Annotated in this window: 37 protein-coding genes (1 of these 37 running past the window's edge); 24 read left to right on the top strand and 13 right to left on the bottom strand. The window is 72.6% G+C overall.

All coding sequences use genetic code 11. The features are described from left to right. Positions 1-449 carry the 3' portion of a PIG-L deacetylase family protein gene (locus tag ACYVPE_RS01825; protein WP_461031585.1) on the top strand. It extends 268 nt beyond the left edge of the window, so the window shows 449 of its 717 coding nt (coding positions 269-717); the start codon falls outside the window, past its left edge; its stop codon occupies positions 447-449. A 388-nt stretch (positions 450-837) separates the two neighbouring features. Beyond that, positions 838-1,560: a M23 family metallopeptidase gene (locus ACYVPE_RS01830; protein WP_461031548.1), complete on the top strand. Its 723-nt coding sequence runs from the start codon at positions 838-840 to the stop codon at positions 1,558-1,560. Positions 1,561-1,665: 105 nt separating this feature from the next. Here ACYVPE_RS01830 and ACYVPE_RS01835 read toward each other — a convergent pair whose 3' ends face one another. After that, a complete protein-coding gene (locus ACYVPE_RS01835) occupies positions 1,666-2,280 on the bottom strand; it encodes a methylated-DNA--[protein]-cysteine S-methyltransferase (RefSeq protein WP_461031549.1) in 615 nt (204 codons plus the stop codon). 72 nt (positions 2,281-2,352) lie between these two features. Next, positions 2,353-3,261, bottom strand: a complete 909-nt coding sequence (locus ACYVPE_RS01840) for a glycerophosphodiester phosphodiesterase (protein ID WP_461031550.1) — start codon at positions 3,259-3,261, stop codon at positions 2,353-2,355. Between the two features lie 188 nt (positions 3,262-3,449). On the opposite strand from ACYVPE_RS01840, the gene uvrB reads away from it, so the two are divergent. Beyond that, positions 3,450-5,561 carry an excinuclease ABC subunit UvrB gene (uvrB, locus tag ACYVPE_RS01845; RefSeq protein WP_461031551.1) on the top strand — a complete coding sequence of 704 codons (2,112 nt, stop codon included), beginning with the start codon at positions 3,450-3,452 and terminating at the stop codon, positions 5,559-5,561. Positions 5,562-5,621: 60 nt separating this feature from the next. Here the strand turns inward: uvrB and ACYVPE_RS01850 are convergent, their stop codons facing one another. Together ACYVPE_RS01850 and uvrA are read right to left on the bottom strand one after the other, a co-directional pair. Continuing rightward, positions 5,622-9,050, bottom strand: coding sequence for a phosphodiester glycosidase family protein (locus ACYVPE_RS01850; protein ID WP_461031552.1), 3,429 nt, complete (start codon positions 9,048-9,050; stop codon positions 5,622-5,624). Between the two features lie 144 nt (positions 9,051-9,194). Then, complete coding sequence (gene uvrA / locus ACYVPE_RS01855; RefSeq protein ID WP_461031553.1) at positions 9,195-12,140, bottom strand: excinuclease ABC subunit UvrA; 2,946 nt, start codon at positions 12,138-12,140, stop codon at positions 9,195-9,197. Positions 12,141-12,336: 196 nt separating this feature from the next. Between uvrA and ACYVPE_RS01860 the strand changes: the two genes are divergently transcribed. From ACYVPE_RS01860 to pgi, 12 genes are all read left to right on the top strand, one after another. Beyond that, a complete protein-coding gene (locus tag ACYVPE_RS01860) occupies positions 12,337-13,026 on the top strand; it encodes a maleylpyruvate isomerase family mycothiol-dependent enzyme (RefSeq protein ID WP_461031554.1) in 690 nt (229 codons plus the stop codon). Positions 13,027-13,060: 34 nt separating this feature from the next. Further along, on the top strand, positions 13,061-13,717 hold the full coding sequence (locus ACYVPE_RS01865; protein ID WP_461031555.1) for an MBL fold metallo-hydrolase: 657 nt from the start codon (positions 13,061-13,063) through the stop codon (positions 13,715-13,717). Positions 13,718-13,764: 47 nt separating this feature from the next. Continuing rightward, complete coding sequence (gene uvrC, locus ACYVPE_RS01870; protein WP_461031556.1) at positions 13,765-15,738, top strand: excinuclease ABC subunit UvrC; 1,974 nt, start codon at positions 13,765-13,767, stop codon at positions 15,736-15,738. 112 nt (positions 15,739-15,850) lie between these two features. Next, complete coding sequence (rapZ, locus tag ACYVPE_RS01875) at positions 15,851-16,777, top strand: RNase adapter RapZ (RefSeq protein WP_461031557.1); 927 nt, start codon at positions 15,851-15,853, stop codon at positions 16,775-16,777. A gap of 65 nt (positions 16,778-16,842) precedes the next feature. Then, the gene (locus tag ACYVPE_RS01880; RefSeq protein ID WP_461031558.1) at positions 16,843-17,850 is read left to right on the top strand and encodes a gluconeogenesis factor YvcK family protein; all 1,008 of its coding nucleotides are present in this window, start codon (positions 16,843-16,845) and stop codon (positions 17,848-17,850) included. Beyond that, entirely contained in the window at positions 17,841-18,818 is a 978-nt protein-coding gene (whiA, locus tag ACYVPE_RS01885) for a DNA-binding protein WhiA (protein ID WP_461031559.1), read from the top strand. The genes ACYVPE_RS01880 and whiA overlap by 10 nt, the downstream gene beginning before the upstream one ends. Before the next feature lie 224 nt (positions 18,819-19,042). Then, positions 19,043-20,047: a type I glyceraldehyde-3-phosphate dehydrogenase gene (gene gap, locus ACYVPE_RS01890; protein WP_461031560.1), complete on the top strand. Its 1,005-nt coding sequence runs from the start codon at positions 19,043-19,045 to the stop codon at positions 20,045-20,047. Positions 20,048-20,158: 111 nt separating this feature from the next. After that, on the top strand, positions 20,159-21,361 hold the full coding sequence (locus ACYVPE_RS01895) for a phosphoglycerate kinase (RefSeq protein ID WP_461031561.1): 1,203 nt from the start codon (positions 20,159-20,161) through the stop codon (positions 21,359-21,361). A 4-nt stretch (positions 21,362-21,365) separates the two neighbouring features. Beyond that, a complete protein-coding gene (gene tpiA / locus ACYVPE_RS01900; RefSeq protein WP_461031562.1) occupies positions 21,366-22,151 on the top strand; it encodes a triose-phosphate isomerase in 786 nt (261 codons plus the stop codon). Positions 22,152-22,277: 126 nt separating this feature from the next. After that, the gene (gene secG / locus ACYVPE_RS01905; protein ID WP_461031563.1) at positions 22,278-22,508 is read left to right on the top strand and encodes a preprotein translocase subunit SecG; all 231 of its coding nucleotides are present in this window, start codon (positions 22,278-22,280) and stop codon (positions 22,506-22,508) included. 140 nt (positions 22,509-22,648) lie between these two features. Then, positions 22,649-22,984 carry an RNA polymerase-binding protein RbpA gene (locus ACYVPE_RS01910; RefSeq protein ID WP_132819565.1) on the top strand — a complete coding sequence of 112 codons (336 nt, stop codon included), beginning with the start codon at positions 22,649-22,651 and terminating at the stop codon, positions 22,982-22,984. A 159-nt stretch (positions 22,985-23,143) separates the two neighbouring features. Then, positions 23,144-24,778 (top strand): glucose-6-phosphate isomerase, encoded by a 1,635-nt coding sequence (gene pgi, locus ACYVPE_RS01915; protein ID WP_461031564.1) that lies wholly within the window; start codon positions 23,144-23,146, stop codon positions 24,776-24,778. A gap of 141 nt (positions 24,779-24,919) precedes the next feature. Here pgi and pgl read toward each other — a convergent pair whose 3' ends face one another. From pgl to tkt, 5 genes are all read right to left on the bottom strand, one after another. Continuing rightward, positions 24,920-25,672, bottom strand: a complete 753-nt coding sequence (gene pgl, locus ACYVPE_RS01920) for a 6-phosphogluconolactonase (RefSeq protein ID WP_461031565.1) — start codon at positions 25,670-25,672, stop codon at positions 24,920-24,922. Further along, positions 25,672-26,745: a glucose-6-phosphate dehydrogenase assembly protein OpcA gene (gene opcA, locus ACYVPE_RS01925; RefSeq protein WP_461031566.1), complete on the bottom strand. Its 1,074-nt coding sequence runs from the start codon at positions 26,743-26,745 to the stop codon at positions 25,672-25,674. Before opcA ends, pgl begins: the two co-directional genes overlap by 1 nt. Next, positions 26,742-28,307, bottom strand: a complete 1,566-nt coding sequence (gene zwf, locus ACYVPE_RS01930) for a glucose-6-phosphate dehydrogenase (protein WP_461031567.1) — start codon at positions 28,305-28,307, stop codon at positions 26,742-26,744. The genes opcA and zwf overlap by 4 nt, the downstream gene beginning before the upstream one ends. Before the next feature lie 7 nt (positions 28,308-28,314). Continuing rightward, complete coding sequence (gene tal / locus ACYVPE_RS01935) at positions 28,315-29,433, bottom strand: transaldolase (protein ID WP_461031568.1); 1,119 nt, start codon at positions 29,431-29,433, stop codon at positions 28,315-28,317. Between the two features lie 92 nt (positions 29,434-29,525). After that, complete coding sequence (gene tkt / locus ACYVPE_RS01940) at positions 29,526-31,595, bottom strand: transketolase (RefSeq protein WP_461031569.1); 2,070 nt, start codon at positions 31,593-31,595, stop codon at positions 29,526-29,528. 263 nt (positions 31,596-31,858) lie between these two features. Between tkt and ACYVPE_RS01945 the strand changes: the two genes are divergently transcribed. Continuing rightward, complete coding sequence (locus tag ACYVPE_RS01945) at positions 31,859-32,800, top strand: heme o synthase (protein WP_461031570.1); 942 nt, start codon at positions 31,859-31,861, stop codon at positions 32,798-32,800. Between the two features lie 414 nt (positions 32,801-33,214). Here the strand turns inward: ACYVPE_RS01945 and folP are convergent, their stop codons facing one another. Then, positions 33,215-34,027, bottom strand: coding sequence for a dihydropteroate synthase (gene folP / locus ACYVPE_RS01950; protein WP_461031571.1), 813 nt, complete (start codon positions 34,025-34,027; stop codon positions 33,215-33,217). Positions 34,028-34,198: 171 nt separating this feature from the next. Here folP and ACYVPE_RS01955 point away from each other — a divergent pair, with 171 nt between their 5' ends. Further along, positions 34,199-34,561, top strand: a complete 363-nt coding sequence (locus ACYVPE_RS01955) for a DivIVA domain-containing protein (RefSeq protein ID WP_461031572.1) — start codon at positions 34,199-34,201, stop codon at positions 34,559-34,561. A gap of 12 nt (positions 34,562-34,573) precedes the next feature. On the opposite strand, the gene ACYVPE_RS01960 is transcribed toward ACYVPE_RS01955, so the two are convergent. Then, a complete protein-coding gene (locus ACYVPE_RS01960) occupies positions 34,574-35,368 on the bottom strand; it encodes an enoyl-CoA hydratase/isomerase family protein (RefSeq protein ID WP_461031573.1) in 795 nt (264 codons plus the stop codon). 206 nt (positions 35,369-35,574) lie between these two features. On the opposite strand from ACYVPE_RS01960, the gene ACYVPE_RS01965 reads away from it, so the two are divergent. Continuing rightward, positions 35,575-35,742 carry a DUF3117 domain-containing protein gene (locus ACYVPE_RS01965; protein ID WP_019434894.1) on the top strand — a complete coding sequence of 56 codons (168 nt, stop codon included), beginning with the start codon at positions 35,575-35,577 and terminating at the stop codon, positions 35,740-35,742. A gap of 163 nt (positions 35,743-35,905) precedes the next feature. Here the strand turns inward: ACYVPE_RS01965 and ACYVPE_RS01970 are convergent, their stop codons facing one another. Beyond that, positions 35,906-36,625 carry an O-methyltransferase gene (locus ACYVPE_RS01970; protein WP_461031586.1) on the bottom strand — a complete coding sequence of 240 codons (720 nt, stop codon included), beginning with the start codon at positions 36,623-36,625 and terminating at the stop codon, positions 35,906-35,908. Between the two features lie 112 nt (positions 36,626-36,737). Between ACYVPE_RS01970 and sigE the strand changes: the two genes are divergently transcribed. From sigE to ACYVPE_RS01995, 5 genes are all read left to right on the top strand, one after another. Beyond that, complete coding sequence (gene sigE / locus ACYVPE_RS01975; RefSeq protein ID WP_461031574.1) at positions 36,738-37,553, top strand: RNA polymerase sigma factor SigE; 816 nt, start codon at positions 36,738-36,740, stop codon at positions 37,551-37,553. After that, positions 37,550-38,362, top strand: a complete 813-nt coding sequence (locus ACYVPE_RS01980) for an anti-sigma factor family protein (protein ID WP_461031575.1) — start codon at positions 37,550-37,552, stop codon at positions 38,360-38,362. The genes sigE and ACYVPE_RS01980 overlap by 4 nt, the downstream gene beginning before the upstream one ends. A 133-nt stretch (positions 38,363-38,495) precedes the next feature. Then, positions 38,496-40,058 carry a S1C family serine protease gene (locus ACYVPE_RS01985; protein WP_461031576.1) on the top strand — a complete coding sequence of 521 codons (1,563 nt, stop codon included), beginning with the start codon at positions 38,496-38,498 and terminating at the stop codon, positions 40,056-40,058. A gap of 138 nt (positions 40,059-40,196) precedes the next feature. Next, positions 40,197-40,745, top strand: coding sequence for a sec-independent translocase (locus tag ACYVPE_RS01990; protein ID WP_461031577.1), 549 nt, complete (start codon positions 40,197-40,199; stop codon positions 40,743-40,745). A 136-nt stretch (positions 40,746-40,881) separates the two neighbouring features. Further along, positions 40,882-41,559, top strand: coding sequence for a hypothetical protein (locus ACYVPE_RS01995; RefSeq protein ID WP_461031578.1), 678 nt, complete (start codon positions 40,882-40,884; stop codon positions 41,557-41,559). Positions 41,560-41,631: 72 nt separating this feature from the next. On the opposite strand, the gene ACYVPE_RS02000 is transcribed toward ACYVPE_RS01995, so the two are convergent. After that, on the bottom strand, positions 41,632-42,783 hold the full coding sequence (locus ACYVPE_RS02000; protein WP_461031579.1) for an Mrp/NBP35 family ATP-binding protein: 1,152 nt from the start codon (positions 42,781-42,783) through the stop codon (positions 41,632-41,634). Between the two features lie 125 nt (positions 42,784-42,908). Between ACYVPE_RS02000 and ACYVPE_RS02005 the strand changes: the two genes are divergently transcribed. Continuing rightward, positions 42,909-43,667 carry a hypothetical protein gene (locus ACYVPE_RS02005; RefSeq protein WP_461031580.1) on the top strand — a complete coding sequence of 253 codons (759 nt, stop codon included), beginning with the start codon at positions 42,909-42,911 and terminating at the stop codon, positions 43,665-43,667. Positions 43,668-44,245 lie beyond the last annotated feature (578 nt).

Here is a 44,245-nt window from a genome sequence, read left to right on the forward strand (position 1 = left end):
CCGCGCTCCGCGCCGACCTGGCCGCCGCCATCCGGCGGCACCGGCCCGAGCTGCTGATCACCCTCAACCACCGCGAAACCTGGGGCGGCCGGGCCTGGAACACCCCGGACCACCGGGTGGTGGGCCGGGCCGTGCTCGACGCCGCGGGGGACGCGGGCAACCGGTGGATCTTCCCCGAGCAGCTGGGCGCGGGCGGTCTCGAGCCGTGGGGCGGGGTGCGCTGGGTGGCGGTGGCCGGCTCGCCGGAGGCGACGCACGCCCAGGCGGTGGGGGACGAGGCCGTCGAGCGGGGCGTCGCCTCGCTCGCCGAGCACCGGGCCTACATCCAGGCGCTCAGCGACCTGGCGCCCGAGGAGTACGCCAGGGACCTCTACCGGCAGGCGGCGGGGATGATGGCGGACCGCTTCGGCGGGCTTCGCTGCGTGCCCTTCGAGCTTTTTCCGCGCTGAGCTGGGCCGTTCTCGGTGGCCCTCGTCACAGCCCCCGAACGAGCTACGAAAAGCGATAGAAGGGAAATGTGACTAAAGGGCTGGGACTTTCGACCCTGGTCGCCGGGTAAAACGGCCCGGGGTTCGGGTGGCCCCCGGTCCGTGCGGAAGGAGCCCAGCTCAGAGTGGGTCCGATCGGGCCGAGGCGGATCGCCTCGGCCCGATCCGTGCGTTCTGGGGCTGGACCTCGAAGGGGTGTGAAGGGACTTTCCTCCCCCGTTTTCACTACGCGGTGTTCTAGTAACAACGGTCCTTGAAAACGGGCAAAGCGGTCGTTATCAATGGGACTCAGCCGCCCGTTTTGTCGACGGTCGGTCGGAATGTCCCCGAATCGCAGAGGTAGTCCCCCATGTCGAACACCAACGCGAACCGCACCCGCAAGCTCCTCGGTGTCCGCCCTCGAGTCGCCGCCGTCGTGACGGCCGCCGTCTGCGGATCCGTGGCGCTGACGGGCGTGGCGTCGGCGTCCGAGCCGGGCAACGCCGATGTATTCGCCTCGCACACCGCCACCCAGCTCGCCGACACGACGCACGGCCAGGCGCAGGCCCAGCAGACGGCCGCGGCCGACGCCCAGACCAAGGCCACCGTCAAGGCGAAGACCGACGAGGCCGCGCAGGCGGCCCAGGCCGCCGCCAAGGCCAAGTCGAGCAAGTCCTGGGTGTCCCCGATATCCGACGACTACTCGCTGACCGGCCACTTCGGCAACACCGGTGAGCGCTGGGCCAGCAAGCACAGCGGCCAGGACTTCGCCGTGCCGGTCGGCACCGAGGTCCACTCCGTGCACGGCGGCACCGTGGTCAAGGCCGGCGGCAACGGCGCCGGCGACGGCCCCGCCTACGGCAACGCCATCGTGATCAAGCACGCGGACGGCACCTTCACGCAGTACGCCCACCTCTCGAAGATCGAGGTCACGGTGGGTGAGAAGGTGGACACCGGCGAGACCATCGCCCTGTCCGGCAACACCGGAAACTCCAGCGGCCCGCACCTGCACTTCGAGGTGAGGACCACCGCGAACTACGGCTCGGCCGTCGACCCCGTCGCCTTCCTCGACAAGCACGACGTGAAGATCTGAGCGACCGGCCGAAGCCACCGCTGAGCCACCCGCTGACCCCCCGGCCCCCCGTCGGCCCGGGGGGTCAGCCCTGTGCGGCCCCGTTGTGGCCGCGCTGTGGCCCGCTCAGAACAGGGGCGCAGGCAGCACCCCCTCCAGGGCGAGCAGCGCCCGCTTGGTCTCCAGGCCGCCCCCGAAGCCGCCGATCCCGCCACCTGCCGCCAGCACCCGGTGGCACGGCACGATCACCGGCAGTGGATTGGCCCCCATGGCGGCGCCCACCGCCCGGGCCGCGTCCCGATCCCCGACCTGCTCCGCCAGCTCGCCGTAGCCGACGACGCTGCCGAACGGCACGGAGGCCGCCAGCTCCCGCAGCACCTGCCCGGTGAAGCCCGGGGCCAGCGACCAGTCGAGGGGTGTCTCGAAGACCTCGAGCCGGCCCTCGAAGTAGGCGTCCAGCTCGGCCCACGCCCCGGCCACCAGCGGCCCGGCCACCGGATCCTCGGCGGCGGGCACCAGCCGGCGCCCCAGGACCCCCTCGAGCCGGGCCAGGGACCGCCGAACCGCGCGGGCGTCCGCGTGGAAGACGACAAGCACCAGGCCCCGCTCCGTGGCGGCGAGCAGCAGTGGCCCGATCGGCGTCTCCCGGACCGACCAGGCTGCCGGGGGTACCTCCCGGGCCCCCAGCGGCTCCCCGGCACCGGTGGCGGGCCGGGGAGCGTCACGCGTGTCACGGCTCATGGAGGGCAGCCTAGGCGGCCCCACTGACAGTCCCCGGCGGAGCCGGCCGCCGGCCGGCACCACCGGGACCCGTCAGTCCTCCAGACCCTCGCGGACCCGCTCGGGGAAGTTGGTGATGATGCCGTCCACGCCGAGCGCCGCGATCCGGGCCGCCGTCGCCCCGTCGTTGATCGTCCAGGCGTAGACCTCCAGCGGCCTGCCGTGCGCGCCCCTGACGTCCTGGATGCCGGCCACGTACTCGGCGGTCAGGTCCCCGTACCGCGGGTTGATCTGGTCGGCGAACTCGGCGTAGTCCGGCACGTCGGCCAGCGCGGGGGTGCCGAGGAAGCCGGTGATCACCCGGGGCGCCAGCTCGTGCACGGTGCGCACGGAGTCGGCGCCGAAGCTCTGCACCACGAGCCGGTCGCCAGGGCGGCCGCGCAGCCAGCCCTCGTCGCCGAGTTCGTCGAGGATCTCCGCCTCGATCCCCGGGTAGAGCTCGGGGGCCTTGATCTCGAGCAGCAGGCTCTGCCGGTTCTCACCCAGCAGGTCGAGGTAGTCGCCCAGGGTGGGCACCGGCTCGTCGGCGAACTCCGCGCCGAACCAGCTGCCGGCGTCCAGGGTGGCGATCTCCTCCGCCGTGAAGTCCGACACGTTCCACGGCGCGCGGTCGGGGAAGAGCTCCTCGACGTTCGTGGTGCGGCTCAGCGTGGTGTCGTGCATCAGCACCAGCTCGCCGTCCGCGGTCCGCTGCACGTCCGTCTCGACCCACTCGGTGTCCAGCTCGTCGGCGGCGTCCACCGCGGCCAGGGTGTTCTCCGGCGCGTGGCCGGAGGCGCCGCGGTGCGCCACGATCAGCGGCCCGCGGTCCCAGCCGAACGCCGGGGCGGCCAGCGAGGCCGGTGCCACGACCGCTCCGGCGGGCACCAGGACCGCGAGCGTCCCGACCGTGACGAGCCCGCTGAGCCGGCCCCGCAGGACGGTGGTGAGCAACTTGGGCATGGGGGACTCCTTGACTCCAGAGCGAATCCCGGGCGGCGCCGAGCGCGCCGTCCGGGCCGGGCGGAACGCGGGGAGCCTCCCCATCACCGGGAACGAGCAGGGAGGACAACGGTTACCGAGAGCTGAACTCGTGGGGACGACCGGTCAGCCAGCCCGCGTTGTCAGTGCCGAGTCGTACGGTGGGTGCCATGCGGCCCGTTTCTCACATCGAACGTACGGTGGCGCCCTTCGAGGTCGTCAGCCCTTATCAGCCAAGCGGCGACCAGCCTTCGGCCATTTCGGAGCTGGAGCGGCGCGTCGGCGGAGGCGAGAAGGACGTCGTCCTGCTCGGCGCCACCGGCACCGGCAAGTCGGCGACCACCGCGTGGATGATCGAGCGGCTGCAGCGGCCCACTCTGGTCATGGCGCCCAACAAGACCCTGGCCGCCCAGCTGGCCAACGAGTTCCGCGAGCTCCTGCCGAACAACGCCATCGAGTACTTCGTCTCGTACTACGACTACTTCCAGCCCGAGGCGTACGTCCCCCAGACGGACACCTACATCGAGAAGGACTCCTCGATCAACGAGGAGGTCGAGCGGCTCAGGCACAGCGCGACGAACTCGCTGCTCACCCGCCGCGACGTGGTGGTCGTCGCCTCCGTCTCCTGCATCTACGGCCTGGGCACCCCCCAGGAGTACGTCGACCGGATGGTGCCGCTCAAGGTCGGCCAGGAGATCGACAGGGACGCGATGCTGCGTCGCTTCGTCGACATCCAGTACACCAGGAACGACCTGTCGTTCACCCGCGGCACCTTCCGGGTCCGCGGCGACACGATCGAGATCTTCCCGGTCTACGAGGAGCTGGCCGTCCGCATCGAGATGTTCGGCGACGAGATCGAGGCCCTCTCCACCCTGCACCCGCTCACCGGCGAGGTGATCTCGGAGGACGACCACCTCTACGTGTTCCCCGCCTCGCACTACGTCGCCGGCCCGGAGCGGATGGAGCGCGCGATCTCCGGGATCGAGGCCGAGCTGGCCGGGCGGCTGGCCACCCTGGAGCAGCAGGGCAAGCTGCTCGAGGCCCAGCGGCTCCGCATGCGCACCAGCTACGACATCGAGATGATGCGGCAGATCGGCACCTGCTCCGGCATCGAGAACTACTCGCTGCACATCGACGGCCGCGAGTCCGGCTCCCCGCCGCACACCCTCCTCGACTACTTCCCCGACGACTTCCTGCTGGTCATCGACGAGTCGCACAACACCGTGCCGCAGATCGGCGCCATGTACGAGGGCGACGCCTCCCGGAAGCGCACCCTGGTCGACCACGGCTTCCGGCTGCCGTCCGCCGTCGACAACCGGCCGCTGAAGTGGGAGGAGTTCCTGGAGCGCATCGGGCAGGCCGTCTACCTGTCGGCCACCCCCGGGCCCTACGAGCTCTCCCGCTCCGACGGTGTGGTCGAGCAGATCATCCGTCCCACCGGTCTCATCGACCCCGAGGTGGTGGTCAAGCCCACCGAGGGCCAGATCGACGACCTGGTGCACGAGATCCGCACCCGGGTCGAGAAGGACGAGCGGGTTCTCGTCACCACTCTGACCAAGAAGATGGCCGAGGACCTCACCGACTACTTCCTCGAACTGGGCATCCGGGTCCGCTACCTGCACAGCGACGTCGACACCCTGCGCCGCGTCGAGCTGCTGCGCGAGCTGCGCGCCGGCGAGTTCGACGTGCTGGTGGGGATCAACCTGCTCCGGGAGGGCCTCGACCTGCCCGAGGTCTCGCTGGTCGCCATCCTGGACGCGGACAAGGAGGGCTTCCTCCGCTCCGGCACCTCGCTGATCCAGACCATCGGCCGCGCCGCGCGGAACGTGTCGGGCCAGGTCCACATGTACGCCGACCGGATCACCCCGGCCATGGAGCGGGCGATCGACGAGACCAACCGGCGCCGCGTCAAGCAGGTCGCCTACAACGAGGCCCACGGCATCGACCCGCAGCCGCTGCGCAAGAAGATCAACGACATCGTGGCGACCATCGCCCGCGAGAGCGTGGACACCCAGGAGCTGCTCGGTTCCGGCTACCGCAAGCAGGACGGCGGCGGGAAGGGCAAGGCCCCGGTGCCCGCCGCCTCCCGCAAGGGCGGCAAGGGCGGTAAGGAGCTCACCGACCGGCCGGCCACCGAGCTGGCCGAGACCATCGAGGACCTGACCGCCCGGATGCGGGCCGCCGCCGCCGAGCTGCAGTTCGAGATCGCCGCCCGGCTGCGGGACGAGCTCTCCGACCTCAAGAAGGAACTCCGCCAGATGCGGGAGGTCGGCCTCAAGTAGCGCCCTCACGGGGTGGGCCCGCCCCCGAGGGGGCGGGCCCACCCCGCTCGCCGTCCAGCCTCAGCGGGTCACCCGGAGCTCGGCGCTCCGCCGCTCGCCGCCGACCGTCACCTCCAGGGTGACCGCGCCGGGGCGCAGGGCGGTGAGCCGCCCGGTCGCCGGGTCGAAAGCGGCGACATGGCGCCGGCCCGCCTCCTCCGCCGGGCCGAGGAACAGCTCGCGGGAGCCGGCCCAGTCGGCGCTCACCGGGAAGCCCACCGGCACCTCGCGCGCCCCGGTGGCCAGCTCCTGGGTGAGCGTCGCGCCCGCGGTCGCCTCCTCACCGGCCCGCAGCGTCGCCGGGGCGGCCAGGGTGAGCGCGTCCACGTGCGGCCTGGTCTGCACGGTCAGCCAGTCGGGCAGCACCGCCTCAGGCGACTGCCTGGCCCTGGCCTGCTCGCCGCGGGTCACCCGGTCCACGCCCACCAGCGCCCACCCGGTGAAACCGCCCTCGCCCGGCGCGGCGGCCGGCGCCTTGCCCGCGTCCCCACCGATGAAGTACGGCACCCCGTCGAGGCGGTAGCCGTCGAAGACCCCCACGTGCGCGCCGAAGAACGCCACGCCCTTGCCGGTCTCCCGCCGGAACTCCGCCAGCCAGTCCTCGAGCAGCGCGGCCTCCAGCCGGTCCGTCAGCTGGCTCGCCGGTTGCGCCGTGGTGTCACGCGGCGGCACGTGCGCCATGACCACCACCGAGCCGATCGAGCCGTCCTCGGCCGCCGCGTCCAGCTGCGCCCGCAGCTCCCGGATCTGGGCGAAGCCGCCGCCACGCAGGGTCAGCGACGAGGTGTCCAGGGTGATGAAGCGGGTGCCCCGGTGGTCGAAGGTGAGCTGGGCGGGGCCGAACTCCTCCTCGAAGCCGTCGACCGAGCCGCCCATCACCTCGTGGTTGCCCGGCACGTAGTACCAGGGGACGGCGTCCCCCAGCTCCTCCTCGATCACCCGGCGGGCGAACGCCAGGTCCTCGGGCGAGCCCTCGTCCACCCAGTCGCCGTTGATCACCACGAAGTCCGGATCGGCCGCCCGGGCCTCGCGCAGCGTCCGCCTGGCCAGCGCCACGATGTCGCTGTCCGGCGCCCGCGCGACGAACTGGGCGTCCGACACCACGGCGAACCGCCAGTCGCGGCCCGCGGTGTCCGCCGCCGAGCCGATCAGCGGATCGGCCGGCCGCTCCGGCTCCGGGAGCGTCACCTCGGGCGGGGTCTGGGCCCGCAGCTCGTCGAAGACGATCTCGTCGCGGTACAGCGCGTCCGGCCGGGTCTCGGCGATATAGAAGCGCCGCACCGACAGCGGGTAGGCGACCCCCTCCGGCACCTCGAAGGTGACCTGACGCCAGCCCTCCCAGGTGAGGTGCGGGCCGCGCAGCACCTGGCTGACGCCCTGGGCGTCCACCAGGTGGAGCGAGGGCCAGGAGCCGCGGCCGTCGCCCTCGATCCACAGGGTGAAGCTCTGCGGCTGGCCGGCGACCGGGATGTCGGCCCGCGGCGTGGCGTAGGCCGCGCGGGTCGCGGTGGAGAGGGCGAAGTCGTAGCGCATCCGCAGCCCGGCGCCCTCCCGGCCGGCCGGCTCGGCGGCCAGCGAGCCGCCGGCCCTGGCGTGGCTGAAGGACCAGGCAGCGGCGTTCTCGAAGTCCGCCACCACCGTGTCCTCCAGGCCGACGGTCACGGCCACGGTGGTCTCGGCACCGCCCACGGTCGCGGTGATCAGGCCGGAGGCGGCGCCCGCCCCGGAGGTCGCGGCCACGGTGAACCCGCCGGCCGCCGGGTCCGGCTCGACCCGGAACAGCGAGGTGTCGTAGTCGAGCTCGACGTCGGCCGGCTCGACGGGGGCCGTGGAGCCGCCGGCGTCGTGGCCGAGGACGCCGAAGGACCCGGTGGCGGCCGGGTCGGCGAGGCCGACGCGCTGGGTGGTCGGGGTGATCCTGGCGAGGTCGCCGAGCACGGTCAGCTCGACGGAGCCGGTCGCCCGGCCCCGCGACGCGGTGACCTCGACCGTGCCGGGCCGGCGGGCCGTGAAGACGCCGTCGCCGGCCACCGTGCCGGTGCCCGGCCGGCCGGAGCGCCAGCGCGGCTCGGCACCGGGGTCGGCGGGGCCGTAGGTCTCGTCGTGGCCGACGGCGGTCAGCCGGCGGGTGAGGCCGGGGAAGACCCGCTCCGGGTGGCCGCCTGGTACCGGGTCGGCGGTGGGCGCCAGCTCGGGGTCGGCCACGGTGCCGACCCGGTAGCCGGTCACCGCGCCGTTGCCCTCCGGCGCGGTGATCGCCAGGCCGTTGGGCACCTCCCGCTGCTCGCCGTCGGACGGGCTGTTGACCACGGTGGGCGCGGCCGCGCCGGGGGCGCGGGCCAGCAGGGTGCTCGACCCGCCGCCGTCCAGGTTGAGCGCGCTGTAGGCGCCGAGGTCGTCCATCATCAGCGCCAGCTCGGTGAGGGTGACGCCGCCCGAGTGGGCCTGCCGGCCGTCCACGCTCAGCACGTACATCTCCTGGCCGTCCCGCGAGAAGCCCACCGCGGTGCGCGGCGCCGTGGCGTTGTTCGGCCGGCCCTCCCAGTCCACCGGCTCACCGTCGGCCACCAGCACGCCGCGGCCGCCGACCGCGGTGCGCGGCAGCGGCCCGCCGTCCCCGGTGCGGGGAGCGTACTCGGTGGCGACCGGGTCGCCGGCGGCCAGCCCCGCCAGGACGTCGGCCCCGGCGTCCCGGCCGAGCAGCACGTAGGAGCCGTCTGGGATCGGGCCGCCACCCGGCTTCTCGGCGACCGAGACCACCCGGTCGTCGGCGACCACGACCTCGGTGACCTCGGCGGCTCCGGTGACCGGCAGCGCCCGGTCGGCCTCGCCCCACAGCGGGGTGTAGAGCCCGATGCCGCCGGCCGGGACGGTGGCCGCGTTGAAGCCGGCCAGCTCGGCCTCGCCGGCGGGCAGCGTGAGGGTGCCGTCGAAGTAGAGGTCCAGGACGCGGCCGGCGCCGTCGGGGCCGAAGGCCGCGGCCTGGGTGGCGCCGGTGGTGCCCGAGTGGCGCAGCGCGCCGTCGGCGATGCCGGGGCCGAGCGGGGCGCTGGTGGCGTTGATGTCGAAGAAGTCGCCGTTGATGGCGGCCACGGTGGTGCGGCCGTCACCCGGGTCGTGTTCGGCCACCATCTCCTCGACGGTGGCCGCCGAGGCGACCGCGTCGGCGGCGAGGTAGTCGACGCGCAGATCGCTCGTCAGGTCGACGCTGAGCGCCTGGGCGCTCAGCCACTTGTCGGACTCCAGGCGCTGGTATGTCGTCAGCTCGGCGCCGGGCGCGACCGGCAGTTCGGTGCGCGCCAGCTCCAACCCGTCGCCTTCGGCCACCGAGGCCGGGCGTGACGTGGCGCCGGCCGACGGCGGGGCCGGCACGGCGACCAGCGCCGCCGCGGCCCCTAGCGCGAGCAGTGAACGGACCCCACGTCTCCCGCGTGCGGCGAATCGTGACACCGGTACTCCCTTGGACGCTTGCCGCGTCGGCGCCGGGCGCGCCGACCGCCGCTCAGCGTTCCAAGGGAGTACCGGTCCTCACCAGAGGGCCGCCACGAACTCTGGGGTAACAACTCGCCCGGCCCCGGCATCCGTTACGGGGCGTCAGCTCCCCTTCGCGGTGGACCGCCGCGTGGCGGCCCGCTTCGGCTTGGCACTGCCGCCCGCGGCGGCCCGGCGGCCGGCGGGGGCGGGCGATCCGGCGGAGGGGAGATCGCCGAGCAGGTCGCGGAGGAACTTGCCGGTGTGGCTGGCCGGCTCCGAGGCGACCTCCTCAGGCGTGCCCTGGGCGACGACCTGGCCGCCGCCCGAGCCGCCCTCGGGGCCCATGTCCACGACCCAGTCGGCGGTCTTGATCACGTCCAGGTTGTGCTCGATGACGATCACCGTGTTGCCCTTGTCGACCAGGTCGGACAGCACCGAGATCAGCTTGCGGATGTCCTCGAAGTGCAGACCGGTGGTCGGCTCGTCCAGCACGTAGACGGTGCTGCCGGTGGAGCGCCGCTGGAGCTCGGCCGCCAGCTTGACCCGCTGGGCCTCGCCGCCGGAGAGGGTGGGCGCCGGCTGGCCGAGCCGCACGTAGCCGAGGCCGACGTCGCGCAGGGTGCGCAGGTGGCGGGCGATGCCGGGGACGGCCTCGAAGAAGTCGAGCGCCTCCTCGATCGGCATGTCCAGCACCTCGGCGATGGACCTGCCCTTGTAGTGGACCTCCAGCGTCTCCCGGTTGTACCGGGCGCCGTGGCAGACCTCGCACGGCACGTAGACGTCGGGCAGGAAGTTCATCTCGATCTTGATGGTGCCGTCGCCCGAGCAGTTCTCGCAGCGGCCGCCCTTGACGTTGAACGAGAAGCGGCCGGGCTGGTAGCCGCGGACCTTGGCCTCCGTGGTCTCCGCGAAGAGCCGGCGGACGTGGTCGAAGACGCCCGTGTAGGTGGCCGGATTGGACCGCGGGGTGCGGCCGATCGGCGACTGGTCGACGTGCACCACCTTGTCGACCAGGTCGTCGCCGGTGATCCTGGTGTGCCGCCCGGGCACCGCCCTGGCGCGGTTGAGCTCGCGCGCCAGGTGCGTGTAGAGGATGTCGTTGACCAGCGTGGACTTGCCGGATCCCGACACGCCGGTGACGGCGGTCAGCACCCCGACCGGGAAGCTGACGTCGATGTCCTTGAGGTTGTGCTCGCGGGCGCCGTGCACCGTGAGCTGGCGCTTGCGGTCCACCGGGCGCCGCTCCGCCGGAGTGGGGATCGAGCGGGCGCCGGACAGGTACTGGCCGGTCAGCGACTCCTCGTTGGCCAGCAGCTCGGCCAGCGGCCCGCTGTGCACCACCTTGCCGCCGTGCTCGCCGGCGCCCGGGCCGATGTCCACCACCCAGTCGGAGGTGCGGATGGTGTCCTCGTCGTGCTCGACGACGATCAGCGTGTTGCCCAGGTTGCGCAGCCGGACCAGCGTCTCGATCAGCCGGTGGTTGTCCCGCTGGTGCAGCCCGATGGACGGCTCGTCCAGCACGTAGAGGACGCCGACCAGCCCTGAGCCGATCTGGGTGGCGAGCCGGATGCGCTGGGCCTCGCCGCCCGAGAGGGTGCCGGCGGCGCGGTCGAGCGACAGGTAGTCGAGGCCGACGTCGACCAGGAACCGCAGCCGCTCGTTGACCTCCTTCAGCACCCGCTCGGCGATGGTCTTCTCGCGGTCCGTCAGCGTCATCCCGCGCAGGAAGTCCGCGCAGGCGCTGATCGACATCCCGGCCACGTCGGCGATGGACCGCCCCTGCACCGTGACCGCGAGCACCAGCGGCTTCAGCCGGGTGCCGTGGCAGGAAGGGCAGGGCGCCTCCCGCATGTAGCCCTCGAAGCGCTCCCTGCTGTTGTCCGTCTCGGCCTCGGCGTACCGCCGCTGGACGAACGGGATCACGCCCTCGAAGGCCGTGGTGTAGGCGCGCTCCTGGCCGTGCCGGTTCTCGTACCGGACCTCGATCTTGGACTTGTGGCCCTGCAGGATCGCCTTGCGGGCGCGCTGCGGCAGCCCGGCCCAGGGGATGTCGGTGCGGAAGTTCAGCGCCTTGCCGAGGGCGCCGAGCAGCAGGTTGAAGTAGCCCCTGGTCTGCCCGTGCGACCAGGGGTGGATCGCGCCCTCCTCCAGGGTCTTCTCCGGGTCGGGCACGATCAGCTCGGCGTCCACCTCCATGCGGCTGCCGAGCCCTGAGCACTCGGGGCAGGCGCCGAAGGGGGAGTTGAACGAGAAGGAGCGCGGCTCGAGCTCCTCGAAGGACAGGTCGTCGTACGGGCAGTACAGGTGCTCCGAGAACATCCGCTCGCGCTGCGGGTCGTCGGCCGGCAGATCCACGAAGTCCAGGATCACCATGCCGCCGGAGAGGCCGAGCGCCGTCTCCACCGAGTCCGTCAGCCGGCGCTTGGCGCTCTCCTTCACCGTGAGCCGGTCGACGACCACCTCGATGGTGTGCTTCTCCTGCTTCTTCAGCGTCGGCGGCTCGACCAGCTGGATCGTCTCGCCGTCCACCCGGGCCCGGCTGTAGCCCTTCGTCTGCAGGTCGGCGAAGAGGTCGACGAACTCGCCCTTGCGCTCCCGCACCAGCGGCGAGAGCACCTGGAAGCGGCTGCCCTCCTCCAGGGCCAGCACCTTGTCCACGATGGCCTGCGGCGACTGCCTGGCGATCGGTCGGGCGCACTCCGGGCAGTGCGGGCGGCCGATCCTGGCGAAGAGCAGCCGCAGGTAGTCGTAGACCTCGGTGATCGTGCCCACCGTGGAGCGCGGATTGCGCGAGGTCGACTTCTGGTCGATGGAGACCGCGGGGGACAGGCCCTCGATGAAGTCCACATCCGGCTTGTCCATCTGCCCGAGGAACTGCCGGGCGTACGAGGACAGCGACTCGACGTAGCGCCGCTGACCCTCGGCGAAGATCGTGTCGAAGGCGAGCGAGGACTTGCCAGAACCCGACAGCCCGGTGAAGACGATGAGCGAGTCGCGAGGCAGGTCGAGCGAGACGTTCCGCAGATTGTGCTCGCGAGCGCCACGAACGATGAGTCGGTCGGCCACTCCGGATGGCACCTTTCGTGTGAATCCCGGACCGCCCGCGGGACACGGGCGACCCGTCCAAGGGTATGGGTGGCATCTGACAAAAGTCCCCCGGATGCCTTCGGGCCCTGCGCTCCGCAGCCTATAGCACGGGCGTTCGATTCCCGGAAGTTTTCCGTCACCTTCACTCGAAGGTGTGAGGAGATAGCGTGTGATCATGACCGGACCCGCAGCCGACCTCGCCGGCCTCCAGGACGCCACCGAACGCCTCGTCGCCGACGTCGCCACCCTGGACGACGCCGCTGTCGCCCAGCCGTCCCGCCTCCCCGGCTGGACCCGCGGCCACGTCCTCGCCCACCTCGCCCGTAACGCCGACGCCCTGGTCAACGTCCTCCACGGCCGCCCCATGTACCTGAGCGCCGAGGCCAGGAACGCCGACATCGAGCGCGACGCGCCCCGCCCGCTCGCCGTCCACGTCGCCGACGTGCGCGACAGCGCCGACCGGCTGGCCACCGCGGCCGCCGGGCTCACCGACGACGACTGGCGGGCCACCGTGACCCTCCGCGACGGCATGCGGGACGTGGCCTCCGTCATCCCCCTCCGCCGCTGGGCCGAGATCGAGCTGCACGGCATCGACCTCGACGCCGGCCACACCATCGCCAGCCTGCCGAGCGCCTTCCTCGACCGCGCCCCCGGCTACCTCGCCGGGCGCCTCGCCGACCACCCGGCCGTGCCGCCCCTCGAACTCCGCGCCGAGGACGGCCGCACCTGGCGCACCGGCCGCACTGGCGACTCGCCCCTGATCGTCGTCGGCACCGCCGCCGCCCTCGTGGGCTGGCTCAGCGGCCGCACCCCCGGCAGCGGCCTCGCCGCCGCCGAACCACTGCCCGAGCTGCCGGGGCTCTGACCGTCCGTCCCCGACCTGTAGCAGACTGGCCGCCATGGCCTACACCGGAAACGTCGCGGTCGGGGAGCCGGCCGACGCCCACGAGCTCGCCAAGCTGATCATCTCCAAGGTCGCCGTCGGCCCCATGGAGAACAACGCCTACCTGCTGCGCTGCCGGGACACCGGCGAGCAACTGCTGATCGACGCGGCCAACGAGGCCCCCACCCTGCTCAACCTGATCGGTGACGACGGCATCGCCACCGTCGTCACCACCCACCGGCACGGCGACCACTGGCAGGCGCTCAGCGCCGTCGTCGACGCCACAGGCGCCCGCACCCTCGCCGGCCGCCACGACGCCGATGGCATCCCGGTGCCCACCGCCGTCCTCGTCGACGACGGCGACGAGATCACCGTCGGCACCTGCCGGCTCACCGCCCGCCACCTCGTCGGCCACACCCCAGGATCCATCGCGCTGATCTACGACGACCCCGAGGGGCACCCGCACGTCTTCACCGGCGACTGCCTCTTCCCCGGCGGCGTCGGCAACACCCACGACGACCCCGAGGCGTTCGCCACCCTGCTGCGCGACGTCGAGACCAAGCTCTTCGACCAGCTCCCCGACGAGACCTGGGTCTACCCGGGCCACGGTTCCGACACCACCCTGGGCGCCGAGCGCCCCAAGCTCCCCGAATGGCGCGAACGCGGCTGGTGACTGCCCAAGGTCACTGACTGTCAGCCCTCGGCAGTAGGGTTTGGGACATGGCCGATCCATCCAGCTACCGCCCGCAGCCGGGCGAGATCCCCGACTCACCGGGCGTCTACCGCTTCCGGGACGACCACCGTCGGGTGATCTACGTCGGAAAGGCCAAGAGCCTGCGCCAGCGGCTCTCCTCCTACTTCCAGGACCTCGCGGGGCTGCACCCGAGGACGGCCACCATGGTCACCACCGCCGCCTCCGTCGAGTGGACGGTGGTCGGCACCGAGGTCGAGGCGCTGCAGCTCGAGTACTCGTGGATCAAGGAGTACGACCCCAGGTTCAACGTCAAGTACCGCGACGACAAGAGCTATCCCTCGCTCGCCGTCACCATGAACGAGGAGATCCCCAGGGCCCAGGTGATGCGCGGCCCCAAGCGCAAGGGCGTGCGCTACTTCGGCCCCTACGGCCACGCCTGGGCCATCCGGGAGACGGTCGACCTGCTGCTGCGGGTCTTCCCCATCCGCACCTGCTCCGCCGGGGTGTTCAAGCGCGCCAGGGCCGTGGGCCGCCCCTGCCTCCTCGGCTACATCGACAAGTGCTCCGCGCCCTGCGTCGGCCGCGTCACCCCCGAGGAACACCGCGCGCTCGCCGAGGAGTTCTGCGACTTCATGGCCGGCCGCACCGGCACCTACCTGCGCCGCCTCGAGCAGGAGATGCACGAGGCGGCCGAGGAGTTGGAGTACGAGCGGGCCGGCCGGCTGCGGGACGACATCGAGGCGCTGCGGCGCGCCATGGAGAAGAACGCGGTGGTCCTCGCCGACGCCACCGACGCCGACCTGATCGCCCTCGCCGACGACGAGCTCGAAGCCGCCGTGCAGATCTTCCACGTCCGCGGCGGCCGGGTGCGCGGCCAACGCGGCTGGGTCACCGACCGGGTCGCCAACATCTCCACGGCCGAGCTGGTCGAGAGCGCCCTCACCCAGCTCTACGGCGAGGAGCGCGGCGAGTCCGTGCCCCGCGAGGTGCTGGTGCCGGTGCTGCCCGAGCCCGCCGAGCCCGTCGCCGAGTGGCTCGGCGAGCGCCGCGGCTCCCGGGTCAGCCTGCGGGTGCCGCGCCGCGGCGACAAGAAGGACCTGATGACCACCGTGGAGCGCAACGCCAAGCAGGCGCTCGCCCTCCACAAGACCAAGCGCGCCTCCGACCTCACCACCCGCTCCCGCGCCCTGGAGGAGATCGCCGAGGCCCTCGGCCTCGACTCGGCGCCGCTGCGCATCGAGTGCTTCGACATCTCCCACCTCCAGGGCGAGGACGTGGTCGCCTCCATGGTCGTCTTCGAGGACGGCCTGGCCCGCAAGAGCGAGTACCGGCGGTTCCAGATCAGGAGCTTCGCCGGTCAGGACGACGTCCGCGCCATGCACGAGGTGGTCTCCAGGCGCTTCCGCCGCTACCTCCGCGAGCGCGAGAAGACTGGCGAGTGGGCCGTCGAGGAACCGGACGACGACGCTCCCGCGTCCCTCCGCACGGAGGACGGCCGGCCCAGGCGCTTCGCCTACCCGCCCCAGCTCGTGGTGGTGGACGGCGGGCAGCCCCAGGTGGCCGCCGCCCGCCGCGCGATGGACGAACTCGGCATCGACGACGTCGCCGTCTGCGGCCTCGCCAAGCGCCTCGAGGAGGTCTGGCTGCCGGGCGACGACGACCCGGTGATCCTGCCGCGCACCAGCGAGGGCCTGTACCTGCTGCAGCGCGTCAGAGACGAGGCCCACCGCTTCGCGATCCGCTATCAGCGCGGAAAGCGGTCACAATCGATAAGGAAGGGTCCCCTCGACACCGTCACCGGACTCGGGGAGACCCGCAAGAAGGCCCTGCTCAAGCACTTCGGCTCGGTCAAGCGGCTCCGCGCCGCCACGATCGAGGAACTCTGCGAGGTGCCGGGCATCGGCCGCAGGACCGCGGAGACGGTCGCCGCCGCGCTCGCCGAGGGCGGCCCGACCGCCCCGGCGGTCAACACCGCCACCGGCGAGATCGTCGACGGCTGAGCCGGTGGCCCCGGCAAGACCGGCCGGACAGGACCTAGGGCCGGCGCCAGGCCGCGGCGCGGCCCACCCACGCGACCCACACGAAAAGAAAGACAGGCGGGGGACAGCAGACATGAGTGAACAGACCAGAGGCGAAGATCAGACCCCGCCGCCGGGCAACGGCGGCGACGAGGTCACCACCACACCCGAACTGGTGATCATCACCGGCATGTCGGGCGCCGGCCGCAGCACCGCGGCCAAGTGCCTCGAGGACCTCGGCTGGTTCGTCGTGGACAACCTGCCGCCGGCCCTGATCCCGACCATGGTCGACCTCGGCGCCCGCTCCCAGGGCAACGTGGCGCGCATCGCCGTCGTGGTCGACGTCCGCGGTCGCAGCTTCTTCGACAGCCTCCGCGAGTCCCTGACCGACCTGGCGGCCAAGGGTGTCACCCGCCGGGTCGTCTTCCTCGAGGCCTCGGACAACGCCCTCGTGCAGCGCTTCGAGTCGGTCCGCAGGCCGCACCCGCTCCAGGGTGACGGCCGGATCGTCGACGGCATCGCCGCCGAGCGCGACCTGCTCCGCGAGCTCCGCGGCGACGCCGACCTGGTGATCGACACCTCCAACCTCAACGTGCACGAGCTCCGCGCCAAGATGGACGCCCAGTTCACCAGCGGCGACGAGCCGGAGCTGCGCGCCACCGTGATGTCCTTCGGCTACAAGTACGGCCTCCCCGTGGACGCCGACCACGTGGTGGACTGCCGGTTCCTGCCCAACCCGCACTGGGTCCCCGAGCTGCGGCCGTTCACCGGCACCAGCGAGGAGGTCGCCGGCTACGTCTTCGACCAGCCGGGCGCCAAGGAGTTCCTCGACCGCTACGCCGAGATCCTCCAGCTGATCGCCGCCGGCTACCGCCGCGAGGGCAAGCGCTACGTCACCATCGCCGTCGGCTGCACCGGCGGAAAGCACCGCAGCGTCGCCATGTCCGAGCGGCTGGCCCGCCGGCTGGCCGCGGAAGGGATCGAAACGGTCGTGGTCCACCGGGACATGGGGCGCGAATAGGCATGCCGCGCAAGGGCGTTCGGCAGCGCCGGACAGCGGACGGGGTCGGGCACGCCCGGCGAGGCATGCGACAGCTGCGAGGCGGCCGCCGTGCCCAGCCCAAGGTCGTCGCACTCGGCGGCGGCATGGGCCTGGCGGCCTCGCTCGCCGCGCTGCGCCGGATCACCGGCGACCTGACGGCCGTCGTCACCGTCGCCGACGACGGCGGGTCGAGCGGCCGGCTGCGCGCCGAGCTCGGCGTGCTGCCGCCGGGCGACCTCCGCAAGGCGCTGGCCGCCCTCTGCGGCGACGACGACTGGGGCCGCACCTGGTCCGAGGTGGTGCAGCACCGCTTCAAGAGCGAGGGCGCGCTGCACGACCACGCCGTGGGCAACCTGCTGATCGTCGCCCTCTGGGAGCAGCTGGGCGACCACGTCCGCGCCCTCGACCTGGTCGGCAAGCTGCTCGGCGCGCACGGCCGGGTGCTGCCCATGTCCGCCGTCCCACTGGAGCTGGAGGCCCTGGTCCGCGGCCACGAGCCGGCCCGCCCCGAGGAGCTGAGCCGGATCCGGGGCCAGGTCGCCGTCGCGCTGACCCCCGGCGAGGTGCGCGAGGTGGTGCTGGTGCCGGCCGCCCCGCCGGCCGTCCCCGAGGCCGTCGAGGCGGTGCTCGACGCCGACTGGGTGGTGCTCGGGCCAGGCTCCTGGTTCTCCTCCGTCATCCCGCACCTGCTCGTGCCCGACCTGCTCGACGCGCTCACCCGCACCAAGGCCCGGCGCGTGCTCTCCCTCAACCTGGCCCCACAACCCGGCGAAACTGATGGCTTCTCCCCGCAGCGTCATGTGGAGGTTTTGGTACAACACGCCCCTAAACTCGCCTTCGACGTGGTGCTGGCAGACCAGGCCGCCGTCCCGGACCAGGAGAGCCTGAGCCGGGCCGCCGAGCGCCTGGGGGCCAGAGTCCAGCTGGCGCCGGTGGCCGCCGCCGGGGGTTTGCCCGACGGGGCGGTGCCTCCCAGGCACGACCCGGAGCTGCTCGCGGCCGCGTACGACCGTATTTTTCGGATGCATGGAAGGATCGGCCCATGGCGATGACGGCTGCGGTGAAGGACGAGATCTCGCGACTTCCCGTCACCCGCACCTGCTGCCGCAAGTCGGAGGTGTCGTCGATCCTGCGCTTCGCGGGTGGCCTGCACCTGGTCAGCGGGCGGATCGTGATCGAGGCCGAGTTGGACACGGGGATCGCCGCCCGGCGGCTGCGCCGGGACATCCTGGAGATCTTCGGCCACACCTCCGACCTGGTGGTGATGGCACCTGGCGGGCTGCGCCGGGGCAGCCGCTACGTGGTCCGGGTGGTGGCCGGCGGCGACCAGCTCGCCCGCCAGACCGGCCTGGTCGACGGCCGAGGCCGCCCCATCCGCGGCCTGCCACCACAGGTCGTCTCCGGCGCCACCTGCGACGCCGAGGCGGCCTGGCGCGGTGCCTTCCTCGCCCACGGCTCGCTGACCGAGCCCGGCCGCTCCTCCTCGCTCGAGGTCACCTGCCCGGGCCCCGAGGCCGCCCTGGCCCTGGTCGGCGCGGCACGCCGGCTGCAGATCGGCGCCAAGGCCCGCGAGGTCCGCAGCGTCGACCGTGTCGTCGTCCGGGACGGTGACGCCATCGGCGCCCTGCTGACGCGGCTCGGCGCCCACGAGTCGGTGCTCGCCTGGGAAGAGCGCCGGATGCGGCGCGAGATCAAGGCCACCGCCAACCGCCTCGCCAACTTCGACGACGCCAACCTGCGCCGCTCCGCCCGCGCCGCCGTCGCCGCCGGCGCCCGCGTCCAGCGGGCCCTGGAGATCCTCGGCGAGGAGGTGCCCGAACACCTGGCGGCCGCCGGCCGGCTGCGCATGGACCACAAGCAGGCGTCCCTCGAGGAGCTCGGCGCCCTGGCCGAGCCGCCCCTCACCAAGGACGCGGTCGCCGGCCGCATCAGGCGGCTGCTCGCGATGGCCGACAAGCGGGCGCAGGACCTGGGCATTGCCGGTACCGAGGCCAGCCTGACCGAGGAGATGGTGGGCTGACGCCCGGGCCGGCCGCCGCCCCCGGGCCCCGGCCGGGTCGCTCGTAAGGGGCATCGTCCCCGGCCAGGCAGGGGGCGCGCCGGCCCATGATTCCGGGCCGGAACACCCCATGGCCGATGTCACCGGCCGGATCCGGGCGCGGTAGGGTCGGAGACGGTCGGGGACATCCCAATACAGCATCGCCGGTATCCGTTTCGCCGGCGTACCAACGAGGAGATCGGTTCGTGACGATCCGCGTAGGAATCAACGGCTTTGGCCGTATCGGTCGCAACTACTTCCGCGCGCTCCTTGAGTCGGGAGCGGATGTCGAGATCGTTGGCGTCAACGACCTGACCGACAACGAGACGCTGGTCCACCTGCTGAAGTACGACAGCATCCTCGGCCGCCTCAAGGCGGAGGTCAGCCACACCGAAGACACCATCACGGTGGGCGACATGACCTTCAAGACGCTGGCCGAGCGCGACCCGGCCGCCCTGCCCTGGGGCGAGCTCGGCGCCGACATCGTCATCGAGTCGACCGGCATCTTCACCAAGAAGGCGGACGCCGCCAAGCACATTGCCGCCGGCGCCAAGAAGGTCCTGATCTCCGCGCCCGCCAAGGACGAGGACATCACGATCGTGATGGGCGTCAACCAGGACAAGTACGACGCGGCCAACCACCACATCGTCTCCAACGCCTCCTGCACCACCAACTGCGTGGCGCCGATGGCCAAGGTGCTCGACGAGAACTTCGGCATCGTCAAGGGCCTGATGACGACGGTCCACGCGTACACCAACGACCAGCGCATCCTGGACTTCCCGCACAACGACCTGCGCCGCGCCCGCGCCGCCGCGATCAACATCATCCCGACCACCACCGGTGCCGCCAAGGCCACGGCGCTGGTCCTGCCGCAGCTCAAGGGCAAGCTGGACGGCATCGCGCTGCGCGTCCCGGTCCCCACCGGCTCCGTCACCGACCTGGTGGTCGAGCTGGACCGCGAGGTCACCAAGGACGAGGTCAACGCGGCCTTCAAGTCCGCGGCCGAGGGCCAGCTCAAGGGCATCCTCGAGTACACCGAGGACCAGATCGTCTCCTCGGACATCGTCAACTGGCCGGCCTCCTGCACCCTGGACGCCTCGCTCACCATGGCGCAGGGCAAGCAGGTCAAGATCGTCGGCTGGTACGACAACGAGTGGGGCTACTCCAACCGCCTCGTCGACCTGACCGTGTTCGTCGGCGGCCAGCTCTGACCAGGAGCTGACGAGCCCGATCAGCGGTGGAGCACGAAGAACAGGGGCCCGCGGCACGCGCCGCGGGCCCCTGTGCCACGGACACAGCCCCCAGGAGTCGGAACACACACCATGCAGACCATTGACGATCTTCAGGTCGCCGGGCGGCGGGTCTTCGTCCGCGCCGACCTCAACGTCCCGCTCGACGGCGAGACCATCACCGACGACGGCCGCATCCGCGCCGTCGTGCCCACGATCGCCAGGCTCGCCGACGCCGGCGCCAGGGTGATCGTCGCCTCGCACCTCGGCCGCCCCAAGGGCGCCCCCGAGCCGCGGTTCTCGCTCGCCCCGGTCGCCAGGCGGCTCGGGGAGCTGCTCGGCAAGCCCGTCGCCTTCGCCGCCGACACCGTCGGCGACAGCGCGGCCGCGACCGTCGCCGGGCTCGGCGAAGGACAGGTCGCGCTGCTGGAGAACCTGCGCTTCAACCCCGGTGAGACCAGCAAGGACGACGCCGAGCGCGGCGCCTTCGCCGACGCCCTCGCCGCCCTCGCCGACGTCTACGTCGGCGACGGCTTCGGCGCCGTCCACCGCAGGCACGCCTCCGTCTACGACCTGCCCGCCCGGCTGCCGCACGCCGTCGGCGGCCTGATCGCCACCGAGGTCGGCGTGCTGCGCCGGCTCACGGATGACGTGGCCCGCCCCTACGCGGTTGTGCTCGGCGGCGCCAAGGTCTCCGACAAGCTCGGCGTCATCGACCACCTGCTGAAGCGCGCCGACCGCATCCTGATCGGCGGCGGCATGGCCTACACCTTCCTGAAGGCCCTCGGTCACGAGGTCGGCGACTCGCTGCTCCAGGAGGACCAGATCCCGACCGTCCAGGGCTACCTGGCCGAGGCGAAGGAGCGCGGCGTCGAGTTCGTGCTCCCGGTCGACGTCGTCGCCAGCAAGGAGTTCCCCGACCTGTCGGCCAAGGCGCCGGTCGAGGCCACGGTGGTGTCCGCCGACGCCATCCCGGCCGGCCTCATGGGCCTGGACATCGGCCCGGCGAGCAGCGAGCTGTACGCCGCCAAGCTCGCCGACGCCGCCACGGTCTTCTGGAACGGGCCGATGGGCGTCTTCGAGCACCCCGACTTCGCCGCGGGCACCAGGGCCGTCGCCCAGGCCCTGGTGGACAGCCCCGCCTTCACCGTCGTCGGCGGCGGCGACTCGGCCGCCGCCGTCCGCATCCTGGGCTTCGACGAGGCGGCCTTCGGTCACATCTCGACCGGCGGCGGGGCGAGCCTCGAGTACCTGGAGGGCAAGACCCTCCCCGGCCTGGCAGCACTGGAGGACTGAACCCATGGCCACTGCGTCTTCGCGCACCCCGCTGATGGCGGGCAACTGGAAGATGAACCTCAACCACCTCGAGGCCATCGCCCACGTCCAGAAGCTGGCCTTCGCGCTCGCCGACAAGGACTACGACGCCGTCGAGGTCGCCGTCCTGCCGCCCTTCACCGACCTGCGCTCCGTGCAGACCCTGGTCGACGGCGACAAGCTCAAGATCAGGTACGGCGCCCAGGACATCTCGGCCCACGACTCCGGCGCCTACACCGGCGAGGTCTCCGGGCTCATGCTGGCCAAGCTGAACTGCGCCTACGCCGTGATCGGCCACTCCGAGCGCCGCCAGTACCACGGCGAGGACGAGGCCGTCTGCAACGCCAAGGTCAAGGCCGCCTACCGGCACGGGATCACCCCGATCCTCTGCGTCGGCGAGCCGCTGGAGGTCCGCAAGGCCGGCACCCACGTCGCGCACACCCTCGCCCAGCTCGACGGCGCCCTGAAGGACGTGCCGGCCGCCCAGGCCGAGTCCATCGTGATCGCCTACGAGCCGGTCTGGGCCATCGGCACCGGCGAGGTCGCCACCCCGGAGGACGCCCAGGAGGTCTGCGCGGCGATCAGGGCCCGGCTCGCCGAGCTCTACGACGGCGCGCTCGCCGAGAAGGTCAGGATCCAGTACGGCGGCTCGGTCAAGGGCGGCAACGTGGCCGCGATCATGGCCCAGCCCGACGTGGACGGCGCCCTCGTCGGGGGCGCCTCGCTGGACGCCGACGAGTTCGTCAAGATCGTCCGATTCCGCGACCAGTAGAATCAGTTAAATCGGTACCGCGCGGTACGCTGTCGGGGGCCGGCCGGCGTGGGCACGTAGCCGTGCCGTCGGCCCAAGGCAGAGATCACTTGTCCGTGCGACGTTGTTGAGAGAGTTGGTCCAGTCGTGGAAACGGCGTTCCAGATCGCGCTGATCATCTTCAGCTTCCTGTTGGCCCTGCTCGTGCTGATGCACAAGGGGAAGGGCGGCGGTCTCTCCGACATGTTCGGCGGGGGCATGCAGTCCTCGGTCGGTGGCTCCTCGGTCGCCGAGCGCAACCTGGACCGGATCACCGTGGTCATCGCCGTCATCTGGTTCGGGATCGTCGTGATCCTCGGTCTCCTGATGAAGGCGTGACGGCGGTCCGGCCATGAACCGGTGAGCCAGGCCCTCCCCGTGTACGCGGGGCTGTTCCCTCAGTAACTCGAAGCACTGGACGTGCGTTGAGCCTTGCATAAAATGAGGACTTCGCAGGATGTCAGGCAGGAGTAACGACCGTGGCAGGTGGCAACGCGATCCGGGGCAGCCGGGTCGGCGCGGGGCCCATGGGTGAGGCCGAGCGCGGCGAGTCCGCTCCTCGGCTCAGGGTCTCCTTCTGGTGTGCGAACGGGCATGAGACGCAGCCCAGCTTCGCGAGTGACGCACAGATTCCGGACACCTGGGACTGTCCGCGCTGCGGCTTCCCGGCCGGCACCGAGCGGGACTCGCCTCCTGACCCGCCGCGCACCGAGCCGTACAAGACGCATCTCGCCTACGTCCGCGAGCGGCGCAGCGACGCCGACGGGGAGGCCATCCTCGCCGAGGCGCTGGCCAAGCTCCGCGGCGAGATCTGAGGCATGGTCTGAGGCGAGATCCCGGACGTTCCACCACGACGGGCCCGAGCACCGGTTTCACCCACCGGAGCCCGGGCCCGTCGCGTTGTCGCCCTCACCCGATCGACTACCGTGGCGCGGGGTGGGAACAGCGATACGGACGGATGGGTTGAACCGGGTATGAGGCTCGATCGGACTGCTGAGTGGAGCGCGTTGGCGAAGCACCGGGATGACCTGGGGGAGGTGCGTCTGCGGGAGCTGTTCGCCGCCGACCCTGGGCGGGCGGAGCGGTACGAGGCCTCCGTCGGGGACCTGCGTATCGACTACTCGAAGAACCTGGTGACCGACGAGACGCTGCGGCTGCTGCGCGAGTTGGCCGAGGCCACCGGCGTCGCCGCGCTGCGCGACGCCATGTTCCGCGGCGAGCGGATCAACACCACCGAGAACCGGGCCGTGTTGCACACCGCGCTGCGCGCCCCCGAGGGCGCGGTCGTCGAGGTCGACGGGGAGAACGTGGTCCCCGCCGTGCACGCCGTCCTCGACCGGATGGCGGCCTTCGCCGACCGGGTGCGCTCCGGCGAGTGGCAGGGCCACACCGGCCGGCGGATCCGCAACGTGGTGAACATCGGCATCGGCGGCTCCGACCTCGGCCCCGCCATGGCCTACGAGGTGCTGCGCCCCTACACCGACCGGGAGCTCACCTTCCGCTTCGTCTCCAACGTGGACGGCGCCGACCTGCACGAGGCGGTGCGCGACCTCGACCCGGCCGAGACGCTGTTCATCGTCGCCTCCAAGACCTTCACCACCCTGGAGACCATCACCAACGCCACCTCGGCCCGCACCTGGCTGCTCGCCGGCCTCGGCGGCGACCAGGCCGCCGTCGCCCGGCACTTCGTGGCCGTCTCCACCAACGCCGAGAAGGTCGCCGAGTTCGGCATCGACACCCAGAACATGTTCGAGTTCTGGGACTGGGTCGGCGGCCGCTACTCCTACGACTCCGCCATCGGCCTCTCGCTCGTCATCGCCATCGGCCCCGAGCGGTTCCGCGAGATGCTGGCCGGCTTCCACCTCGTCGACGAGCACTTCCGCACCGCCCCGCCCGAGGCCAACGCGCCGCTGCTGCTCGGCCTGTTGGGCGTCTGGTACGGCGGCTTCCACGACGCCCAGTCGCACGCCGTGCTGCCCTACAGCCACTACCTGTCCCGGTTCACCGCCTATCTCCAGCAGCTCGACATGGAGTCCAACGGCAAGCGGGTGAACCGCGCGGGCGAGCCGGTGAGTTGGGGGACGGGCCCGGTGGTCTGGGGCACCCCGGGCACCAACGGCCAGCACGCCTACTACCAGTTGCTGCACCAGGGCACCAGGCTCATCCCGGCCGACCTCATCGGCTTCGCCCGCCCGGTCGCCGAGCTCCAACCCACCCTCGCCGCCCAGCACGACCTGCTGATGGCCAACCTGTTCGCCCAGGGGCAGGCGCTCGCCTTCGGCAAGACCGCGGACGAGGTGCGCGCCGAGGGCGTCGCCGAGGAGCTGGTGCCGCACCGCACCTTCCCCGGCGACCGGCCCACCACCACCATCCTGGCCCCCGAGCTGACCCCCTCCGTGCTGGGCCAGCTCGTCGCCCTCTACGAGCACAAGGTGTTCGTCCAGGGCGCGGTCTGGGACATCGACTCCTTCGACCAGTGGGGCGTCGAGCTCGGCAAGGTGCTCGCCAAGCGCGTGGAGCCGGCCCTCACGGAGGGCGCCGAGGTGCCGGGCCTCGACGCCTCCACGGCGCGCCTGGTGGCCACCTACCGCGAGCTGCGTGGACGCTGAGCGCTTGGCCGGCAGCGTGGGAGACGGCCGCTGACCGCTCGCGACTGGTCGCGCCCGCGCGGCGAAGCCGCACTCAGTCGCCGCCCCGCGCCTCTCACGGGGCGTGGGAGGGCGGCGGACTTCGCCAGGCCAGGACAGGGCCTAGGAAGCCAGCTCCGGCGGCAGGGCCGAGGCGGCGGCGCGGTCGAGCAGCCACAGGGTGCGGGCCGTGCCGTGCGCCCCGGCCGCCGGGGCGTCCACGGCCTCCGCGTCGCCCACCAGCGCGGTGGCCGCCGCCTTGGCCTTGTCCTCGCCGGCCGCCAGCAGCCACACCTGGCGCGCCGTGCGGATCGCCGGCAGCGTCAGCGTGATCCGGGTCGGCGGCGGCTTGGGGGCCTCCCGCACGGCCACCACCGTGCGCTTCTCCTCCCGCACCGCAGGCAGCCCGGGGAACAGCGAGGCCACATGGGTGTCCGGGCCCACGCCCAGCATCAGCACGTCGAACGGTCCTGCGGCCACCGCGAGTTCGGCGGCGTACGAGGTGGCCGCCGCGTCCACGTCGTCGCCGTGCCGCCCGTCCGAGGCCGGCATCGCGTGCACCCGCGCCGGGTCGAGCGGCAGCTCGTCGAGCAGCGCCCGCCTGGCCTGGGTCACGTTGCGGTCCGGGTCGCCGTCCGGCAGGAAACGCTCGTCGCCCCACCACAGGTCGACCCGCTCCCAGTCCACGGCGTCCCTGGCCGGGGAGCCGGCCAGCGCGGCCAGCACCCCGTTGCCGTTGCGGCCGCCCGTCAACACCACCGAGGCCGAGCCGCGGGCCGCCTGGGCGTCCACGACCTCGGTGATCAGCCGGGCCGCCGTGGCCTGCGCCATCAGCTCCTTGTCGCGGTGCACCACGAGCCGTGGCGTCGCCGTCATCACTTCTCCTTGCTCTTCGCCGACTTGGCAGTCTTGGCGGCCTTGGCCGCCTTGGTGGACCTGCCGGCCCCGCCCGGCTTGTGCCGGGCCTCGCCGGAACGCTTGGGCAGCGGCGGCCGCTCCGCCGCCGGCGCCTGGCCCGTGGGCCGCCCCGAGCCGAGCCGGCCCACGCCGTGCTTCACGGCCTCCGCGTACGCCTCGTCGGGGTCGAGCCGGCGCAGCTCCTCGGCGATCAGCTCGGCCGTCGTGCGCCGGTGCAGCGCCACGTGCCGGTCGGGCTGGCCGGGCACCGCCAGCGTCGCCAGCGAACCGTCGGGCCGGTCGAGGCAGATGACGCCGTCCTCCGTGAGCAGCCGCACCGCCGTGATGCCGGGCCCAGGCGAGACCGAGCGGTCCACCGGCACCGCGAGCCGCTCCGCCAGCCACAGCGCGAGCAGTTCGGTGCTCGGGTTGTACTCCTCGCCCGCCACCTCGGCCCCGGTGATCCGGCCGTGCCGCTGGTCGAGCGCCGCCGCCAGCACGCTGCGCCAGGGCGTGATCCGGGTCCAGGCCAGGTCCGTGTCGCCAGGCGCGTAGACCGCGGCCCGCGCGCCGAGCGCCCCCACCGGGTCCTCGGTGGCCGCCGCGTCCGTGATCCGCCGCTGGGCCAGCGTGCCGAGCAGGTCCTCGGCGGGGTGCGTCGGCGCCTCGTCCGGCCACCAGATCACCACCGGCGCGTCCGGCAGCAGCAGCGGCAGCACCACGCTGTAGGCGTGCGCCGACAGCTCGCCGTGCAGCCGCAGCAGCACCGTCTCGCCGTTGCCCGTCTCGCCGCCGACCCGCACCTCGGCGTCGAGCCGCGCCGTGGCCCGGTCCCGCGGCGAGCGCCCCGGCCGCCTGATCACCACGAGGATCCGGGACGGATGCTCCTTGGACGCCTCGCTCGCGGCCTTCAGCGCGTCGTAGTGGTTGCCCTCGTCGGTGACGATGACCAGGGTCAGCACCATGCCGACCGCGGCCCCCACCGCCCGCCTGCCGTCGATCAGCGCGGAGTTGATCTTGCTGGACGTCGTGTCGGTGAGATCGATGTTCATGGCCGCCGCCAGCTCCGTCCGTCTCGTGACAGCATCCGGTCCGCCTCGTCAGGCCCCCAGGTGCCCGCCGTGTACGGCTCGGGCCTGCCGTGCCGTGCCCAGTACTCCTCGACCGGGTCCAGGATCTCCCAGGACCGCTCCACCTCCTGGTGGCGGGGGAAGAGGTTGGCGTCGCCGAGGAGCACGTCGAGCAGCAGCCGCTCGTACGCCTCAGGACTGGACTCGGTGAACGACTCGCCGTAGGCGAAGTCCATCGTGACGTCCCGGATCTCCATCTGGGTGCCAGGCACCTTGGAGCCGAACCGCACCGTGACGCCCTCGTCCGGCTGCACCCGGATCACCAGCGCGTTGTGGCCCAGCTCCTGGGTCTCGGTGGTGTCGAACGGCGAGTAGGGCGCCCGCTGGAAGACCACCGCGATCTCCGTGACCCGGCGGCCCAGCCGCTTCCCGGTGCGCAGGTAGAACGGGACGCCGGCCCACCGCCGGTTGTCGATCTCCAGCCTGACGGCCGCGTAGGTGTCGGTGGTGGACTCCGCGTCGATGCCCTCCTCCTCCAGATAGCCGAGCACCTTCTGGCCGCCCTGCCAGCCACCGGTGTACTGGCCGCGCACCGTGTGCCGGCCCAGATCCCGCGGCAGCCGCAGGGCCTCCAACACCTTCAGCTTCTCGGTGACCAGCGCGTCCGCCTCGAAGGAGGACGGCTCCTCCATCGCGGTGAGCGCCAGCAGTTGCAGCAGGTGGTTCTGGAGCACGTCCCGCGCCGAGCCGATGCCGTCGTAGTAGCCGGCGCGGCCGCCGATCCCGATGTCCTCGGCCATCGTGATCTGCACATGGTCCACGTACGACCGGTTCCAGATCGGTTCGAACATGGTGTTGGCGAACCGCAGCGCCAGGATGTTCTGGACCGTCTCCTTGCCGAGGTAGTGGTCGATCCTGAACACCTCGTGCGGCGCGAACACCTCGTGCACCACCGCGTTCAGCTCCCGCGCGCTGGCCAGGTCGTGGCCGAACGGCTTCTCGATCACCGCCCGCCGCCACGACCCGTTCGGCGCCTCCGACAGGCCGCTGGTCCGCAGCTGCCGCACCACCTGCGGGAAGTACTTCGGCGGCACCGACAGATAGAACGCGAAGTTCCCGCCGGTGCCGCGCTCCTTGTCGAGCCGTTCGATCGTGTCCCGCAACGAGACGAACGCGTCGTCGTCGTCGAACACGCCGGGCACGAACCGCATGCCCTCGGCCAGCTGCCGCCAGACCTCCTCGCGGAACGGGGTGCGCGAGTACTGGCTCACCGAGTCGTGCACGACCTCGGCGAAGTCCTCGTTCGCCCAGTCCCGGCGGGCGAAGCCCACCAGCGAGAAGCCCGGCGGCAACAGGCCGCGGTTCGACAGGTCGTAGACGGCTGGCATCAGCTTCTTGCGCGACAGGTCACCCGTCACGCCGAAGATCACCAGGCCCGAGGGCCCCGCGATGCGCGGGAGCCGCCGGTCCTGCGCGGTACGCAGCGGATTCCCGCCGCCCCGGTGCTGCCGGGGCGACGCCGACTGCCTCGAACCGCCACTCACCGGCGGCTCAGCCCTTCCCACCCGCGAGGCGCTCGAGCTCCGCCCTGGTCGAGTCGAGCAGGCCATCCCACGAGTGGGTGAACTTCGCCACGCCCTCGTCCTCCAGGACCCGCACCACGTCGTCGTAGGACACGCCCAGCTTCTCCAGTGCGTCCAGCACGCCCCGGGAGTCCTCGTAGGTGCCGGCGATCGTGTTGCCGGTGATCACCCCGTGGTCCTCGGTCGCCCGCAGGGTGGCCTCCGGCATGGTGTTCACCGTGCCGGGCGCCACCAGGTCCGTGACGTACATGGTGTCGGGGTAGGCCGGATCCTTCACCCCGGTGGAGGCCCACAGCGGGCGCTGCGCGTTGGCGCCCTCCCGCGTCAGGGCCTGCCAGCGGTCGGCCGCCACGACCTCCTCGAACGCCTGGTACGCCAGGCGCGCGTTGGCCACCGCGGCCTTGCCGCGCAGGGCCGCCGCCTCCGGCGTGCCCAGCGCGTCGAGGCGCTTGTCGACCTCGGTGTCCACCCGGGAGACGAAGAACGACGCCACCGAGTAGATCGCCGAGAGGTCGAGCCCCTTGGACTTCGCCTTCTCCAGACCCGCCTGGTAGGCGTCCATCACCTCGCGGTACCGGTCGAGCGAGAAGATCAGCGTGACGTTGACGCTGATCCCCCGCCCGATCACCTCGGTGATGGCCGGCAGCCCGGCCCGGGTCGCCGGGATCTTGACGAAGGTGTTGGGGCGGTCCACCAGCCAGGCCAACTGCTTGGCCTCGGCGATGGTGGCCGCCGTGTGGTGCGCCAGCCGGGGGTCCACCTCGATGGACACCCGGCCGTCGAGACCGCCGGTCGTCTCGTGGTGCGCGCGCAGCACGTCCGCCGCGTCCCGCACGTCGGCGGTGGTGATCATGCGCACCGCCTCCTCGACCGTCACCTTGCGGGCGGCCAGGTCGGCCACCTGCTCCTCGTACCCCTGACCTGCCGAGATCGCCTTCTGGAAGATCGTCGGGTTGGTCGTCACGCCCACGACATGCTGCTGGTCCAGCAGCTCACCGAGGTTGCCTGAGCTGATCCGGGCCCGGGACAGGTCGTCCAGCCAGATCGCCACGCCCTCCTCGGAAAGGCGCCCGAGTGCGTCTGTCATTGATCGCGTCTCCTGCTGTCGTCTGCTGCTGTCGTCTCGTTGACCGGTACGGGCGAGGCGGTGCCGGCGGTCTCGGCGCCGGCGACGCGGCGTCAGCGCTCCGACGCCGCCAGGGACTCCTTCGCCGCCGACGCCACGGCCTCGGGCGTGATGCCGAACTCGCGGTAGAGCGTCTGGTAGTCCGCCGAGGCACCGAAGTGCTCCAGCGACACCACTCGCCCGTGCTGTCCCACATAACGGTGCCAGGTCAGGCCGATGCCCGCCTCCACCGCCACTCGGGCCGTCACCTCGGGCAGCAGCACGGAGTCCCGGTATGCCTGGTCCTGCTCCTCGAACCACTCCACGCACGGCACGGAGACCACTCGGGTGGGAACGCCGTCCGCCTGGAGCTCCTGCCGGGCGGCCAGCGCCAGGTGCAGCTCGGAACCGGTGGCGATCAGGATGGCGCGCGGCGCGCCGCCCTCCGCCTCGGTGTGCACGTAACCGCCCTTGGCCGTGCCCTCGTTGGGCGCGTAGGTCGGCACGTTCTGCCGGGTCAGCGCCAGGCCGTGCGGCGCGTCGTTCCGGCGCAGGATCTCACGCCAGGCGATCACCGTCTCGTTGGCGTCGGCCGGACGGACGACGTTCAGACCCGGGATCGCGCGCAGCGCCGCCAGGTGCTCCACCGGCTGGTGGGTCGGGCCGTCCTCGCCGAGGCCGATCGAGTCATGCGTCCAGACGTAGGTGACCGGCGTCCTCATCAGCGCCGCGAGCCGCACCGCGGGCCGCATGTAGTCCGAGAACACCAGGAAGGTGCCGCCGTAGATCCGGGTGTTGCCGTGCAGCGCCACGCCGTTCATCACCGCGCCCATGGCGTGCTCGCGGATTCCGTAGTGCACGGTGCGGCCATACGGGTTCGCCTCGGGCAGCGGGTTGCCCTCGGGCAGGAACGAGGACGACGCGTCGATCGTCGTGTTGTTCGAGCCGGCCAGGTCGGCGGAGCCGCCCCACAGCTCGGGGATGACCGCGCCCAGGTCCTTGAGCACCTGGCCAGACGCCTTGCGGGTGGCCACCGAGGAACCCTCGTCGAACGCCGGCAGCGACTTCTCCCAGCCCTCGGGCAGCCGGCCCGCGCGGATCCGGTCGAACTCGGCCGCCCGCTCCGGGTTGGCCTCGCGCCAGGCGGCCAGCTCCTTGTCCCACTCGGCGCGCGCCGACTGGCCGCGCTCCACCGCGCCGCGGGCGTGCGCCAGCACCGCGTCGTCGACCTGGAAGTGCTGCTCGGGGTCGAAGCCCAGCACCCGCTTGGTCGCGGCCACCTCGTCGGCGCCGAGCGCCGAGCCGTGCGCGGCCTCGGTGTTCTGCGCGCCGGGGGCCGGCCAGGCGATGATCGAGCGGGCCGCGATGATCGAGGGACGCCCCGTCTCGGCCTTGGCCGCCTGGAACGCGGCGTGCAGCGCGGCCGGGTCGAGGTCGCCGCTCTCCTTGGGCGCCACGCGCTGCACGTGCCAGCCGTACGCCTCGAAGCGGGCCAGCACGTCCTCGGAGAACGCGGTGGCGGTGTCGCCCTCGATGGAGATGTGGTTGTCGTCGTAGAGCAGCACCAGGTTGCCGAGCTTCTGGTGGCCGGCCAGCGAGACGGCCTCGGCGGCCACGCCCTCCTGGAGGCAGCCGTCACCGGCGATGGTGTACACGGTGTGGTCGAACGGCGAGGTGCCGGGCGCCGCCTCCGGGTCGAACAGACCGCGCTCGTAGCGGGCGGCCATCGCCATGCCCACCGCGTTGCCGATGCCCTGGCCGAGCGGGCCGGTGGTGGTCTCGACGCCCACCGTGTGGCCGTGCTCCGGGTGCCCCGGGGTACGGCTGCCCCAGGTGCGGAACGACTTCAGGTCGTCCAGCGTCAGGCCGTAGCCCGCCAGGTACAGCTGCACGTAGAGCGTGAGGCTGGTGTGGCCCACGGACAGCACGAAGCGGTCGCGGCCGGTCCAGTCCGGGTCCGACGGGTCGTGCCGCATCAGCTTCTGGAAGATCAGGTACGCCGCTGGCGCCAGGCTCATGGCCGTGCCCGGGTGGCCGTTACCGACCTTCTGCACGGCGTCCGCGGCCAAAACCCGGGCGGTGTCGACTGCCCGCTGGTCCAGGTCGGTCCATTCGAGGTCTGAAGTGGTCGGCTTGCTGCTCACCCTGCGTCAGGGCTCCTCTCCGCGATGTTCCGCGTGTTCCGGCCGGTGACGGGGACGATCCGCCAGGCGGCGGGTGGCGCACCGGACCGCCATCGAGCCTACCTCTGGCCGGTCACCCGCCCCGGCGCTCGCCCACGTTCACCCTTCCGCACCGCAGTTCACCGGCCCGTGACACGGGCACCCCCGGTGACAAGCCGTGTAAGTCGGGCGTCTAGAGTGACGAGGCACAACCGATCGCCGATGTCGTACAACCAGGGGTGTCCGTGACGGCCGTTGATTCGCGTCCCGTGGCAGGGCTCGGCTCCGCCTCGGTTCGTTGGACACCGGGGGAGAGGATCAGGGCGTTCGTCGCGCTGACCAAGCCCCGCATCATCGAGCTGCTGCTGATGACCACGGTCCCCGTGATGTTCCTCGCCGAGGGCGGGGTGCCCGACCCGTGGCTGGTGCTCATCACCTGCCTCGGCGGCTACCTCTCGGCGGGCGGCGCCAACGCGCTCAACATGTACATCGACCGCGACATCGACGCGGTGATGCAGCGCACCAAGAACCGGCCGCTCGTGACAGGCGTGGTCCGGCCGACCGAGGCGCTGGTCTTCGGCATCACCCTGGCCGTGGTCTCCACCGTGTGGTTCGGCCTGCTGGTCAACTGGATGTCGGCCGGGCTGGCCTTGGGCGCGCTGCTCTTCTACGTCGTCGTCTACACGATGTTGCTCAAGCGCCGCACCGCGCAGAACATCGTCTGGGGCGGCATCGCCGGCTGCCTGCCGGTGCTGATCGGCTGGTCCTCGGTGACGGGCACGCTCTCGTGGGGCGCGGTCATCCTCTTCCTGGTGATCTTCTTCTGGACCCCGCCGCACTACTGGCCGCTGTCGATGCGGGTCCGCGACGACTACGCCAAGGTCGGCGTCCCGATGCTCCCGGTGATCGCCGGCAACCTGGCGGTGGCCCGGCAGATCGTGGTCTACAGCTGGGTGATGGTCGGCGTCTCGCTGCTGCTGTGGCCGCTGGGCTACGCCGGCTGGTTCTACACGGCGGTGGCGGCCGCGGCCGGCGTGTGGTGGCTGTGGGAGGCGCACGCGCTCCAGGCGAGGGCGCGGGCGGGGGTTACGGGCGCGAAGCTGAAGGAAATGCGGCTGTTCCACTGGTCGATCACGTACGTCTCGCTGGTCTTTCTCGCGGTGGCGATCGACCCGTTCGTGTCCTGAGGGGCTTTCCCCCACCCACCCGCCCTTTCCGCTGCCGCGGCGCGCTGCGCGCGGCAGCGGGCCCGCGGGGGCCCAACGGCGGCGGAGCCGCCTTGTTGGGCCCCTGTGGGCGTGCTGGCCCGCGGCCGGGGCGGGCCCACCCACCCGCCCTTGGCGGTGGCCTTGCGCGGCAGCGGGCCGCAGGCCCGCTTGCCCCCTTGCGGGGCGGGCCCCGCGGGGCCGGGCGGCGCAGCCGCCCTCGGCCCCCGGCCGGGCCCCCACCCGCGCGAAGCGCGGAACAAGGGGCGGGTGGGTGGGGAAAACCCCGCGCGAAGCGCGGGACACCCACCCCCGGCCCGGCGGCGCAGCCGCCGAAGGCCGGCCCGGCCCGGCCCGTCAGGGTCCAGAACGGGCGGGTGGGTGGGGGGAAACCCCTCAGGCCAGCCCCCGACGGGCAGTCGCCGGCGCGCGGTGGCCCGCGATGCTCCCCACCATGTCAAGGACCTGCCGCGTCTCGCCCACCTCGTGCACCCGATACACCCGCGCCCCGAGCCACGCGGAGACGGCCGTCGTGGCCAACGTGCCCAACAGCCGTTCCCTGACCGGCAGATCCAACGTCTCGCCGACGAAGTCCTTGTTGGAGAGCGAGACCAGCACCGGCCAGCCCGTCGCCGTCATCTCGTCGAGGCGACGCGTCGCCTCGAGCGAGTGGCGGGTGGACTTGCCGAAGTCGTGGCCCGGGTCGATCAGCACGGCGTCCCGGCGGACGCCGAGCGAGACGGCGCGTTCGGCGAGCGCGAGGGTCACCCGGAGGATGTCGGCCATCACGTCGTCGTAGGCGACCCGGTGCGGCCTGGTGCGGGGGCGGGCGCCGCCCGCGTGGGTGCAGACCAGGCCGACGCCGTGCCGCGCCGCGACCTCGGCGAGGCACGGATCGACGCCGCCCCACGCGTCGTTGAGGAGGTCGGCGCCGGCGGCGCAGGCGGCCTCGCCGACCTCGTGGCGCCAGGTGTCCACGCTGATCACCACGTCGGGGTGGCGGCGCCGCACCTCGGCGACGAAGCCGGCCGTGCGGCGGATCTCCTCGGCCGCGTCCACCTCGGCGCCTGGGCCGGCCTTCACCCCGCCGACGTCGATGATGGCGGCGCCCTCGGCGACGGCCCGCTCCACCCGGGTCAGGGCGGCGTCGTCGCCGAACGTGGCGCCCCGGTCGTAGAAGGAGTCGGGGGTGCGGTTGACGATGGCCATGATCACGGGTTCGTGGGGGCCGAACTCCCGTGTCCCCAGCCGCAACGTCCGCTGTTCCGCCCGCGCTGTCCGCTCATTCCGCACAATCTCCGAACCTACCTGGCCCGCGCTGTCGGTGCGGCATGCGACCATCACAACGAAAGCATGGAGGGCGTGAAGGGGAGGCCCCGCATGATGTTCCTGTTTCTGGTGGCCGCCATGGTCGTGGTGATCTCCGCCGTCACGCTGGCGGTCCTCGGCAGTGGGGACGGTACCGGCGGGCCGGCGACCGGCGGTCTGGCGGACGTGTCGCCCGATCGGCTCGACGACCCGTTGCCGCGCGATCGGCCGGTCGGCCCGGCCGACGTGGTGCGGGTCAGGCTGCCCGTGGCGCCGCGCGGCTACCGGATGGCCGAGGTGGACGACGTGCTCGACCGGCTGGCGGCCGAGCTCGCCGAGCGGGACGCGCGGATCACCGAGTTGGAGACGGCGCTCGCGGGCGCCCAGGCCCTGGCCCTCCACAAGGACCCGGGCCCGGTCGCCCAGAGCGACTAGCTGTCAGTACACCTAGCGCCCGCCGAACGCGGGGCGTTCCTTGTTGAGGAACGCGGCGACGGCCGCCAGGTGGTCGGCCGACGCGCCGGCCGTCCGCTGGAGTCGGCTCTCCACGTCGAGGGTCTCGACCAGCGAGTGGTCGGCCCCGAAGGCGAGGGCCTGCTTGAGCGCGGCGTAGGCCACCGTTGGGCCCTGGGCGAGGCGGCCGGCGATCTCCAGGGCGGTGGCCGGCAGCTCGTCGTCCGGCACCACCCGCTGGGCGATGCCGAGCCGCTCGGCCTCGGCCGCGTCCACCCGGCGCGGGAAGAGCAGCAGGTCGGCGGCGCGGGCCGGGCCGACGACGCGGGGCAGGGTCCAGGAGAGCCCGGAGTCGGCGGTCAGGCCGATGCCGGTGAACGCCGTGTTGAACGAGGCGCCGGCGGCCACCACGCGGTAGTCGGCGGCGAGCGCGAAGCCGAGGCCGGCGCCCGCGGCCACTCCGTTCACGGCCGCCACCACCGGCTTGGGCATCTCGGCGATGGCGCGGGTGATGGGGCCGTAGTGCTGGGCCACCGTCCGCGTGGCGCCGCCCGCGTCCGTTTCCTCGGCGAGCGCCGCGGCGTGCTCCCTGAGGTCCTGGCCGACGCAGAACGCCCGTCCGTTCGCCGTCAACAGAACGGCCCGCACGGCGGAATCCGCGGCCGCCCGCCGCACCGCGTTCAGGAGCGCTTCCTTGGCCGTGACATTCAGGGCGTTCATCGCTTCCGGGCGATTCAGTGTCACGGTGGCAAGACGGTCGGTCACTTCGTAGAGAACGGTGTCGGCCATGTCTCACAGCATGTCGCAGACGCCGGCACTATCGCGGTCAATCGCCGAATTGAGTGGTTTTGCGATCATGCGTTGCCGAAGGGATACCGCCCAATGTTGGTCATCGGGACGCTCCATGCGGGATAATGGCCGGAAGCAATGTGTTCGAGGTCGGTGACCCCCCGGGTTCCCGGCTGCGATGGGCTGGTTCAGGAAGGGGAACGAGCATGGCGGCCATGAAGCCGCGGACGGGCGATGGTCCGCTTGAGGTGACCAAGGAGGGGCGGGGCATCATCATGCGCGTTCCGCTCGAGGGCGGTGGCCGACTCGTCGTCGAGCTGACCCCGGACGAGGCGGTGGCGCTCGATGAGGAGCTCAAGAAGGTGACCGGCTAGAGCCGGTCTCCGAGCCCTGGCCCCGGCGTCGTCCCCGAGGTTTCTCCAAGCCTCGGCCGGACCGCGTCGGGGAAGGCGTCCCCACGCCGCCGAGCCGACACCCTGTACGGCGCCGCCCCGGAGTTCCGGGGCGGCGCCGTTTGTCCTGCGAGGGGAGGAGGGCTCAGGCGCCCCAGGCGCGGGCCGCGCACAGCAGCCCGTCGCCGACCGGCAGCAGCGCCGGCATCAGCTCCTTGCTCTCGCGGACCGTCCGCAGCAGCTCCCGCAGCCTGCGCACCTCGGTGGGCTGGGCCGCCGAGTCCACGGTGCGGCCGCCGGCGAAGACCCCGGCGAAGCAGACCAGGCCGCCGGGTCGCAGCAGCCGCAACGATTCTGCGAGGTACTCCAGGTACTCGAGCCGGTCGCCGTCGCAGAACACCAGGTCGTAGCCGCCGTCGGTGAGCCTGGGCAGCACGTCGAGGGCGTGCCCGGGGATGAACCTGGCCCGGTTGGGCGCGTGGCCGGCCATCCGGAACGCCTGCCTGGCGAACTGCTGCCGCTCCGGTTCGGTGTCGACGGTGGTCAGCACCCCCTCGGGGCGCATTCCACGGAGCAGGTACATGCCGGAGACGCCGGTCCCGGTGCCGATCTCGACCACCGCCCGCGCGCCGGCGGCGGCGGCCAGCAGCCGCAGCGCGTCGCCGTTGCCGGGCGTGACGGCCCGCACGCCGGCCTCGCGCGCCCGCTCCCTCGACCAGGACAGCGCCGCACCCTCGGCGGTCTCGGCGTCCGGTGCGCCATACGCCTCGGCGAACGCCCAGCTCGTCAGCCGGTTGCCGGTAATGGCCCTCTCCTGTCCCCGTCTGTCACGCGCTTTGACTGTATCGACTTCCGGAGGGAACAGGGCGCACGGACCGGGCGTTGGACTCTGTGCGGGAGCCGGCTCCCGGGCCCGGGCGGAGCGGCCAGGAAAGCCGGTGAATATTTCTTATCCGGAGCTAACGGGCGAGGTGGCTATGGTAGGGACCCAACTGGACACCACCAGAGCCGACAGGGGAGGTGCGGCCACGTCCGCTGGCCGCGGAGTGCTGAGACGCATTTTGCGGTCCTCCGGCGGGCCGAATTCCGTGACAGACAACGCTGACGCTGACCGGGGACAGGGCATCGACACGGCCACCGACGGCACGACCGCCACCGCGGGCGCCGTCGCGACGTTCACGACCGGAGGCGACGGCCAGGGCTGGGCCCCGCCCAGCTGGGAAGAGATCGTCAGCACCCACAGTGCCCGGGTCTACCGGCTCGCGTACCGGCTCACCGGCAACCAGCACGACGCCGAGGACCTCACGCAGGAGGTCTTCGTCCGCGTCTTCCGTTCGCTGTCCACCTACACCCCGGGCACGTTCGAGGGCTGGCTGCACCGCATCACCACCAACCTGTTCCTGGACTCCGTCCGTCGCAAGCAGCGCATCAGGTTCGACGCCCTCGCCGAGGACGCGGCCGACCGGCTGCCGAGCCGGGAGCCCACCCCGCAGCAGCACTTCAACGACACCCACTTCGACGCCGACGTGCAGCAGGCGCTCGACACCCTGGCGCCCGACTTCCGGGCCGCCGTGGTGCTCTGCGACATCGAGGGCCTGAGCTACGAGGAGATCGCCACCACGCTGGGCGTCAAGCTCGGCACGGTCCGCAGCCGCATCCACCGCGGCCGCTCCCACCTCCGCAAGGCCCTCAAGCACCGCTCGCCGCGCGGTCGCGTCCAGCCGGCCCAGGAGCCCGTACTCGCCGCCGTTCCGGGTTCCTCGCTCGCGCGGGAAGGCGGGGCCGCCGAGTGAGCAGTGCCGCGGAGACCGGCCCGGCTGACCACCACCTCGGCGAGAGTCTGGCCGCCCTGGTCGACGGCGAGCTGTCGCACGACAGCCGCGACCGGGTGCTCGCCCACCTCGCCACCTGTCCGAGCTGCAAGGCCGAGGCCGACGCGCAGCGTGAGTTGAAGAGCGTGTTCGCCAGCAGCCCGCTGCCCGCCCCGTCGGCCGGGCTGCTCGCCAGGCTCCAGGGCCTGCCGGCCGCCGCAGGGCGTGAGTCGGCGGATCCCGAGCCCCCTGGCCCGGCCGCGGGATCCGGTGCCAACGGCACCTCATCCGGCTTCCGCCTCGGCCTGCTGCCGGGCGGCAAGGACCGCGAGTCGCTGCTCGGCCCGCCGACCCTGGGCAACGAGCGCGGCTTCCGGATCCACCATTCGGGCCCGGCCAGGGGCAACCGGAGCCATCGGCTCGCCTTCGCCGCGGCCGGCGCCGTCTCGCTGGCCGCCTTCGCGCTCGGCGGCGTGGTCGGCGGCGTCGGGAGCCTCTCCGCCGGTGGCGGCGGCTCGTCGGCGCCCAGCGCCGTCGCGCCGGGCAGCGGCGCCACCCCGGTCGTCGCGGCGCGCACCGCCGGCGGCCGCTCCGACAAGGACATCCGCCCGGTCTCCGTGCTCACCGCCCAGGCGGTCGGTCTCCGCGGCCCGCTCGGCCCGGTGGCGCCGAGCGGTCAGCTGTTGCCCCTGTTCACGCCGGATCTGGTGCCGGGTCCCGTGGCCCCCACCGCCGGCGCGTCGGCGCTCGCGGCGGAGTCGGCGATTCCGGGTGTCGTGAGCCCCCGCTGAATCCGGGTGACCGACCTGGTTGAATTCAGCTTCAGTTCAATGTCGGGCCAGTTCGGTGCCGGGCTCAGCCGGTACGGCGTGGAAGTGTCTCCTCCGCCGACGCGGAGGCAAGCCGATGATGGGGACAGCTGCGATGGACAAGGGCAATGGCCTTCCCGGCCGCCAGGGGGGCTCCCAGGCCGACTGGGGGCCCGCCGGGCAGCCGTCGCCGGGTGAGGACGCCGACTCCCGCCCCGGCCAGGACCCGTACGGCACCCCGCCGTACGGCCAGCCCGGCCCCTGGGCACCCGCGCCGCCCGTCCAGCGGCCGAATCCCACGCCGCCGGCCGGCACCTTCGTCCCGCCGCCAGGAGCCACCACGCCCGCGGCGGGCACCACCATGCCCCACGGCTCCATGCCGCCGCCCCCGACCGCCGGCGGGATGCCCCCGCACGCTCATCCGCACCCCGGCGCGTTCCCGCCGCCCCCGGCCGGGGCGCACGCCCCCGCGCCGCCCGCCGGCGGCCCGCCGCCCGGCCGCTACGACCCCTGGGCGGCCGTCCAGCCCGCCCCCGTGCCGCTGGCCGCCCTCGGCGTCCAGGAGCCCGAGCCCGAGGGCCGGCGGCCCGTCCGGCTGGTGGCGGCCGCCGCGCTGATCGCGCTGCTCGCCGGCATCCTCGGCGGCACCGTCGGCATCTACCTGGAGCGGAACGGCGCCTTCAGCGACGTGCGGCTCCCGCAGACCCGCAGCGAGTCGGGGCCGCCCGCCGAGGGCAGCATCGCCGGCATCGCGAGCGCCGTGCTGCCCGCCGTCGTCACCCTGCACGTCTCCGGCGGCGGCGCGGCCGGCACCGGCACCGGCTTCGTCCTCGACGACACCGGCCACATCCTCACCAACGCCCACGTGGTCCGCCCGGCCGGCGCCGGCGGCGTGATAGAGGTCACCTTCAGCAGCGGCGACACCGCGCGCGCCGAGGTCGTCGGCCAGGACAGCGGCTACGACCTCGCGGTGGTCAGGGTCACCGGCGTCTCCGGCCTCACCCCCGTCGAGCTCGGCGACTCGGAGGCGGTGAGCGTGGGCGACCCGGTGGTGGCCATCGGCGCCCCCTTCGACCTGGCGGGCACCGTCACCTCCGGCATCATCAGCGCCACCGAGCGCCCGATCACCGCGGGCGGCGAGGAGGCCGACGGCTCCGACATCAGCTACGTCAACGCGCTGCAGACCGATGCCCCGATCAACCCGGGCAACTCAGGCGGCCCGCTGGTCGACGTCAACGGCCGGGTGATCGGCGTCAACAGCGCCATCCGCACCGGCGACGGCGGCGTCCTCGAGGGCGGCCAGTCGGGCAGCGTCGGCCTCGGCTTCGCCATCCCCATCAACCAGGCGAAGGACGTCGCCGAGCAGCTGATCAACACCGGCCGGGCCACCCACCCGGTGATCGGTGTGACGCTGGACACCGGCTACCTGGGCGACGGCGCCCGGGTCGGCAGCTCCAACGGCGACCCCGCGGTGGTCCCCGGCGGCCCGGCCGACCTGGCCGGCGTCGAGGACGGCGACGTGATCACCGCGGTGAACGGCGACCGGGTCCGCAGCGGAGACGAACTGATCGTGAAGATCCGCAGCCACCGGCCGGGCGACGACCTGGCGCTCACCGTGGAGCGCGGCGAGGAGGAAGTGGAGCTCACGGTGACGCTCGGGGAGTCGACCAGTGGGTGACCTGGCGGGCGGTCCCGGGGTGTCCCGTACCCGGTGGGGCCGCTGTCCGTTCACTCCCCGGTGGGGTCCGGTATCTCCCGTTCGACGCCTGGGGCGGGTACCGTTTGGCATCTACCGTATGCGTGAGGGAGCCGACAGATGTTCTTCGATATAGGGTCTCTGGAGTTCATCTTCCTTCTCGTCCTCGCCATCATCGTCTTCGGCCCCGAGAAGCTGCCGAAGATGATCCAGGACGCGGCGCAGTTCCTGCGCAAGATCCGCGAGTTCTCGGACAGCGCCAAGCGGGACATCCGTGACGAGCTCGGCCCCGAGTTCAAGGATTTCGAGTTCGAGGACCTGAACCCCAGGACCTTCGCGAAGAAGCACCTGCTCGACAAGGACGAGTTCGGCCTCAAGGAGCTCACCAGCAGCCTCGACGTGCGCAAGGAGCTCACCGAGGTCTCGGACGCGATCAACGGCCGCTCCACGCCCACCACCCCCGCCAGCCTGGACAAGCCGGGCCTCGGCAAGGTGGCCCTCGGCAAGGCCGACCTGTCGAAGCCCGCGAACGGCGCGGCGGCCGCCGCCGGCGCCGCCGCCTCGGCGGCCGCGCCCGGCCAGGTCAGCCTCGACAAGGGCGCCGCCGCCAAGCCGGCCGCGGCCGCGGCGAGCGAGACGCCCTCGCCCTTCGACGCCGACGCCACCTGAGTGGATTCGACCGGCTTCCTGGGGGTATGGCGCCGGTCGCTCTCCCGGCATGCCCGGACACCTCCGATGCGGATGGCTATCCTCCCTATGTCCGGGGTGTGCCCAGGACGAGGGCAACGAGGAGGCGTCGCGTCAGATGGAGACCACCAGTCAGGCAGAGCCGCAGGACGCGACAGGCGGCCCTGGTGAGTCCGGGGACGATACCGGCCAGGGGGTGCCGGGTGCGCGCCGCACGGTCGACGGCTTCCTGCTGGCACAGTTCCCCTGGTACGGGCTGGACGAGGCGTTCAGCGGCCCCCGCTGGCTGATGCAGGTCGGCACGGCCGCCGACGGAGCCGTCGAGCACGGCTCGACAGGACACGGCGACGAGCCCTCGCTGCGCGCCGAACTCGGCCACGACGACCAGCGGTTCACGGTCGTGGTGACCGTCGCCAGCCGCCCGGTGCGGCGCAGCCCCGACGGCACCGGCGTCCTGGAGGCCACCTCGGTCTCCTCGGCGGCCTGGCTGGCCGGCTCCGGGCTGCTGTCCTGCACCTGGCCGGCGCAGATGGAGCGCGCCCTCCGCCAGGACTGGCTCGAGCAGCAGACCACCATCGCCTGGGAACTCGCCGACGACCTGCACGGCGGCGCCTGGTCGATGCTCTCGCTGCCGGTGGACGGGGTGCCCACCGACTTCCACTACCGCGAGTCCGAATACGGCTGGGTGCTCGCCGGCGCCGCCCACCACGACGTGCACATCGGCGCCTACGGCCGCGGCATGAGCGCCTACGGCCTCGGCTTCGCCGTCATCAAGGACATCGAGAGCTACGCGTAGGAACCGCCGGCGGGTGCCGGCGGTTCCTACGCTGTTGTTTTTTCAGACGCTGTCGGTTCAGACGCTGTTGGTTCAGAACTTGGCGCGCGGCGTGAGACCGAGCGAGAGCCCGGCCAGGCCGCGCCGCCGCCCGCTCAGCGCCGCGGCCACCTGCCGCAGCGAGGCGCCGGCCGGCGAGTCGGGGTCGGACAGCACGACCGGCTTGCCGGCGTCGCCGCCCTCCCGCAGCCGCACGTCGATCGGGATGGTGCCGAGCACCGGCACCTCGGCGCCGGTCGCCCTGGTCAGCCCCTCGGCGACCCGCTGCCCGCCGCCGGTGCCGAAGACGTCCACCATCTCCCCGCAGTGCGGGCACGGCAGCCCCGACATGTTCTCCACCACGCCGACGATCTTCTGGTGCGTCTGCACCGCGATCGAGCCGGCCCGCTCGGCCACCTCGGCCGCCGCCTGCTGCGGGGTGGTGACCACCAGGATCTCCGCGTTGGGCACCAGCTGGGCCACCGAGATCGCGATGTCGCCCGTGCCGGGCGGCAGGTCGAGCAGCAGCACGTCGAGATCGCCCCAGTAGACGTCGGCCAGGAACTGCTGGAGCGCCCGGTGCAGCATCGGGCCCCGCCACACCACGGGCGCGTTGCCCGGTGTGAACATCCCGATCGAGATCACCTTCACGCCGTGCGCCGACGGCGGCATGATCATGTTCTCGACCTGGGTGGGGCGGGCGTCCGTGCCGAGCATCCTCGGCACCGAGTGGCCGTAGATGTCGGCGTCGACGACCCCGACCTTCAGCCCGTCGGCCGCCAGCGCGGCCGCCAGGTTGACCGTGACCGAGGACTTGCCGACGCCGCCCTTGCCCGAGGCGACCGCGTACACCCTGGTCAGCGAGTCGGGCTTGGCGAACGGCACCTCGCGCTCCGCCTGCCCGCCGCGCAGCGTGGTGGCCAGCTCCTTGCGCTGCTCGTCGCTCATCACGTCGAGCTCCACGCGCACCTCGCGCACGCCGGGGAGCGCACTGACCGCGTCGCGCACCCCACTGGTGATGGTGTCCCGCATCGGACACCCCTGCACCGTCAGATACACCCCGACGTCCACGGTGCCGTCCGCCGCGATCTCGATCGACTTGACCATGCCGAGATCGGTGATCGGGCGGTGGATCTCCGGATCGTTCACCCGCTGGAGCGCGGTGCGGACGGCGTCCTCGGTGAGGAGGGGAGTATCGGTAGCCATGCCCCGATGGTACGGCCGACGCGTCCCCCACCGGACGACCCGGGCCCCCGCCACGTGCCGGGGCCCACGGGCTTGCCGGTACGCTGCGCCTCACCGGCCCGTGACCTCGACGAGAGGCAGTCGACGTGACCCCTTCCGTGTCCTCAACCTTCCCCGGCTGGCGCAGGGTTGTGACGGCCGTGGGCTGCGCGGGGTTATTCGCGCTCGGGCCCGTCGGCTGCGGCGCCGAGGAGGATCCGGACGCGGGCACCAACGGGCTCGCCAGCCTCACCCCGGCCGAGATCGAGGAGCAGGCGACGGCCACCGCGGCGGAGGCCACGGCGGTGCGGGTCGCCGGGACGGTGATCACCGAGGGCGAGTCCTTCCGGCTCGACGTACGGCTCGGCGAGGAGGGCGGCTTCGGCGAGGTCTCGGCCGACGGCGGCGCCACGTTCGAGCTGCTGCGGGTGGGCGAGGACCTCTACATGAAGGCGGACGCCGCGTTCTGGGAGAGCGAGGGGATCCCGGAGGAACTGGACTCGGACCCGGCCGAGACCCTGGAGGGCCGGTACGTGCGGGTGGCGCCCGACGACCCCGCGTACGAGCAGCTGAGCGGCTTCACGGACATGAACGTGCTCTTCGACCACCTGCTCACGTTGGACGGCGAGCGGGAGGTGGCGGAGGACCGCGGCGAGGTCGACGGCGCCCAGACCGTCACCGTCCTCGCGGACGGCGGCGCCGGCGGCACGCTCGACGTCGCCCTCATCGGCCAGCCGTACCCGCTGCGGCTCCAGCGGCCGGGCGAGGCGGGGGAGCTGCGGATGTCCGACTGGAACGAGGACTTCGAGCTGCGGGTGCCGGAGGATGACCAGATCTTGGACTACGGGGACGAGTTGGTGGAGTAACGGGGCCCGCCACGGGCGGGGTTGTGCCCGCGGGGTTCTCCCCCACCCACCCGCCCCTATCTCCGCCTCCGGCGGGGGGTGGCGCGGCGTGGCGGTGCGCGGGCGGCCGGTGGCCGTGGGAGTTCCCCACCCACCCGCCCTTTCCGCCTGCGGCGGGCTTCCGCCCTGCGGGCGCGGTGCGCCTGGTGGGGCGGGTTCGGGCGGCCTGCGGGCGCTGCCTTTCGCCTGGGGCGGGGCTGGGGTGGTGCGTGCGTGCTGGTGGTCGTGGGGTTTCCCCCACCCACCCGCCCTTTCCGCCTGCGGCGGGCTTCCACGCCACTGGGCGCTGTGCGCCCGATGGGGCGGCCTGCGGCCGCTGACCGGTCCGCCTGCGGCGAAGCCGCGCCTTCGCCCTGCGGGCGCCGTAGGCCCACCACCGGGGCGGCGGGCGGTGCCCGCCGGTGTCCGTGGGGGTTTCCCCCGCCCTCCCCCAGCTAATGGCCAAGGCCGTGAAGTTAGGGGTTGTGGGGGTGGTGTGACGTGGGAAGCGGAGCCCCGGTAGAACTGGCAGTCGACCAAGACAAGCCGTTCACATAGAC

The organism is Streptomyces mayteni (genome assembly GCF_054783955.1).

Coding starts and splice junctions, on each gene's coding strand:
- ACYVPE_RS01830 (WP_461031548.1), top strand. CDS start 838: ATGTCGAACACCAACGCGAACCGCACCCGCAAGCTCCTCGGTGTCCGC.
- ACYVPE_RS01835 (WP_461031549.1), bottom strand. CDS start 2,280: ATGAGCCGTGACACGCGTGACGCTCCCCGGCCCGCCACCGGTGCCGGG.
- ACYVPE_RS01840 (WP_461031550.1), bottom strand. CDS start 3,261: ATGCCCAAGTTGCTCACCACCGTCCTGCGGGGCCGGCTCAGCGGGCTC.
- uvrB (WP_461031551.1), top strand. CDS start 3,450: ATGCGGCCCGTTTCTCACATCGAACGTACGGTGGCGCCCTTCGAGGTC.
- ACYVPE_RS01860 (WP_461031554.1), top strand. CDS start 12,337: ATGACCGGACCCGCAGCCGACCTCGCCGGCCTCCAGGACGCCACCGAA.
- ACYVPE_RS01865 (WP_461031555.1), top strand. CDS start 13,061: ATGGCCTACACCGGAAACGTCGCGGTCGGGGAGCCGGCCGACGCCCAC.
- uvrC (WP_461031556.1), top strand. CDS start 13,765: ATGGCCGATCCATCCAGCTACCGCCCGCAGCCGGGCGAGATCCCCGAC.
- rapZ (WP_461031557.1), top strand. CDS start 15,851: ATGAGTGAACAGACCAGAGGCGAAGATCAGACCCCGCCGCCGGGCAAC.
- ACYVPE_RS01880 (WP_461031558.1), top strand. CDS start 16,843: ATGCGACAGCTGCGAGGCGGCCGCCGTGCCCAGCCCAAGGTCGTCGCA.
- whiA (WP_461031559.1), top strand. CDS start 17,841: ATGGCGATGACGGCTGCGGTGAAGGACGAGATCTCGCGACTTCCCGTC.
- ACYVPE_RS01895 (WP_461031561.1), top strand. CDS start 20,159: ATGCAGACCATTGACGATCTTCAGGTCGCCGGGCGGCGGGTCTTCGTC.
- tpiA (WP_461031562.1), top strand. CDS start 21,366: ATGGCCACTGCGTCTTCGCGCACCCCGCTGATGGCGGGCAACTGGAAG.
- pgi (WP_461031564.1), top strand. CDS start 23,144: ATGAGGCTCGATCGGACTGCTGAGTGGAGCGCGTTGGCGAAGCACCGG.
- pgl (WP_461031565.1), bottom strand. CDS start 25,672: ATGACGGCGACGCCACGGCTCGTGGTGCACCGCGACAAGGAGCTGATG.
- opcA (WP_461031566.1), bottom strand. CDS start 26,745: ATGAACATCGATCTCACCGACACGACGTCCAGCAAGATCAACTCCGCG.
- tal (WP_461031568.1), bottom strand. CDS start 29,433: ATGACAGACGCACTCGGGCGCCTTTCCGAGGAGGGCGTGGCGATCTGG.
- folP (WP_461031571.1), bottom strand. CDS start 34,027: ATGGCCATCGTCAACCGCACCCCCGACTCCTTCTACGACCGGGGCGCC.
- ACYVPE_RS01955 (WP_461031572.1), top strand. CDS start 34,199: ATGATGTTCCTGTTTCTGGTGGCCGCCATGGTCGTGGTGATCTCCGCC.
- ACYVPE_RS01960 (WP_461031573.1), bottom strand. CDS start 35,368: ATGGCCGACACCGTTCTCTACGAAGTGACCGACCGTCTTGCCACCGTG.
- ACYVPE_RS01965 (WP_019434894.1), top strand. CDS start 35,575: ATGGCGGCCATGAAGCCGCGGACGGGCGATGGTCCGCTTGAGGTGACC.
- sigE (WP_461031574.1), top strand. CDS start 36,738: ATGGTAGGGACCCAACTGGACACCACCAGAGCCGACAGGGGAGGTGCG.
- ACYVPE_RS01985 (WP_461031576.1), top strand. CDS start 38,496: ATGGACAAGGGCAATGGCCTTCCCGGCCGCCAGGGGGGCTCCCAGGCC.
- ACYVPE_RS01990 (WP_461031577.1), top strand. CDS start 40,197: ATGTTCTTCGATATAGGGTCTCTGGAGTTCATCTTCCTTCTCGTCCTC.
- ACYVPE_RS01995 (WP_461031578.1), top strand. CDS start 40,882: ATGGAGACCACCAGTCAGGCAGAGCCGCAGGACGCGACAGGCGGCCCT.
- ACYVPE_RS02000 (WP_461031579.1), bottom strand. CDS start 42,783: ATGGCTACCGATACTCCCCTCCTCACCGAGGACGCCGTCCGCACCGCG.